Below are 43127 nucleotides of genomic sequence, written 5' to 3'. Positions count from 1 at the left end.
TGATAATGATTGCAATGGCTATAAATACTCCTGTGGCAATCCGATCTGCAGTTTTACTGTTCATTACATTTTCCTCCTTGACGAAAGGTAGCGAATGAGGAGAATAAACGCGAACGACATGATTAATAAAATTAATCCCATTGACCAAAGAGTATTATTTTCTACACTACCGTAGGTAGTATGACCCATATTTAGAGTAATAATGGTCGTTAAAGTTGCTGACGCGTCTAATAAACTTGTTGGTAAGTTTCTTACGTTACCAATGACCATTTGTACCGCAAGAGCTTCTCCAAACGCCCTTGCCATCCCAAGAACGATAGCGGTCAAGAGTGTAGGTAATGCAGCAGGTATTAAAACTTTTCTAATCGTTTGCCAGCGAGTAGCACCTAGAGCATAAGAACCTTCACGAAGATTTTTAGGAAGTGAACTCATTGCATCTGTTGCAATTGTGGTTACTGTCGGCAAAATCATGATTGATAATACAATCGTACCTGAAAGTAAGCTAAATCCAAGTCCGCCAACATGGTCCCTAATAAAAGGCACTAACACTGTAAGCCCGATGAAGCCATAAACAACAGATGGAATTCCGACCAAAAGCTCTATGACTGGCTGTAAAATTTTTCTGCCCCATGAGGGTGCAATTTCGGTCATAAAAATCGCTCCGCCAATACCTATTGGTGCTGCAACTATTGCTGAAAGGAAGGTTACCGCAAAGGAACCAAAAATAAACGGTAAAGCCCCATATTCAGGTTTCGCTTGATTTGTAGGATTCCAGTGGGTACTGGTTATGAACTCAATAAGACTTACACCATTTTTTATAAAGGATTGTAAACCCTTTGACCCCAGGAAAATAGTTATCGAAATGGTTGCTGATATCATTATTACAGCACATAAAATAACGAGAATTTTCCCGCGCAATTCCCCATCTAGCCAATTTTTCTTAGACTTTAACAACCTGTCTTTTGCAGGAGCTAACTTTTCCATAATCCACCAATCACTCCTAAACTACGTCATAACAGGGTAAATGCACAATCGCATTTACCCTGTTCACTATTTTGAACCTTTAACTTATTTATTTTTTTGATTTCCTTTAGCATCACGTTCTACTTGCATTTTTGTAACAGGGAGATATCCTTGTTCCTTTAACAAAGTATTTTGGATATCATCAGACATCATGTAATCAAGGAACGCTTTAGCAAGATCTTTTGCTTCACCTTTTGTATAAGAGTGTTGGTAAGCCCAAACTGGGAATTTACCAGACTGTACATTTTCTGCAGTTGGTTCTACACCATCGATTGCAAGTGGTGTTACAGAATCGTCAGTGAAGTAAGAGAATGCAAGGTAACCAACAGCACCGTCAGTTTCGTTAATAATCTTTTTAACTGTGTTTGATGAATCTTCGGTAATACCTTCAGCAGGTGTAGCCCCATCTAGAGCAAATTTATTGAATACTGCACGAGTTCCTGAAGAGTCAGGACGGTTTACAAGAACAATCTTTTGATCTGCTCCGCCAAGTTCTTTCCAGTTTGTAATTTTTCCAGTGAAAACTTTAATTAAATCTTCTTTTTTAATATCTTTAATTCCAACTTTAGGGTTAACAGCTGCAGTCATACCTACAACAGCTACTTTATGGTCAACTAGTTCAGCAGCCGGGATACCTTCTTTTTCTTCAGCAAAAACGTCGGAGTTACCAATTTGAACGGATCCTTCAGCAACTTGTGATAGGCCTGTACCTGATCCACCAGCATTTACTTGAATATCGACTTTTGGATTTTCAGCCATAAACTCTTCAGCAGCTGCTGCAACTAATGGCTGCATCGCAGAGGAACCAGAAACGGTTAAGGTGCCTGAAAGTTCTGTAGTCTTACCATCTTTATTAGGAGTACCTTCATTTTTATCAGTAGAAGCTCCACCACAAGCAGCAACAAATACCATTAATGCTGCTAGAGTAAGTGCTAGGCCAATTTTCTTAAAACTTTTCATCTGTTTAATTCCCCCTGTGAATTTAGGTTTGTTAGTTATTTGTTCTACCTCACAAGTACAATAATAATCCTTAACTGTTAACCGAGTTTTAATTAAATGTAAAGGTTTTGTAAAGATATGTTGAGTTTTTGTAAATCGACAAAACTTACATTTATTATATTTTTCTTAATAAGATAGATTTATGCAGATGAGACCTTTGACAACTAAAAAACACCTGCCTCAGATTGAGACAGGTGTTTCTGAAATATTATTATTCAGTTTGATCGCTGTTATCAGTATTTTTTACTTTATCTTGACGTTCTTTCTTTAAATCAAAATAAGCATCCAAAACTCTGCGGCCAATTAAGTTATTAATGCTTGGGCCGCTGTTTCCTTGATATGCCCATGGTACCACTACAGCCATAGCTACCTCTGGATCGTTTGCTGGTGCAAAACTCACAAGACTTAGGTTCATGACCGGTGTGCCCCGCTTTGATTTAACAGAGCCATCATAAAATGCCTGTGCCGTTCCAGTTTTTCCTGCTGGGTGATAATCAGCGCTCTTGAAGTAGCTGACAGCCGTACCATCACCAACCTGCATGACCATGCGAAAACCTTCTTGAACCCGTTTAATCCATGATTCCTTCATATCCAATCGGTTTAATACTTTCGGTTGGATTTCCTCGACAATCGGTCCCAATTCATTATTTTCCATGACCGGCTCACGAATTTCCTTAACCAGATGCGGCTGGATACGATTACCACCATTTGCTATTGTGGAGACGTATTGTGCGAGTTGGATTGGGGTATATGTATCATACTGACCAATCGAAAGGAAAAGAAGTAAACCAGGAGTCCTTTCAGGACCAGGAAAACCACTCATTTCATTAGGCAGGTCAATCCCAGTACGCGTACCTAAACCAAACTGACTGAATGACTGCCGCATAGTATCAAATGCAGAATAATCTAGCGGTAATGGTTGATTCGGTCGATACTGTCCACCAGCCATTGCGATAACAGTTTTCCACATATATACGTTGGAGGAAACTTGCAGTGCCCTTAAATCATTTATCCTGCCAAATGTTCTCCATGAAGACATGACAGGTGAACTAGCAATCCTCAAAGGCTCGTCTAGTTGTGTAGAACCAGGCTGAATGGCTCCGGTTTTATAACCAGTTAAAATCGTTGCCCCTTTTACCGCTGAACCAACGTTATAAGATGTGGTAATATTGCCTCCAGCAAAGTCATTCATGACTGTTTTGCCTTTTTTATCTTTACCAATTTGTTTACCAGCTAGGGATAAGACTTCACCGGTATGTGGATCCATCAAAACGACGAAGGCTCGATCTAAAAGTGCGGTATTTGGTTTTTGCTTTGCACTCCACATTTCTTCTTCAATGATATCTTCTACTTTTTTTTGAAGATCCATATCAATGGTTAAAACAAGATCTTTCCCTCTTTTTCCTTCAGAAATTACTTCAGTTGAAAGAATTTTTCCCGTTTTATCCGTTACATTTTTCACTTTTGCCTTTTGACCATGAAGTACATCTTCATATTTTAATTCAAGATAACTTTTTCCAACTCTGTCATTCCGGCTGTAGTCCCGCGCCATATACTTTTCTAATTGTTCCTTGGGAATCCCTGCTTCGGAGGTAGTGACATCACCTAAGATTGATTTTAATGTATCACCAAAAACATACTTTCGTTTCCAGTCGGTTGTTGTATCTACACCTGGTAGGTTTTCTAAGTTTTCACTGACAACCGCAAATTCTTTAGGTGTTACATCTTTGTTTTTAACAATTTGTGGTGTTAAGGCATAACCACTATTAAAGTCTCGATAGATGGCAAGTGTCTCAAGCTCTTCACCTCTGATACTATTCACTTCTTCATCAGTGATTCTATCTATTTGAAGCTTATAAATTTGCTTATCGTCCAATTTTTCTTGATTATAGAGTGCCCATTCTTTATCGGTAATTTTTGCTTTTGCTTCCTCTGGATGCTGGATGATCCAATAATCCTTTCGATCGCGAATCGGCACTTTGGCAGCATCTTTATCTTTGTTAATAATTTTTGCTAATTTCGCTGCACTTTCTAACATTTCTTTTTGGGTGGTTTGCTGATATTTTGTGTAAGTAATCGCGTTCAACGGAGTATTATCAACAATAATTTTCCCATTACGGTCGAACATCTTTCCCCTTGGAACAGGGTTATTTACAGTAATATCTTCTGTGCGCTCAATCTCACGTTTAAAATCATCCCCAAATACGATTTGTAATTCACCAAGTCTAAGGATGAGGACAGAAAATAGCACGAATACCACAAAGAATAACATGTTTAAACGAAATGGCACATGTTCCTTCTTTTTTTTCTTTTTATTATTCAAGGGATAAAACACTTCCTTCACTACATAAGCTAACTTTCTCTATTTTATAGGATAAGTCCGCTTTTTACTACGAAAAACCCTTACCAATTTCTCTTTAAAAGTGTCAAAGAAAAAAATGGCGCTGAGTAATAAATTTACTCAACGCATTTTGGGGCTGGTAATTGCACCCTTTTAAGAAAAAGATAGATGCATGTATGACCTGCACCTAAAATAAGCAGGAGAATAGGAATGCTGATTTCAGCTTTAAACCAAGAGATTGCTGCTATAAAGGCTAAAATTGACACGATCCTGCCCAAATTCAAGTATAATTCTCGAACAACAATATATTCAATCCTCATTTCAGCTGCCTTCCATCCTGTTCCTATCACATCGTATGTAGTTGACATATACGGGACGAGTAAAAGCGGATAGGCTATTGCAATCATCCCGCCATAGATTAACAATTTGATAAAATTCACGTCCCAAACAATTAACAGGACGGCAGCATAAAGGATAATACCACCAATCAGGATCGCTTTTTTTCGAAATTTCTGTTTAATTAATCGTGATGCAAGAAAATACGCAATGAAGGATATTCCAGAATTAAGGAGACCAAAGGTGCCTAAAGACATTTCACTTCCCGTCGAAATATAAACCAAAACAGAGATGACAAATGCAAAAGTTCCTTCCCTCAAGCCCTGAAAAAAATTAGCATTTGTAATCAACCGCCAATTTTCATTTTGTTTTCTTTCATTTAAAATCTGTTTAAAGCAATAGCTTCCTGAGGATGGTCGTGGTCTCAAAGAAAAGCTCATAAAAACCGCAAGGGCGAATAATGCTAATGATATTCCAAAAACAATGGTATACCCAGTAAATTTTTCAAATCTAGTAATGATGATACCAGCAGCGATTGGGCCAATCATTCCACCAGCTGACGATAAGATCCCTAAAAACCCGTTAAAAAAATCTCTGGTATCTGGTTCGGTAATTTCAAATGTTAAGACATTATAAGCTAGCCAATAAAAACCATATCCTACCCCTAAAAGACTTCCTAAGAGTAGTAAATATGTTGAAGCATTCGTGCCTGCCAGTAAAACCATTACATAAAATAACGCTAAAAAAATAACGCCTATTCTAAGCACAATCACTCGGTCAATTTTTTTGGCCCATCGCCCTGCTAAGATAAACGTAAGCAATTGTAAAACCACAATCGATAAATTATAAAAGGCGAGATCAGAATACTCCCCAGTCTGTTTCCAAAGATAAATATTTACAAATGTGTTGGATAAAGCGATGCTTAATGAGTATAACCCTCCAATAATCAGCAATAGTGATAAATCTTTTGTAAGTTTAACATCACCTAGAATCTTAAATTTTTTTGCCATCAAAAACTCCCCTTTATCTTATGGGTAGTCTTTATCAAGCAAGTTTTTCTTATTCACTGATTGAACAAACAAAAAAGACAGCTATATAGCTGCCTCTTTTAATATCATTATTATTTTGCTTGGCTGTAACGTTTTGAAACTTCATCCCAGTTTACAACATTCCAGAAAGAGGAAATATAGTCTGGACGCTTGTTTTGATATTTTAAATAGTATGCATGCTCCCAAACATCAAGACCAAGTAGTGGAGTTTTGCCTTCCATTAATGGAGAATCTTGGTTTGGAGTGCTAGAAACTTCTAACTCACCATTGTTTACAGATAGCCATGCCCAGCCAGATCCGAAACGAGTAGTTGCCGCTTTAGCAAACTCTTCTTTAAAGCTTTCGAAGCTGCCAAATTTGCTGCTGATTGCATCAGCTAGTTCACCAGTTGGCGCACCGCCGCCATTTGGAGAAAGGATTTGCCAGAATAAAGAATGGTTAGCATGACCGCCGCCATTGTTACGAACTGCTGTACGAGCAGCTTCTGGAACCGCATCTAAATTAGAAATAACTTCTTCAACTGATTTAGAAAGTAATTCTTCATTACCAGCTAAAGCGTTATTTAGGTTTGTTACATATGTGTTATGGTGTCTAGTGTGGTGAATATTCATTGTTTCTTTGTCAATATGTGGTTCAAGTGCGTCTTCTGCATAAGGTAATTGTGGTAATTCAAATGCCATGATAAATTCCTCCTATGTATTAGTGATTTTATCAACTTTAGAAATACTGAAAATCCAGATGATTTTTGAATATTTCTAAAGCTTTCCTCCTTAAGATACCAAAGTTGGTTATTTGTTTCAAATATTATGCTTAGGTTCTTAACAGAATTACCATGCCCTTTGTTCAGGATTTTATTCCTAAATACTTTGAAAAGCAATTCTACTCCTTTCATTAATAACTTTCGAAAAATTGTCACCTTTCACCTAAACGGCAATCTGTCTACGATTTTTGTCATAACCGACTTTTGTCACTTCTAAATATTGTAAAGACCTTATTGACACCATGATAATAATTTATTTAAATCAAACTGAAGGGGCCTAAGGAGTGATTTTCTATGCAAACAAGCTGTTTATCTCTATATAATATATTATTTTACTTCTTCCAAAAAAAAGAACCGATTCAAAAAATTAAAGCTGGTACTATTCTTTTTCAAGAAAAGGATTCTGTCGAGTATGTCTACTTAATACTTAAAGGGAGTATTTCACTTGGAAGAGTCCATTTGCGTGGTAAGGATTTTATTTTAAAAATCTTACATGATCAAGAATTAATAGTGGAATATCAACTTTTTCAAACAAATTCTCGTTATCAATTTTATGCTAAAGCAATGACCGATTGTGAAATGATTCTAATAAAAAAAGAGCAATTTGAAGATCTCATTTTAACAGACCCCGAGGCCATGAATGCCATTATAAAATGGTTAAGTACAAGTTATTTAAAGGCACAAATGAAATGCCAGGATTTAATTATGAATGGAAAAAAAGGCGGTTTGTATTCGATTCTCATTCGATTATATAATACGTATGGAGTAAAAACAGAAAATGGTATTCTAATTGACCTGCTGTTAACTCATCAAGAACTGGCAAATTTAACTTATGGGACACGTGAAGTAATTCAACGTGAATTAAAAGATCTTCGCGAAAAAGATATTATTTCCTATGATAATCAAAAATTTACGATTAAGAACCTTACCTATTTAAAAGAAGTAGTTGATTGTCAAAACTGTTCCCTTGAAATCTGCGGATTAAATTAAAAGCCACCTAAGTGGCTTTTCAGACTGTCGACAAATCCAAAAAACTTTGGGTTTGCCGGCAGTCTTTTTTATGTCTTTGTTAAATTGTCTGTTGCTTTGCGCTCCAATCAACAGAGTGCCAAAATCAACAATAAGCTTTAACATAGCCATTATTTAAAGTACAACGATGAAAAAAAAGATTACCATGATGATTTGAATGAGTGTTTTTGTGACCACGCTACTTATGAATCCAATGACTGAGCCAAATCCTATTTTTAGGCTCTCGCTGAAATTTCTTTTGTTAAAGATTAATTCTGCTGCAATGGCGCCGATGAATGGACCTATCAGGATTCCAAAAAAAGGAATAATGAAGGGTCCAACCAATATCCCAATCGTACTCCCCCAGACACCTGCCTTTGAACCCCCGTATTTTTTTATTCCAATCATATTGGCGATGTAATCAGCTATAAAAAGTAGTACGATAAACAATCCTTGAATCAACCAAAAATACCATTTAAAAGGTTCAAAACTAAAAAAAACCCCATATAATAAAAACCCTGCTAATAAAAACAATACACTCGGAATGATCGGATAAACCAGACCAACAAATGCGACGATAAATAATATGACGATGATACTCCAATAAACCATTTCCATTCTATTCATCCCTCTTATCGAATTCTTATTATACAATGTACACATTCCATCATACGATTAAACTTATAGTCGGTTTCAAATAATATCATTCTTGTATATAACCGTTACTAAAGATACAATAGATGCTGAAGCAATTATTTGTATTAGTTAAAAGGTGGTCATTATGAATATTTTTAAACAACTTTATAAAAGCATTTATTCACCGAAGGATATTGCGATATTTCGATTCCAAGGAATTGGAAAGACGATTCTATATGTCTTTTTCTTAACATTCATTTCAATTCTCCCGTCCGTAATTTATCTAAGCACTGCCCTTACTTCTGGAATAGATAGTGCCAAAACGATTATCAAAGATGAATTACCTGATTTTTCGATAAATGATGGACATTTAACTGCGGATACTAAAGTTCCTATTACCATTAATAAGAATGATTTTTCCATTATCCTTGATCCAACAGGTTCTATTTCTGAGAATGATGTTGAGGATGAAGGCAATGCTTTTGCCTTGTTAGAGGATAAATTTGTTCTTGCAGCGGGTGGCAGGGTAGATACATACCCCTATTCGATGTTAGAAGGATTAAACTTCACAAAGGGTGACATCGTTAACTTCATTAATGGAATAAGTGGAATGAAATGGATTATAATCCCTGTGGGAGCTTTGTTTATTTATTTGTTCGCAAGTGCAGGCAGCTTTATCGAAGTCACCGTTTTGGCATTGATTGGTCTGTTATTAAAAAATCTAATAGGAAGAAACCTAAATTACCGTCAGTTATGGAGAATGGCCGCATACAGCGAAACATTGCCTACCTTGTTTTTCACCATTATGGCTGCCATTAAAACAACGGTACCTAGCAGTTTCATGATTAATTGGTTTGTTGTAATTATCGTATTATCTTTAGCAATAAAAGAAATACCGAAACCCAAAAAAGTAAATTAAGTTGCGCCCAAATCGGGCGCTTTTTTTTATGAACTCGTTCTTTTTACAATTGGACAAGCATACCAATGTACAAACTGTTCCAATTGGGGGCTTATCGGATGAAAAAATTTTTTGGTTTCATACTAGCCGTTTTAATTATATATGTCATTTATATTGACTTAACTGTTGGTACACTGCCATCTACCTTAACAACACAGGTGGATGCTAAAATTGAAACACCACAAACTCCTTTGAAAACGGATATCCCTTCTTTTGAAGCAAAAGTTGAACCTGGGGAAACCGTGATATCTATTGTCGAACATCAACTGGATAAACCTCTTCCTGTCTCAATTACCGATCTCATTCAGGACTTCCGAAAATTAAACCCTGGAGAAACACCAGAAAAAATTCAAATCGGGACTACATATCATTTCCCTGATTACTCAAAATAAAGAGGAAATGCTTATTCTTGTCAAAAATAGCGAAAGGCTGATAAAATAAAAGGCGGATTGTTTTTATATACCCTATTCGAATCCCATTTTGAAGGAGCGAATTACACGTGAGTGAAATAACACATCGCACTAAGACCCGACCAATTAAAGTAGGTAACTTAACAATTGGCGGGAGTAACGAATTATTTATCCAAAGTATGACCACAACAAAAACACATGATGTTGAAGCAACCGTTGCTGAAATAAAACGTCTTGAGGAAGCGGGCTGTCAGATTGTTCGTGTGGCTTGTCCAGATGAACGAGCGGCAAATGCCATTCCTGAAATAAAGAAAAGAATTAACATTCCACTTGTTGTTGATATTCATTTTGATTATAAATTAGCTCTAAAAGCAATTGAAGGCGGAGCTGACAAAATTCGAATCAATCCAGGAAACATTGGTAAACGAGAAAAGGTGGAAGCAGTTGTAAAGGCTGCAAAAGAACGGGGTATTCCAATTCGAATCGGCGTTAATGCGGGTTCGCTTGAAAAAAGAATTTTAGAAAAATATGGTTATCCAACAGCAGACGGTATGGTCGAGAGTGCTCTTCACCATATTAAAATTCTTGAAGATCTCGATTTTCATGACATTATTGTATCCATGAAGGCATCAGATGTTAATCTAGCGATTGAAGCCTATGAGAAGGCGTCCAAAGCTTTTGATTATCCTCTCCATCTTGGGATTACGGAATCTGGCACTCTTTTTGCCGGCAGTATAAAAAGTGCGGCGGGTTTGGGCGCAATTTTACACAAAGGAATCGGTAACACATTACGAGTTTCCTTAAGCGCTGACCCTGTTCAAGAAGTCAAGGTAGCCAGAGAACTATTAAAAGTATTCGGCCTTTCTTCCAACGCTGCTACATTGATATCCTGTCCAACTTGCGGACGGATTGAGATTGATCTAATCAGTATTGCAAATGAAGTGGAAGAATATATTGAAAAAATCAAAGCACCGATTAAGGTAGCGGTATTAGGTTGTGCTGTTAACGGTCCTGGAGAGGCCCGTGAAGCTGATATTGGTATTGCAGGGGCTCGTGGTGAAGGGTTGTTATTCAGGAAGGGTGAGATTGTCCGCAAGGTTCCTGAAGCGCAATTAGTTGAGGAATTAAAAAAAGAAATCGACCAAATTGCTGAAGAATACTTTCAGAAAAAAGCAGCAGAAGAAAAAATAAGCCAATAACATCAAGAAACCCGGTATGGTTACCGGGTTTCTTTTTGCTCCTCTGCAGGTTTACGTTAAAAGAACGGAAGAATAAAGATACCGATGACGATGGAAATAGCACCGATACCAATTGCCCAAGCACCCAAACCAGTCGCCCCTCTTCTTCTGGCAACAAAGCCCAACACAATACCTGCAGCACCAAAAAGTATAGGCATAACAAACAGTGATAAAATCGAAAGCACTAACGCAAGGGTTCCCATACCGGTACCACCTGCTGCTTTTTCCCTTTCCCCTTCAAGTTCCCTTCTGCGAATAAGTGGAACCGGTGCAGCGATCTCTGCAGCCGTTTCTTCCCTATACTCAGAAGAACGTATCGGGACAGAAGCACCAATCCTTGGTGTAGACTCATCTTTTTTCAATGTGTAGTGAGCCTTAACAGGAGCATCCAATTCTGATGCGGTTTCTTCCCTAAATGATGTTGGAGAATTGGGTATATCTTGACCAATACTCGAACTTTGAAGAGCTTCTTGCACTTTCGTGTCTCTTTCATCTGCCATCCTAATCCCTCACTTTCAGTAATAGGAGCCTTATTATTGTTAGCCTATGATGGCTTTTTAGTATGTTAATCTTTGCCTAAAATAGTTTTTTATTTCTATTTCAAAAAAATTACTTGTAAATTGTTACTTCATTGAACACTATACTTTGGTAAAATATATAGAGATACTGAAAAGAAATAAGAAAGTGAGTTTAAATATGAAAAAAAGATTTGGCATTGATATCGATGGAACTGTCACCTGCCCAAAGTCCATTCTACCCTTTATTAATAAAGCCTTTGGCCTGAACCTTTTGTATGAAGACGTTATTCAATACGACTATACTCCATACGTAGATGTTCCTGAAAAAGAGTTTGCAAAATGGTTCACCGAAAATGAACCGACTATTTATGCCAACTCCCCTCTTGCACAAGGTGCAGGAAATGTACTTAAAAAATGGGGAAATGAGCATGAGCTGTTTTTTATCAGTGCGCGTGGATCTCATTTACTGGATATTACAATGAAATGGTTTATCGATAATGGCTTATCCTTCGATCACATCGAATTAATTGGATCACATGACAAAGTCGCATCTGTTAAAAAGCACGGACTTGAAATCTTTTTTGAGGATAAGCATGATAATGCGGTTATGATTCATGAAGAGTGTCAAATCCCTGTTATATTATTTGATACCCCATACAATCAAGACCCTATTCCAAATGGTGTGATTCGGGTAAATAACTGGATTGAAGCAAATAGATGGATAGAAAATTGGATGAAGCAAGAACTGCATAAACATCTTTTAGTTAGGTCCTTTTAGCAGCCTCCCAAATAAAAAAAACAGCTTGTGTGTGCACACAAGCTGTTTTTTAATGACATTCAGGACATAAACCATATATCTCGAATTTATGTCCGGAAATATCGTACCCTTTTAAATTTTCACTTAAATCTTTCATCGGGCACGTATCAATTTCTTTTGTTTTTCCACAGGTTAAACAGATAAAATGATGATGATGGTGTTGCCTAGAACATGTAAAACGGAAATGCTTTTCACCTGATAATTCTGTCATCTCAAGAATTCCCATATTAACAAATAAGGAAAGATTTCGATATATCGTATCAAAGCTGAGACCTGGATAATCATCTTTGAGTTGGTCTAAAACATCCTTAGCCGTTAAATATTTATCACTATCAGCAAACAATTGAAGCATATCTTCTCTTTTACCTGTTTGTTTAAACCCTTTTTCTTTTAAATATTGTATCGCCTCATGAACGTTCACCAGACTGCCCCCCCTTACGGATTAATAATTTTTTATAAAAGATGGAGAAAATTAAGATGAGAACTGCAATCATCACAATTGTTCCACCGGGAGCCAAATCTAAGTAGTAAGCCGTAAACAAGCCGCCAAGGACTGAGACTTCGCCAAAAATAACGGATAAAAGGATGGTTTGCTTAAATCCTCTAGCAAGCCGGATACTGGCTGCGACTGGTAATGTCATTAACGATGACACCAATAATATCCCGACAATTCTCATCGAAGCAGCGATCACCAAGGCCACCATCACAATAAAAATGAAATGAATCGTTTTGGCAGCAATGCCTGAGGCCTTCGCATGTTCCTCATCAAATGATAATAAAAAAAGTTCTTTATATAATAAAATAATCACCAAAATGACTAAAATTCCGATAATAAACACGACCCATAAATCCGTTCGGCTAACTGCGGAGACACTACCGAACAAATAACTGAACAAATCCGTATTAAAGCCATTGGCGAGTGAAATAAATATAACTCCTAATCCAATCCCGCTCGAAAGAATAATGGGAATCGCCAGTTCTTGGTAATGCTTATATACACTTCTAAGCTTTTCAATGAACAGTGATCCACCCACAGAAAAAACCATTCCCAAATAGAGGGGATTTACTCCTGCCATTATGGCCACATTTCTTTCCAGTAGCAAACTTGCTGCTATCCCAGCTAGTGTCACATGGCTTAAGGCATCTGCAATTAACGATAATCTCCTAACAACAACAAACACTCCTAATAACGGGGCAATGATCCCGATCATAATCCCGGTTAAAAAGGCATTTTGTAAAAATTCATAGTGAAAAATTCCTTGAATCATTTTACAACGCCCCCGTGCTCGTGATGGTGGTCAAGCATGTGAATTTCATGGCCATAAGCTTTAGACATATCTTCAGCGCGAAGGTGTTCAAATTCATGTGTGGCCCCATGAAAATGTAAATGTTTATTTAAGCAGGCAACATGTGATACTCTATCAGAGATTGTCCCTATATCATGAGTAACCAATAGGAGCGTAATATCACGGCTTTTATTTAAATCACCTAGCATCTGATAAAAATTACTTACATTCTCTGCATCCACACCAACAGTTGGTTCATCAAGAATAAGAAGACTTGGTTCACTTACAAGGGCACGAGCAATAAAAACTCTTTGTTGTTGCCCCCCAGAGAGCTCCCCAATATTTCTGCTACTGAACTCTTTCATTCCAACAGCATCCAAGGCTTCACTTACTTTCCCTGCATGTTCTTTATTAAAAAACTTAAACATTCCTATCTTTTTCGTTAATCCACTTTCGACCACTTCCGATACAGTTGCGGGAAATCCCGTGTTGAAGGAATTTGCTTTTTGAGAAACATAGCCGATTTTTTGCCAGTCTTTAAATTTATTTATTTCATTACCAAATAAATAAATAACCCCTTTTTGGGGCTTTAATAAACCTAAAATCAACTTCAAGAGGGTTGATTTTCCAGACCCATTAGGTCCAACAATCGCCAAAAAAGAACCATTTGGAATCGTTATATTGATATCCTCTAGGACAACATCCTTTTCATATCGATAAGAAAGATTTTTTATTTCAATAATTGATTGCATAATCAACGCATCACCTTTTAATTATAAGAATCATTCCGATTTAACCTAAAGTAGTATACAATAGGTCTGATGGATTGTAAAGCGAACGACACCCTCGCTTGTCGTTTTATTTCATAAAAATCTTTATTCACACTCCGAGAACTTTCTCATACATTAAGGTGAGGAGTGGTGAATGTGTCAATTTTTCAAAGCATCATTAATCATAAAATCAATACGATATCCGCTGAGGAACTGATGAAATATGCAGAACAATTTAATATATCAGTGACGAAGCAGCAGGCAGGGAAAATTGCTGAATACTTAAGAGGGAAAAATGTAAATATTTTTGATGATTCCCAACGGGCTCAATTAGTAAAAGAAATTGCCAAAACTGCTGGACCAATAACCGCACGAGAAGTAAATAAATTATTTATGGAGTTAACTAAAAAATAAGCTCCGAAAATCAATTCAATCACCATCTATAATTTAGACCAAAAGTAAAAAGCTGTGACGTATCACAGCTTTTTATTTTTATGATTGCATGATTAAATCAAGCAAGTTTTCATTGAATTTTTGCTCTCGAAGCATGTTGATTTCAAACTTATAGGGTGCTTTTTTATTATTTTTATCTTCGCCCACAAATGGCGTTTCTAAAATCTTAGGAACATCTGTCAGTTGTGGATGGTGGACAATATAATTAAGTGCCTTAAAGCCAATATGACCAAACCCGATATTTTCATGTCTGTCTTTTCTCATCCCGACCGCATTTTTACTATCATTAATATGCAAGACCTTTAGTTTGTCCAAACCAATAATTTTGTCAAATTCATTTAAAACTCCATCAAAATCCTCGACAATATTATATCCTGCATCATGGGTATGACAGGTATCAAAGCAAACGGTTAACTTATCACTATAGTTGACACCATCCATAATCATCGCTAATTCCTCGAAAGATTTACCGCACTCCGAACCCTTCCCGGCCATAGTTTCCAAGGCAATTTGCACCTGTTCTTTGCCCGTTAAAACTTCGTTTAACCCTTCGATTATTTTTTTAATCCCAGCTTCTGTTCCAGCACTAACGTGTGCTCCAGGATGCAGCACTATTTGCTTTGCTCCAATTGCCTCTGTTCTTTCAATTTCCGTTCGAAGGAACCTAACACCCAATTCAAATGTATCTGGGTTCGTTGTATTTCCGATATTAATAATATAGGGAGCATGGACGATGATTTCTGAGATCCCGTTTTGCTCCATATGCTTGCGTCCGGCTTCAATATTAAGGTCCTCAATTTTTTTTCTTCTTGTATTCTGCGGTGCTCCCGTATAAACCATAAACGTGTTTGCACCGTAGGAAACAGCTTCTTCACTTGCGGCAAGAAGCATGCCTTTTCCACTCATTGATACATGTGATCCTAATTTCAGCATGCCTTTTCTCTCCCTGCATCGATTATTTTTTTCTTTGATCGATTCTTCGTTCTCTTTTCTTAATTTTATCCATTTCCCACTGCATTTTCTTTTTATATCCTGGCTTAACTTTAGCTGGTTTCTTTACCATTGATTTAGCTTTCTGGTCTGCTTTATCCTCTTGTCTTACACGGGTTTTCCGTTTATTACGCTCATCAATTTTCACAAATTCGTTATTTTTAAGATCAACGTAATTAAATTGAATTCCCATTTTTTCTAATCGATTTAATGCATCTTCATCGGATGCCTCATAGATGGTCAGAGCAATACCAGAATATCCAGCACGAGCCGTTCTTCCAACGCGGTGGATATAAAAATCTAAATCTGAAGGAAGCTCAAAGTTGATAATATGGCTAACCCCTTCAATATCAATTCCTCGTGAAGCAAGGTCTGTCGCAACAATATATTGATATTCCAAATCCTGAATTTGCTTCATCATTTGTTTTCGTTCACGTGGGTTTAAATCACCATGGACACGGCCAACCTTTAACCCTTTTTCATTTAAAAAGTATGCCACTTCTTCAGCCATTTTTTTGGTATTCGTAAATACAATGGCTAAATAGGGGTTATAAGCAAGAAGGGCATCATGAACCAACTGCTTTTTACTCCTATGTCTTGAAGGCAAAAGGTAATGCTCTAAATTTTCTGCTGATTTTCTTTTTGGTTCGATTTGAATTGTCTTTGGATTTTCCATATATTTTTTTAGGAAAGGTTTTAATTTTTCTGGGATCGTTGCTGAGAAAACGAGCATTTGCAGGTTTTCTGGCATTTTACCAGCTACCTTGTCCAAATCCTCAATAAATCCCATGTCTAACATCATATCAGCTTCATCGACCACAAGTATTTCTGCAGTATGAACAAATAGTGCCTTATCGCTCATAAGATCTTTAATTCTTCCCGGAGTCCCTACAACAATATGGGGCTGAACCTTTAATTTTTCAATGGTCCGCTGCTTGTCCGTCCCCCCAATGTAGCATCTAGTCATAATCGCTTGCTCTGGATTGGAATGCTCAGTAATTTTTAAAATTTGATGGTAAATTTGAGTGGCTAGTTCTCGGGTCGGTGCCGTTATGACCGCTTGTACTTCTTGACGTTTGGGATCAATTTTTTCAAGAATAGGCAGAACATAAGCAAGAGTTTTCCCTGTGCCTGTTTGAGATTGGCCAATTGCACTTTCTCCCTTTAAAACAACTGGAATCATCCGTTCCTGAATTTCAGTCGGTTCGGTAAATCCGAACCCCTTAATAGCATCTATAATAAATGGTTGAAACGTAAAACGATTAAAACGGTTTTCTTTCATATAGTTTCTCCTTATATAAAAAACTTTGGGTTAGTTTTCTTACTTCAGCATGAACAATAGTTTTTATTCCATCATGCAATTATAGTCAATATTCCTCCAAAACTCCAGTTATCTTTCGTTTTAATATCATTTTCTACCTTCTGCCGACTTTTAAACACGTAATTTTCGTCTTTGTCCTGTGTATAATACCTAAACCAATTTAGGGTAAATGCATAATTTAAAGCATGAGGCTTTTTGAAAGGAGGCTAAGAGATGCAACCAAGACCTAGAATGCCTATGCAAGGGGGAATGGGATTAAGTCCCTTTGGGCGCAATAATCAGATGATGAATCCCGGATTTAACCCAATGGGCGGAAGGAATCCAATGATGGGGCCCTCATCCAGACCATTTGGAGGAGGATTTAATCCAATGATGGGGCAAATGATGGGAAGGTCCAATCCAATGAATAAAGGGGGCGGTGGATTACTTTCCAAATTATTAGGAAGAGGAAACCAAGCCGGCGGCTTAATGGGGATGCAAACTGCAGGAAAAGCAGCTTCTGGAGGTGGAGGCCTGCTTCAAACATTAAGTAACCCAGGCGGAATAACAAGCATGTTAAACAATACTCAACAGGTCCTAAAAACAGCCCAGTCGGTTGGTCCAATGATCCAACAGTATGGTCCAATGATAAAAAATCTCCCTGCAATGTGGAAGATCTATAAAGGATTTAAAAACGCTTCAAAAACTACAGATGAGGCAACGGACGATAATAGCCAACATATTGAATCAGCCTCGGTCGAATCATCCAATCATGAAGAATCTGAAAAAAGAAGCACAAAAAAGAAAGTCCAACGTAAGAAACATCAACACACTTCAGCTTCCAAAAAAACTTCACACCAAAACGGATCTTCAATTCCTAAAATGTATATTTAAATGAAGAATGCTGGAAACAGCATTCTTTTTTTCCTAAAACTGTTAAGGAAAAATGTATCTTTGTATTATATCTATTAGTTTTATATAATAAATACATAAAACTATGAATCAATGTCTTTTTTAGGGGGACTTTTTAATATGCAAATCATCAAAATTTCACCACGAGGTTATTGCTATGGTGTGGTTGATGCAATGGTCATTGCTCGAAATGCTGCTTTAGATAAAACATTACCTCGCCCTATCTATATTTTAGGGATGATCGTTCATAATAAACATGTTACTGATGCATTCGAAGAAGAAGGGATTATTACCTTAGATGGGAAAAATCGCAAAGATATACTCGATAAAGTGGATTCAGGAACAGTTATCTTTACTGCCCATGGAATTTCTCCAGAAGTTAGAGAGTTAGCTAAAAAGAAAGGGCTTGTAACAATAGACGCAACATGTCCTGATGTAACACGAACCCATGATCTCATTGAAGAAAAAACAAAACTGGGCTACCAAGTCATCTATATCGGAAAAAAGGGACATCCAGAGCCTGAGGGAGCCATTGGTGTTGCACCTAGTCTCGTTCACTTGGTTGAAACGCCACAGGATGTTGAAGCATTAACGGTTGACAGTGACAAGCTGCTTGTGACAAATCAAACCACAATGAGTCAATGGGATGTTGCCGATACGATGAAGAAAGTTCAGGAAAAATTTCCACAGGTCGAAGTCTATAATGAAATTTGCCATGCAACCCAAATTCGCCAAGAAGCCGTTGCAGAACAAGCACCAGAAGCAGATGTAACGATTGTCGTTGGTGATCCAAAGAGTAATAATTCTAATCGGCTCGCTCAAGTTTCAGAGGAAATTGCCGGAACCAAAGCGTATCGGATTGCTGATATTACCGAGTTAGAAATTGAATGGATTAAAGATGCAAAAAATGTTGCTGTCACATCAGGTGCTTCTACTCCAACACCTATAACAAAAGAAGTTATTACCTTCCTTGAGCAATTTGACCCACATAATGAAGCTACATGGGAACGTCGTAAAAAGGTTCAATTAAGTAGAATCCTGCCAAAAGTAAAAAAATCTGAGTAAAAACGAAAAGAACCGAGTCTCTATGACCGGTTCTTTTCGTTTTACAAAAATTGGAATGGATTGGTATTTTCTTCAGATGGAAAGATCTCAACGGTAAAACCTGAATCTTGGCACATCTTTTGCAATATTGCCGTTACACCTTTTTTCATAACTTTTTCAACATTATGACCTGGATCAATCATATTCAAGCCCTGCATCGCAGCTTCATGTGCGGTATGATAGTAAATATCCCCCGTAACATATACATCTGCCCCTTGATACTTGGCATTCATGAAATATTTATTACCATCCCCGCCTAATACTGCCACCTTTTTAACCTTTGCAGATAAATCTCCAATCACACGGACATGGGAGACTTCCAGTGCCTGCTTCACTTTTTCCGCAAATTCTCCTAATGTCATTTCATGAACTTTCCCGATTCGGCCTAGACCGAGCACTTCTCCCTTGTTCTCTAGCGGATAGACATCATAGGCCACTTCTTCATATGGATGCGCTTTGATCATAGCAGTAATCGTCTTTTTTAGAATGGGCTCAGGAACAATAGTCTCAAGTCTCACTTCATCCACTTCTTCTAACCGGCCTGCCTCACCAATAAATGGATTGGTATTTTCTCCTGGCAAAAATCGACCCGTTCCATTGCTTGAAAATGAACAATGGCTGTAGTTCCCAATAAACCCTGCACCTGCATTACCGAGAACGTTTCTGATTGTTTCTGCGTGACTAGCTGGAACAAAAACCACTAATTTCTTTAGCTTTGTATCTACTGTAGGAACTAATACTTCGGTATCTTTTAGCTCAAGTGCTTCTGCTAGAAGGTCATTCACGCCTCCTTTTGCTACATCAAGATTAGTGTGTGCTGCATAAACTGCAATATCGTGTACTAATAATTTTTCAATCATTTTCCCCTGAACGGTATCGGTTAACAAATTCTTTAGGGGGCGGTAAATAAGTGGATGATGGGCGATAATAAGTTGAACATTTTTTTCAATGGCCTCATCAATCACATTTTCAAGGACATCGAGTGCAATCATGATTCGTTCAACTTTTTTATTTAAACGGCCGATTTGTAATCCAATCTTATCACCCTCCATTGCAAAACCTTTGGGCGAAAACTGTTCAAACAGTTGAATGACTTCATGTCCATTTGGAATCTTCATTTGTTAACGCCTCCTTTACAAGCGTAATTTTGCCGATTATTTCTTGTTTCTTTTCAAGTGTTTCAGGGGATTGGGCTGCATTTTCGAGTGCGGCATAAATACGTTCCCAATTGTTCATTTCAGCCATCCATTTTTTCTTAAAGGTTGTACCCTGTTCTTGAACAAGGAACGGACCTACTAAAAGCCCTAATTCTTGATTTGAACTATACGGCTTATAGGGATCGCCCTTTTCCCCTATTAAAATTTCGTAAATTTTCCCATCTTCTTCGAGAATTTCTTCAGCAATGAGCTCCCAATTGTTATCAATAAACCATTTCCTAATTGAAATTGCACTAATATTAGGCTGTAACACCAGACGTTTGACCGAGGACAACTTCTCTTTTCCATTTTCTAATATACTTGCTATTAAGGCTCCGCCCATTCCAGCGATAGTAATACAGTCGACTTCTCCTTCACCTATAACCTCGAGACCATCTCCCATTCTCACGGAAATGATTTCAGCTAACCCTTCTGCTAATACATTTCTTCCGGCAGATTGGTATGGACCTGTTGCTACTTCACCTGCTACTGCAAATGATAATCCCTCGTTTTTTGCTAAGAAACAAGGTAAATAAGCATGGTCTGAACCTATATCCGCAAGCCTTGCCCCATTTGGGACATACTTTGCAACCGCTGCTAACCTAGCTGATAATTTATCTGTATTCAATCCTACCACCACTTTTATATGTAATTAATATAGTATAAAAAAAGTCCTTTACAGATGCAAAGGACTTTCTCTAAAAGATACGAAAGTTAAACGAGCACTTCCGCTTTTCAATTATTTAAGAGTTGCTAACCAGTCTGCCATTGCTGCTGCTTGTTCTTCTTTAACAAGACCTGGTGGCATGCCAGTACCCTTACCTTTTGTTACAAAGGTCATTAGCTGTTCTTTAGAATACTTGCTCCCTACACCTTTTAGTGTTGGTCCTACTACCCCTTGATACTGATCGCCATGACAGCCAATACAAGATTGCTTATAAATGTCTTCTGGCTTTGATGCGGCAACCTCAGTTTTCTCAGTGCCTTCCCCTTTATCCTTCGCAATTTCTTTCATATCACCAAGACCTTTGAAAGACAAAATTAACATAATCGCAATTCCAAAAACCATGATGAGAACGTAAGGAATAACCGGATTTCGTTTCATGATATAACCTCCCTTATGTACGAACGTGAGTAAATATGAAAATAGTCTACAAACAACTACTATTTTACTTGAAAAAGAACAGAAGGAAAAGCCCTAAACTTATTTTATCACTATAATCTTACGAAAAAAAAGAAAACAGGCTAAATTAGTCTAAAATATCTATTTAGCCTGTTCTTATCTTTTGCTATTTTATTTTTTTAACACCCAATTAATCTTGAAATGACCATTCTTTGTACTTCCGATGTACCTTCACCAATTTCAAGCAACTTGGCATCCCTCATCATTCTCTCTACATGATATTCCTTCATATATCCATAACCGCCATGAATTTGAACAGCCTGATTGGTTACTTCCATGCAAATTTCTGATGCGTAGAGTTTACACATCGCCGATTCCTTGGAAAATGGTCTACCTTGATCCTTTAACCACGCTGCTTTATACACCATATTCCGAGCTAATTCAATTTTCATCGCCATGTCCGCAAGTTTAAACTGTATTGCTTGGAAGGACGAAATAGACTTTCCAAACTGCCGTCTTTCCTTTGCATAGGATAGAGCTTTTTCATAGGCACCCTGAGCAATGCCTACTGCCATTGCACCAATTCCTATACGACCACCATCCAGTGTAATTAAAAACTGTTTAAAACCCTCTCCACGCTTTCCTAAAAGGTTCTCAACTGGCACTTGTACATCCTCTAACACTAATTCCGTTGTATTAGATGAATTTAAGCCCATTTTTTCATAGTTATCAATAATGGTGAACCCCCGAGCATTTGTCGGAACAATAATAGCACTTATTTCATTATTTCCGTCCTTCTCACCCGTCACAGCAGTCAAAGAAAGATGTTGGGCAAAACTTGCATTCGTAATAAAACATTTGTTTCCGTTTATGACAAACATACCATTTTCTTCACGGGCAGAAGTTCTAGTCCCGCCAGCATCTGATCCAGCATTAGGCTCTGTAAGGCCAAAAGCACCAAGGGATTCCCCAGTACAAATTGGCGTCAGGTATTTTAACTTTTGCTCCTTGGTGCCAAATAAATGCAGCGGTGCACCTCCTAAAGAAATATGGGCAGAATAGGTGATTCCCGTCGAACCGCATACTCTGCTTAATTCTTCAGTTACAATCGCAAAGCAAACCGTATCTGCTCCTCCTCCGCCATATTCTTCTGGAAAAGGCAGTCCCATAATTCCCATTTCAGCTAATTTCTTAAATATTTCAACTGGAAATTTTTTTGTTCGGTCACGCTCAATCGCACTAGGCGCAACTTCCTCATCCGCAAACTGACGCATGGTCCGTTTGATCATATCTTGTTCAGAAGTTAAATCAAAATTCATGCTCATCCCCCTTATCAAAACCTTTGAATGCGCTTTCTTTTCTATTATAAGAGGATTTATCTTCAATTCTCAATACTTTGAATTTTTTAAATATAATCTATTATTTGGGTATAGTTATTATTAAAATAAAAGTAACGAACATATAATATAATTTCACTACCTTGATAATGGAAAACCAATTCCATCCTTTTTCCACAAAAATAAAACGTCAAAAACCATGTTAGGAATTACTCTAGTCTATTTGCAAAATGAGAGACAATTCAGTAAAATGGAGTCAAATACAGTAAGTGCTTACATTTCCAAATTGAAAATTACTTGGTTTGTCATATGATTAATCCAAAAAAAATAGCTTACTTCATGATATGAAGTAAACTATTTATTATTAGATATTTTATTCTAAGAAATCTTTTAAACGTTTACTGCGGCTAGGGTGGCGTAATTTCCGCAACGCTTTTGCTTCAATTTGTCGGATACGTTCACGTGTAACACCGAAGACTTTACCTACCTCTTCAAGTGTACGAGTTCGGCCATCATCCAGTCCAAAACGCAGGCGAAGGACATTTTCTTCCCTGTCAGTCAGTGTATCTAGTACATCTTCAAGCTGCTCTTTTAATAATTCATAAGCTGCATGTTCTGAAGGTGAGGTTGCATCTTGATCTTCAATAAAATCACCAAGATGGGAATCATCTTCTTCACCAATTGGAGTTTCAAGGGATACTGGTTCTTGGGCAATTTTTAAAATTTCCCTAACCTTATCAGGTGTTAGATCCATATCTTCACCAATTTCTTCTGGCGTTGGTTCACGGCCAAGATCCTGAAGTAACTGACGCTGAACACGAATTAGTTTATTAATGGTTTCAACCATATGCACTGGAATACGGATAGTCCTTGCTTGGTCAGCAATTGCACGTGTAATGGCTTGACGAATCCACCATGTTGCATAGGTACTAAACTTGAACCCTTTTTGATAATCGAATTTTTCAACGGCCTTAATTAATCCCATATTTCCTTCCTGGATAAGATCAAGGAATAACATGCCTCGGCCGACATACCGCTTGGCAATACTAACAACCAGCCTTAGGTTTGCCTCTGCAAGACGGCGTTTTGCTTCTTCGTCGCCCTGTTCAATGCGCAGCGCCAGTTTCTTTTCCTCGTCTGCGGAAAGCAGGTCAACCCGGCCAATTTCTTTTAGGTACATACGAACTGGATCATTAATCTTAACACCTGGAGGGACGCTAAGATCATTTAGATCAAATTCATCATCATCACCTTTTGCTAATTGCTTTGGATTTGGATCTTCCTCATCACTATCACCAACTAGTTCAATACCTTGATCACCAAGGAACTCAAAAAATTCTTCCATTTGGTGAGAATCTAAATCATAATTAGCTAATTTCTCAGCAATATCATCATAGGCAAGGACGCCGGTTTTTTTACCCAGTGCCGTTAACTGGTCTTTCACTTGTTCAAAAGTGAATTCATTTTCCACTTCTTTTGAACGGGCTGATTTTTCAGCAGCCATATGTCCCCCTCCTTCCAGAAATCAAAGACAGTAAAAATGGAATCTATAGAGATTTACGCAATTGAATGATTTCCATTGCAATTGCAGCAGCTTTAGGTAGATCACTCTGTCGCTCTGCTTCTTTTTGTTCCACTTCTTTTTCTTTTATCTTTAACAATTTTTGATAATTCAACACCTGTTTGATATAATCAGTTAATTCTTGATTGGTTAACTCATCGTTTATGGACATCATTTCAATGTTTGCAACCATTCTTCTGAGATTATCATCTTGAATATAGGACAAAAATGCACTTGAATCAGGTTGGAAATGATCTTCATAAAATGCTAATAGATAGGTTATTATTGCCTGATGTTCATCAATATTAAACGTATTTCCTTGCATTAAATCCTGTACTTTATACGCCACATCTCGATCCTTTAACATGTGAGCAATTAATCGTCTTTCTGCGGTGTAATGTGCAGGCTTAAGTTTATTATCTTGCTTTGGGATTAAAACAGGCTTATTAACATTTTGCTTATTCCCTGATGACTTTCTTTTATCTGCGAAGAATATCTCCTTCTGCTGCTGTTTTAAAGCATCCAATGAGAGCGAAAATTCAGCTGCTAACTGCCGCAAATAGTGATCCCTTTCAACGGCTTTATCCAACATGCTGATTTCCTTAATTATCACTTCGATATATGCAAGCCTATCTCCTTCAAGTTGCAGATTTTTACCTCTGCGAAAATAAAGAAATTTAAATGCCATCCATGTTAGACTTGCACCGATAACCTCGTTACGGAATTTTTCTGGGCCATTCTTTTTAATATATTCATCAGGGTCCATTCCATCAGGCATCATCGAAACCTTTACTTGAAAGCCGGCATTGGTAAGATGATTTCCTGCACGAAACGCTGCCTCAATTCCCGCCTTATCAGAATCGTAGCAAATCGTTACGGATTGGACACTTTGCCGTAAGAGGGCTATATGTTCATCTGTCAAGGAAGTCCCCATCGTGGCTATCCCATTTTCCACACCTGAGCGATCTGCGGAAATTACATCTGCAAATCCCTCAAATAAAACAGCATATTGCGATTTTTTTAAAATTGGCTTCGCATTATGGTAGTTGTATAAAATTTTACTTTTATTAAAGATTGGCGTTTCAGGGCTATTTAAGTATTTTGGCTCTTCGGCCCCCAGTGATCTCCCTGAAAAAGCAATCGTATTGCCGTTTCGGTCAAAAATCGGAAACATAATTCGATCTCTAAATCGATCGAAATAAGTCCCATCCCTTTCCCGTTTGATAATTAAACCGGCTTTCTCCATCCATTCTGGCGGGAAATCTCGTTTAGAAAGAAATTTAAAAACATAATCCCATGAATTTAAAGAATACCCAATTTGGAACTTATCAATGGATTCTCGGGTAAAGCCTCTGCTTAGCAGATACTCCAAAGCATGCTGACCTTCTTTTGTATTTACTAGCAAATGATGGTAAAATTTCTGTAATAGCTCATGGGCTCCTAAAAAAGCTTGGTGTTCTTCTGAAACCTTTTTCTCACCGTATCCGCTAGATACACGAATTTCAAGGTCAATATTTGCCTTCGCAGCTAGTTTAATGGCTGCTTCTTGGAATGAGATGCCTTCCAATTCCATTAAAAAAGAAAAAATATTACCGCCTGCGCCACAGCCAAAGCAATGGTAAATTTGTTTATCAATTGATACAGAAAATGATGGGGTACTTTCTCCATGGAATGGACATAATCCGAAGTAATTTCGCCCCTGTTTCTTCAGTTGAACATAATCGCTGATTACTTCGACAATATCAACAGCCTGACGAATTTGATTAATCTTTTCTTCGGCAATACGCTCTGCCATGAAAACAACTCCATTTGTACTATCAGGTATTCGGCAGGCACTCTTTAAATTCCTGCAAATTTCGACAAAATTTTTGTTAATTCTGTCTTAACTCTTCTTCGATCTTCGGGTTGAAAGGGTTTTGGCCCTTTTCCTAGCCTTTGAATTAAAAAAACATGAGTCCAGGGCAGTTGGTATTCCTTTTTCCTCAAAGAATATCCCCTTTGGTGATAAAACTTGAACATCTTAAGCAGTAAAGTGGATGCCAGTCCAATATCCTGCGTAATTGTTATATCCCCTTTCACCGCATGATTCATAATGAATAAATCGGCAGCTTCCTTCCCAGCGTCAACATATTTCCAGTTTGTCTGCATATGTAGAATTTTCTTCTTTCATATGATGATCGCAGGAGGCAGCAAAAAGTACACGGACACTATACTCCAATGCAATTTCGACAATCTCCGCTTTAACCGGACATGAATCTGCATCGACATATCTAGTCGGATTGCCTTTTACATAAGTATTAATTCTACATCACTCCGCATATTCCTTCTTTAACAATTAACTTTTGTAAAAGGGTTTATGTCGAATTCTTTTTAGGGGGTACCCTTGACATCTAACAATAAATAGTTTATTCGTTCATAAGCAAGTCTAAACCTAAAAAGATATATTTTTATCACAATTTTTTATTATAGTACATTTATTATCATTTTACCATAACTTTTTATCATTATTATTCCACTATCTATCAGAAGAAAACACATAATCAGATGATTATGTGCTACACTCTCCCTTTTTGAATATAATTTAAGATAACATTAGCCGTTTCTTCTACCGCTTTATTGGTAACATCAATAACCGGGCAATTTATTTTATTGACTATTTTTTCAAAAAAGATTAACTCTTCCTTTATCCTGTCAAGCGTTGCATAACTTGCCTTATCATTTAAACCTAATGAAATTAATCGTTCCCGCCTAATATTATTTAACTTTTCAGGACTTATTTTCAAACCAAAGCATTTCTCGCTTGGAACCCTATAAAGTTCTTCTGGAGGGTCCACTTCAGGTACCAGTGGAACATTGGCCACCTTTAATCGTTTATGAGCTAGATACTGCGAAAGTGGTGTCTTTGAAGTCCTGGATACCCCTATTAAAACAATATCTGCTTTTAATATTCCTCTCGGGTCACGACCATCATCATATTTTACAGCAAATTCGATTGCTTCCACTTTTTTGAAATAATCTTCGTCTAGTTTTCGAACAAGGCCTGGTTCACATAAAGGTGTTTTTCCACTAAACTGTTGAATCTGATCCATAATAGGACCTATTAGATCAACAGCAAGAATCCCTTCTTCTTCTGCTCTTCTCTTGATATATGTACGCATATCAGGTTTGACAAGTGTAAATGCAACCATTGCTTTATCCAATAAAACAAGTGAAAGAACCTCATCAATATGTTCCTTATCCTCAACATAAGGGAATCTTTTTAATGCCATTCCTGAGCCATTGAATTGACTTATTGCAGCTTTCGTAACTAATTCAGCCGTTTCCCCCACTGAATCGGATACAACATATATAATTGGCAAACTCATTCTCCCTCAACAACCCCTCTACTCGTAATCTTGTTACTCATTGCCTAATGCAACAAATGCTTTTGTAATGTTTGTTTTCGTTATTCTGCCGATTACCTCAAAACCATTTTCTGTTTTCCGAACCACTGGAAGGGCATCGATTTGTTTTTCAATTAATTTTTTAGCGATATCAATTAATAAATCTTCCCGTTCGCACATTGTGATATTAGGCATTCTAGTCATAATAATATTAACAGGAATGGTAGTCAGTTCTTGTTTACCTATACTTGCTCGGAGCAAATCTTTTCTAGATAATACTCCAACAAGAATGGTGTTTTGATCTACTACGAATAATGTACCCACATCCTCGAGGAACATTGTACAGATTGCATCATAGACGGAGATATTTTCATTCACAACAACAGGAATAGATTGATAATCTTTTACGTATATCTTTTGTAAATTTTCGGTTAAAAGCTGTGCCCCTGATTTCCCGGTATAAAAATACCCAACACGCGGTCTTGCATCCAAATAACCTGCCATCGTTAAAATAGCAAGATCCGGCCTCAATGTTGCCCTGGTCAAGCTTAATTGCTCTGCAATATGTTCCCCCGTAATTGGCCCATTTTCTTTGACAATTTGCAATATATGTTCTTGCCGTTTGGTCAGTTCGATTGTTCACACCACCTTTTTATTTACCATTTGGCTGTGTTATACCTGTATGTTGATTAACGCTCCAGGCGAGTGCGGTTTGCGGGCGGCACGGGCAGCCTCCTCAGCGCTTAGCGCCTGTGGGGTCTCCCCAGCACCGTACCCCCGCAGGAGTCACACCTTTCGCTCCAATCAACATGGCCAATCTAACAACAATAACCGTTAACACAGCCTACTATTTAGAAGGGATTTTGCCTTCAAAGGCTATACTTTATTAGGAATATTATATACTAAGGAATCTATTAAGAAAACTCGCCAACTGGCGAGTTTTCAATTAAAACATCATTTTTTCTTGTAAAAAGCTAACTAGTTCAACTATTGGGATCCGTTTTTGTTCCATTGTATCACGGTCTCGGACTGTAACCATATTGTCTTCTTTAGAGTCGAAGTCATAGGTGATACAGAACGGTGTACCAATTTCATCATGACGACGATAGCGTTTTCCAATTGAACCTGATTCGTCAAAATCCACCGAGAAATGTTTCGCTAATGACGCGAAAACTTCACGAGCTTCATCAGACAATTTCTTTGATAACGGAAGGACGGCTGCTTTAAACGGCGCTAATGCAGGGTGGAAATGCATGACTGTTCTTGATGTTCCATCCTCTAGCTGTTCTTCATCATAGGCATCAATTAAGAATGCTAACGTAACTCGATCTGCTCCTAAAGATGGTTCAATACAATAAGGGACATACTTTTCATTTGTTTCAGGATCAAGATAGTGGAAGTCCTCACCTGAATACTCCATATGCTGCTTCAAGTCATAATCCGTTCTGGATGCAACTCCCCATAGTTCACCCCAACCGAACGGAAACTTATACTCAAAATCAGTTGTCGCGTTACTGTAATGGGATAATTCATCTTCGGAGTGGTCACGAAGTCGTAAATTCTCTGTTGTTAGGCCTAATGACATTAACCATTCTTCAGCAAATTGCTTCCAATAGTCAAACCATTTCAGTTCCTCGCCAGGCTTACAGAAAAATTCAAGTTCCATTTGTTCAAATTCTCTTGTTCGGAACGTGAAATTCCCCGGGGTAATTTCATTTCGGAAACTTTTACCGATTTGAGCGATACCAAATGGCATTTTCTTTCTCATGGTCCGCTGTACATTTTTAAAATTCACAAAAATACCTTGTGCTGTTTCAGGGCGAAGGAAAATTTCATTTGTACTAGATTCTGTCACGCCTTGGAAAGTTTTGAACATTAAATTGAACTGACGAATTCCAGTAAAGTCATGGCTGCCACAATCTGGGCAGGCGATATTATGCTCTTTTACCAACTCTTCCATTTTTTCAAATGGTAAGCCATCAACAACCATTTCAATACCCTTTTCATCTAAAGCATTTTCGATTAATTTATCGGCACGATGACGGGCTTTACAATTTTTACAATCAATCATTGGATCATTAAAGTTACCAATATGTCCTGACGCTTCCCAAGTACGCGGATTCATCAAGATACTAGCATCTAGACCCACATTATAGGGGGACTCTTGGACGAATTTTTTCCACCATGCCTGCTTAATATTATTTTTGAATTCAACACCTAGCGGTCCATAATCCCAAGTATTGGCAAGCCCTCCGTAAATTTCTGAACCCGGAAAAATAAATCCTCTGTGTTTTGCATGTGAAACGATTTGTTCCATTGTTACACTCATTGAAATTGCTCCTTTATATAAAGTTTATTAAAAACAAGGCTTTGTTGAACTTGCCTGTTGATTTCCGCTCCAATCAACAGGGTGCCAAAAACAAAAAAACTCCCGTTCCTATGCTAGATTAGCATAGGGACGAGAGTTACCCGCGGTTCCACCCTATTTGCTGCTAAAAAAGCAGCCTCTTTTATTGTGTTATTTAACACAAAGATTGCTCAGGAACGCCTTTCTTAGTGCTCTATACCCTAGCTTTCACCACCCTAGGTTCGCTTTTATAGAGGGATACTAAGTACTCTTCTCCGTCACTGCAATTATTTAATTTAGACTATTTACACACAGTTCATCAATCATTATAACTAGATGCTTCATGGCAACTTTTCGTAAAAACATTTGCGAAAATCGCCTAAAAACTAGTAAATCACCCTTATTAAACTCCCTGAGTAACAAGTTTACTAAAAGAGCCTTTATTAAAGAAAATAATAACGAAAACTCCAAACATTGTCAACAAGAGGATCATAAGAGATTACGAAATTTATCCATAGAATTAAGAAACTTCTTGGATTTAAGATGCAAACCTGAATACTCTTCATAGTAGGCAGTAATAACCTTTTTAAGTTCCGCCTTCGTCTCTTCTTTAACAGAAATATTTCCTAACCTTGAAAGATCAAAATAATAAAATACCCTTAATAATTTTACCGCAGATGCTGATATTTTAAGATGATATGGATCTTTATCTAGACAACGATGACAAATAAACCCGCCTTCGCGAATCGAAAATGAAAAATGTCCGTCTGTGCTTCCGCAAACGGAACATTGATTTAAGATCGGGTTTAAACCCATCACATTTAACATTTTCATCTCATAAATATTCATGAGAATATCAGGGTCATATCCTTCATTCAAAAAATTTAATGTTTGAAAAAGTAATTCAAAATGAAAAGGATTTGGTTTTTTTTCTTCCGTACATTTATCGGTTAATTCGACAATATAACTAGCATATGCCGTTAAAAAAATGTCTTCACCAATCGATCGCAAGGAAGATGCTGTTTCTCCCTGCTGCAAGCTCCCTAAGCCAGATCCTCTTGCAATTAAAAAATAACCATGAGTAAAAAGCTGTGTAATGGAGGAAAGGCGGCTATTAGGCTTTTTGGCACCACGAGCCATTACTCCAACCTTTCCCCATTCCCTAGTATATAAAGTCACAATTTTATTAGTTTCACCATAATCTGTTGTTCTAATAACGATGCCTTCACACTTCTGAAGCATTATTGTCACCTTCTAAAGTAGCACGAAGACAAACTTATGAAACGGGAAAATCGATTTGTGCTAGCTCATCATTCAGATTTCCGGGTATTTCTTGGTTTTCCTTCTCTAATTCTTTAATGAGAAGATATGTGTCAATATTACCTGTTTGGAGGAATACTTTCCACGTAAAATCCATCATCGAAAACCCCACCTTTCATATTTAGACTAGCTGTCATTCGGTCCCAAACCTTACAATTATCATAGCCTGCCAGCGCAAAAATCATAAGTCAAAATATTTGTTAATGTTGTCCATGCATAATTTAAAATAAACGGTAATATTTTAGTTAGGGTTAAAAGAAAAGCGGAAGCGCCTTAGTCAGCCCCGACAAGCATAAGACGCACCCTGCAAGAGGGCGCTTTTGCCTTCTTCAAGGAGTGGCTTAGACCATAGAGGGGCTGGGTGCTGTAGCAAGCCAATTTTAATCAATATTCATCTTCATTGAAACCATAATCTCGAAGCTGGGACATCTTGTTGCGCCAATCTTTTTGCACTTTTACCCATAACTCTAAGTACACTTTTGATCCCAATAGATTCTCAATATCTGCTCGTGCACGCTTACCGATTTCTTTTAACATGCTGCCTTGCTTGCCAATAATGATTCCTTTTTGTGAATCACGTTCAACAATTACTGTTGCCATGACATCAATCATATCTTTCCCCTCACGACGTTCCATTTTATCTAGAACGACAGCTAAAGAATGGGGAATTTCTTCTCGGGTTAAGTGAAGAGCTTTTTCCCTTATTAATTCGGTAATAATAAAGCGTTCCGGATGATCTGTTACTTGGTCTGCAGGATAGTATTGCGGGCCCTCTGGCAAGAAAGACTTAATCTGTTCAAGCAATCGTTCCACATTATTTCCTTCTAGTGCTGAAATTGGCACAATTTCTTTAAACGGATATTTTTCTTGATATGATTCAATAATTGGCAATAACTTGTCAGGATGGACTTGATCAATTTTATTAATGACAAGAAAGATTGGTGTATTTACTGTTTGAAATTTTTCAAGAATAAATTCTTCGCCACGGCCAAATCCTTCTTCTGCATTTACCATAAATAAGATTAAATCTACCTCTTTTAGTGTATTCACTGCAACCTTCATCATAAAATCGCCAAGTTTATGTTTTGGTTTATGAATACCTGGTGTATCAATAAAAATCATCTGGGCATCATCTACAGTTAACACGCCTTGGATTTTATTACGAGTGGTTTGCGCCTTATCACTCATAATCGCAATTTTTTGGCCAATTACGCGATTCAGATATGTGGATTTCCCTACATTTGGCCGGCCAATAATTGAAATAAAACCTGACTTATAACCTTTGTTTGAGTTCTCATTATTTAACATGAAGATCCTCCGGTGTAAAAGCTCCAGGCAATAAATCTTCAACAGTTAATTCTAAAATATCCCCTTTTAAATTTGTAAGAATAACCGTCATATCTTTGGAGCATAATTCTGAAATTACTTGCCTGCAAGCACCACATGGGGAGCAAGGGCGGTCTGTATCTGCAACTACTGCAAGCATTTTAAAATCCTTATCTCCCTCTGAATAGGCTTTAAATAAGGCAGTACGCTCTGCACAGTTACACATACTATATGCAGCATTTTCTATATTACAGCCATGATATACTTTTCCATCCTTTGTTAATAATGCAGCTCCTACTCCGAACTTGGAGTATGGAGCATAGGCTTTTTCTCTTGCCCTTTTGGCTTCTTCAATTAGGTGTTCGATGTTCACTAGTGTTCTTCCCTTCAAGCAGGAATCTGCTGTTTCTTTATTTTACCTCAAAATTCATTGAAAATCATTACCCAAAGTCAAAAAAAATCAAAAAGTTAGAATTTTCTCATAAATCAACCTGTCCTCATTTTTGGGTTGATAAGTCATTTTACCTAATTCGCAATTCCATTTCAAATTACGGTCAAAGCACATATACACTGCCTTAAAAAAGCTCTAGAACATAGGGTAAAAAAACAACGATCCCAATGATGACTGCAAGAATGGCATAAATAAATACGGCCCCTGCAGCCAAATCTTTTGCCTGTTTTGCATAAGGATGATACTCTCCTGTAACGAGATCCACAACTTGTTCAATCGCTGTATTGACCATTTCCAACGCAAACATTCCCCCTATAGCAAAGAGGATAAATAACCACTCCATTTTAGTGATTGAAAAATAATACGAGATAAGTAAAACAACAATCGAGCTATAGAAATGGAAGCGCATATTTTTCTCGGACTTTAGGGCAGTGGAGATCCCCGCGATGGCATAGGAAAATGACGTTAAAAACCCTAAACGTGACTGTTTATCGTTTAAGTCCATATTCAACTAAAATTTCTTTCTGTAGTGTAAACATTTCTTTCTCTTCTTTTTCTGTCATATGATCAAAACCGAGAAGATGCAAGAATCCATGTACAGCCAGAAAACCTAGTTCTCGTAAAAAAGAATGGCCATATTCTTCAGCCTGCTCCATCGCTTTAGGTACAGAGATAATAATATCACCCAGAACACGCGGCATATCAGCGCCTACTAGTTCCACTTCACCTTCCCCCAGTTCTTCCATAGCAAACGAAATAACATCGGTTGGCTTGTCTTTATCACGGTATTCTCGGTTAATCTCCTGTATTCTTTCATTTGAAACAAATGTGACCGACACTTCACTATGCTGTTCCACATTCTGTTTCTTCGCAGCAAAGTTAATGATTCTTTCGATTTCAAGCATTTGTTCTTCTGTAAGTTGTTCGGTTTCGTCGATACAATCGATTAGTAATGTCATGCTTGCTTCACCTTCTTTATCATTTCTGGATACTCAATTCTCGAGTGAAAAATCCCTTTTAAGGTTTCACATAAAGCTTCCGATACAGTTTCAATTTCTCTCATGGTGAGATCACATTCGTTTAATTGTCCATCTTGAAGACGATCTGAAACAATTTTCTTGACCAGCGATTCAATTAACTCAGGGGTCGGCTGGGATAGTGAGCGAACAGCTGCTTCCACACTATCTGCAATTCCAACAACGGCTGACTCTTTTGTTTTCGCCTTGGGTCCAGGGTAACGATAGTCTTCTTCCTTAACTTCACTATCAGCTTGAACAGCTTTGTGATAAAAGAATTTTAACAATGTAGTACCGTGATGCTGTTCTGCGATTTCGATAATTTCTTTCGGCATATGGTATTTTTTTAAAATTGCCGCACCATCTGTGACATGAGCTATAATAATATTCGCACTTTTATCAGGCGGGAGGCGATCATGAGGATTCTCAAGATGCATTTGGTTTTCAATATAAAAGTTAGGACGTTTCGTTTTTCCGATATCATGATAATAGCTTCCTACTCTGGCTAAAAGCCCATTAGCCCCGATAGCTTCACAAGCTGATTCCGCTAAATTTGCGACCATTACACTATGGTGATATGTACCTGGTGCCTCCATTAAAATCTTTCTAAGCAATGGATGATTTGGATTAGAAAGTTCTATTAGCTTCATGGTTGACAAAATCCCAAAACTTGCCTCAAAAAATGGCAGGAGTCCAATCGTTAATACAGCTGAACCGATCCCTGAAACAAGTGCTGTAATGAGATAATATCCATACTCAATTCCAGAGAAGTGTCCATTTGGTAAATACATTAAGGCTAATATCGTCAGTAGATTTACCAGAGCCGCAAAGGTGCCCGCTTGCAATATCTTCGAACGGCGATTTTGATTACTTAAGAATAGGATACCCGCTAATGAACTGAACAGAATATAAATGCCCTCTGAAAAATTTAAAGTCCCTGTAACACCTTCATTAAATAAGATGCTGCCGCAAACCGCCATGATTATTGACATTAGCGTTGCAAGTTTTTCATCAATTAATATCTTTATTAGCATCCCACCTAAAGCAGCAGGGTATAGATAGCCAATTCCTGCATAATTAAAAATTTGCAGCATACTGATGATTTTCATAATTAGGATCGTTAGAATGAAAATGATCCCAAACAACAACAAGTCTGTCTGCCTTTTTTCTGGGAGCAATTTTATATGAGAAAAATAAAAATAGATAGCTGATAGAATGATCGTTACTAGCACAATTAATCCAATAAAAGGTTTGAACGGTCTCTCAGTATCTAGGAGGCCGACTAACTTTAATTGTCGATAAATATCCTGGTTAATTAATTCGCCCTCTTCGACAATGATTTGCCCCTGTAGGATTTTGGCTGGCTCCACACTTTCTACAGCTTGCTGTCGTAGTTCCTCCGTTGCATTCGGGTCATAAAATTCATTTTGAATAATAGCATACCTGCCTAATTCAATGACACCATTTCTTAAATTATCATTTAAAGTCGTATATTTTAATTCTTCCTCTACCCGTTTTTTGGCATTCTCCACTTCATCTGCAGAAATTCGTTGTGCCATTACATTATTGATGGCCGTAACGGTTAAATCCTTTGCAATCGACAATTCATCATTACTGGCTTGTACTAAAGCAACGAAAACCTGTTCAGAAAGTGCCTTGGATACATTTGGTGTTAATTTTGCTTTTAAACGACTAATTTTTTCTGAATCACTCGGCTCCGTTTTTGCAGGATTTTCATCGGTAACTAGCTCAGCATGCTTTTTAATTTCTTCTTCGATTTCATCATTCATTTCAACAGTTGCTTGAAAAATAGAGCTAATTAAATCCACTCGATTTTGGGTGTACTCTTTTTTTAATGTATAGACGTCCTGTACCTGGTCGAGAGCGTCCTTACGCTTATTTTCTGTACTTTTCTTATCTTCGACTGTCCCTGGTGATCGAATGGTTTTTTCTGCAACGGAAAACAGACTTAAATCTAATTTCTCAGGTTTCACATTACTATACATCGCAGCAATTAACACAGTACCTAACACAATAAAAAATAGAACTAGAAAAAAAGATATATCCAGCAGTTTACGTATCCGTATGAAGTATTGCTGAAGTTTACCCAACTATATCCCTCCAAGCACTGCCCTTCTAAAAAAGATTCATATTGAACATAACTCATTTCTCAAAAATTGTCATATTTTCACTGTTCTTGCTTCATGTAAAATGATAACAGTTTTTCGAAGAAGTTTCATCTTCTTTAGGAGAAGATTTGTGTGAAGCACCTACATTAGCAAAGGCTCGTTTCGTAAACTTTGTTGCTTTAGAAGCTTAATAAGGGTCATTTATTAAGTTTCTAGGCAATTTTCGCAATTGTTCTTACGAAAAGATGCCACGAANNNNTGAACTTATACGAAAAAAAACAATCTATGCGAAAATAGCCTTAGCAAAAAAGAGGTAAACCTTTAAATAGGTCTACCCCTCTTGTTATGGTTGAATGGTTTTCTTTTCATAAGCCTCAATAATTCTGCCAACGAGTGGATGACGAACCACATCTGTTTGTTCTAAAAAGATAAAAGAAATACCGTTGACATTTTTTAAAATCGCATCTGCTGCAACCAATCCCGATTTTGCTCCTTTTGGCAAATCAATTTGTGTCTGATCACCCGTTATAACCATTTTGGAACCGAAGCCAAGTCTCGTTAAAAACATTTTCATTTGTGCATGTGTTGTATTTTGCGCCTCATCAAGTATGACAAAAGCATCATCCAATGTCCGTCCCCTCATGTAGGCAAGAGGGGCAATTTCAATTGTCCCTCGTTCCATTAACCGTTGTGTATGCTCTGCCCCTAATACATCATGGAGAGCATCGTATAATGGCCGTAAATATGGATCCACTTTTTCCTTTAAGTCCCCTGGTAAAAACCCAAGACTTTCCCCCGCCTCCACAGCTGGTCTCGTTAAGATTATTTTATTCACCTGGCCATTTTTGAGAGCATTAACAGCCATCACAACTGCTAAATAGGTTTTACCTGTTCCTGCTGGACCTATCCCAAATACAAGGTCAGTTTTCTTTATTGCCATGACATATTGTCTTTGACCTAGTGTCTTTATTCGAATAGTCTTTCCTTTAACATTTTTGCCGATTTCTTCTTCATATAAATTGACGAAATATTCTAATGTCCCAGCATTCGCCATTTGGACGGCATATAGGACATCTCTTTGGCTGATATTTATCCCTTTACGGATCACCATCATTAATTTATTCAGGATCTGACTTGCCAGGAATACTTTTTCTTCATCCCCTGACAAACTAACAGCCTCACCACGAGTAATAACAGTGACACCTAGCTCCTGCTCAATAATTTTTAAATTGGAATCAGAATTGCCTAGCAAACTAATTGCTTCTGCTGGATTTTCAAGCTGTACACTTATGGTAGTTAACTTTTCTGTCATTCACTAGTCTCCTTGGAAATCGGTTGTCCGACCGCAATATTTTCAATTACCTTAAAATGAATATCCAGTATAACTTTACCATCTTTATTTGCTTTGTGTAAAATTTTTTCATCCTTAATGATAGCATCTTCATCTAAACGGCCATTTATTTGTTTTTTTGCAAGTTCTATCGCAATTTGTTGTGCCTCCTGAATCGTATAGGTTCGCTTCACATCTTCCCGTTCGCGGAGGGTCTTATTGAGATAAGAAATTGGCAATTCCCACTTCAAGAAATGAACCTTATGAACATTCGTTTCTGTTTCATAGTTACTGAATTCAGGCTTTCCAAATCCCCAAACAGGGATTTCAAGATTACCGATAACAATAAAATGCTTTTCCTTTTCTTTGCCGTTATAAACTTTAAAGTTGGTTACTAACGGAAGTTCTACGTGACTTTTATACCACGTTTCTCCCCATACTTCCCCCTTAGCGGCAACCAATTCCGGATTTTCTTCTTGACCAAATGCACCTGAGACAAGGAGCTGCCCCGCTTCGACGTGATCATTAATATCCACCATTTTTTGACCATTTTCTATATACATATTCACAATTACCGCTTTCTTTTTGGCAATCAGATTCCTCGGTGATAATTTCTCCGGCTTTTTGGGCTCATTTTTTTCGACTACTTGGAGGTGGAAGGTTGTCCCTTTTAACTCCACACCAACCCATGTTAAGTCTCCAACATTATTAGTCAACCGCCGTTGAATCCCTTCCACATTATCAACAAAAAACTGCAGCTTTCCTATTTTTACACCCATCTTGTCCAATTCTTTACGTATCTGGTACTCAGTCGCTGGTTTTGCCCCTTTTATTTCTATCCCCCAGATAACATTGGATAGAAACATTAATAGTAACAAGAAAAGGCCGGCCCCCGCTAAAAAGCCGCTATTTTTTAGCATTCTTCGAATTAAAAAAGGCCCTCCGTTCCTTCGTAAAAAGGATATGGAACATCCACTTTTTCTTGCATAATGCCGGATACTCTTGGCATCTTTAAGCCTCATATTAAATGTGATCGTCTCGGTGCCATGACGTTTAATATTCCAGATTGGAAAATCATTTCTTGTAAGAACATTAATAAATCGTTCAGTCCCCTTGCCTGATACTTTAACGGTAACTCTGCCATAAAAAAATTCGATCCACTGGTTATTCATTCTGTTCCTCCCGGATTATCATTTATATAAATGACCTGATCAATTTTCCCTTCAAGCAAAATTTCTTCAGGTAAAATGGCTTTAATGACAAATGATTTCCCTTTTATCAATAACTGCCCTTGCTTTAATAGCAAGCGGAGTTCTTTATCTGTAAACACCAGCAGACCGCGATGGTTCTCGATATAGACATGAATTTGCCCTATCATCGTTATCCGAGGTAAATCCATCATGACATCTTGAGGAAGATCCATTTTTTCAGCCATCCAGTTACGGACTCGTTGGCCCCATTTTTTCGCCATAAAAAAAGAACCCCCTTTCATCTCATATTTATGAAATGAAAGGGGGTTCTAGCACACCTTTTTCGTTAACTAGGTTGATTTATCACTTAGTGTTTCTTGGACGATACGGCTTTTTGGACCGCGGCTCTCCAAGAATTTCAGACCAAATTAGACCATTAAGGAGCATCTTTTCATCTGGATTAAAAGAGAAATGGTTTTCATCCTCCTGAACTTCCTTAACTCTTATATTATCGGTCTTTTGCTGAGCCATTGTAATTCCGTTTCGATTAACTTCAAATTGTTGCTTCAACTGCACGTATTCCTGTTCAATATGATCTAGATTGTTTCGAATTACGTCTGTTTTGCGCTCCGGTTTAATCTGGCTGGACTTTTTATCTTCAACATAAGAGAGTTGTTTTTTTACCTGTGTTCGAATGTTTTCAAAAGTTGCCTTAGTAAAAGGCTTACCTTTAGGTTTACCTTGCTTATTTTTCGACTTACCAAAAAACACGGAAATAATTCCAATTACAATCATAACAAGTAAACTTTCCAATAATCATCACTCCTTTCCTATCCAAAAGTGGATTATTGTCCGTCTTTTTTGTCCCCTGATAGCTTCCCGATAGAACCCCTCATTTCAGTGTCTGCTGAAATATTTTTATAGTTCATATAATCCATTACGCCGATATTCCCCGATTTAAGTGCTTGAGCCATTGCTAGCGGAACTTCTGCCTCAGATTCAACAACCTTAGCTCTCATCTCTTGAACTTTGGCCTTCATTTCTTGTTCGAGAGCCACTGCCATGGCCCGCCGCTCTTCTGCTTTCGCTTGAGCAATTTTCTTGTCTGCCTCTGCTTGCTCTGTTTGTAGTTCAGCACCAATATTTTTACCGATATCTACATCTGCAATATCGATGGAGAGGATTTCAAAGGCCGTTCCCGCATCTAATCCTTTTGAGAGGACAGTTTGGGAAATTAGATCAGGATTCTCCAGCACCTTGCTATGACTATCTGACGAACCGATTGTGGAGACAACACCTTCCCCGACACGAGCCACGACCGTTTCTTCCCCTGCACCGCCAACTAGTCGCTCAATGTTTGCACGTACCGTTATTCTTGCTTTTGCCTTTACTTCAATCCCATTCATTGCAACACCTGCGATAAATGGTGTCTCAATTACCTTCGGGTTTACACTCATCTGCACTGCTTCTAATACATCACGACCAGCTAAATCGATAGCAGCACAACGTTCAAAGGATAATTCAATATTCGCGCGGTGTGCTGCAATGAGAGCATTGACTACTCTATCAACATTACCGCCGGCAAGATAATGACTTTCCAGTTGATTAGTTGTTACATTTAAACCAGCTTTATGGGCTTTTATGAGGGGATTAACGACCCTGCTTGGTGTTACCCTTCTAAGCCTCATCCCAACTAATGTAAAGATACTAATACGGACCCCTGCTGCCAGCGCTGAAATCCAAAGCATAACCGGTACAAATGATAATAAAATCCCCAATAATATTAAGGCAACTACTACAACGGCAATAATAAAAATAGTTCCGTTACCTGCTAACATATATGAACCCCCTTCTTAATCTAACTCTCTTACCACAATGCGTGCTCCCTCGACTTTGATCACTTTAACGAGAGCGTTCTGTTCGATAAAACCGCCTTCACTGACTACATCAACTCGTTCATTATTAATGATAACGGTTCCAGCAGGCCGCAATATCGTTAGGGCCTTCCCTTCCATTCCCAACAAATCTGTTCGATTAATATTGGAAACATATCCATCTTCTTTTTTCGCTGATTCAAACAACACCATTTTATTAAATAGGACCAATTTTTTGTTAAAAATCTTCACCATTGTAAAGAAAACTAGGACAGACAAGAAAATGGCTATTAAGATTGACACGCCGATTTGGATGGCATCTTCCCCGGCTAAAAAAAGGCTCAAAATTAATGCGATTGCACCCAGTGTGCCGGAGACAGCCCCAGGTAAAAATAACTCAAGGAACAGCAGGATCAATCCTGCCACAAATAATAGTAATGTCCCATAGCCTGCAAGACCTGCCTGAAAATGACCGTAAAAGAAAAAAATAAGCGCCATCACACCGATAAACCCTGCTACACCGAATTTTGATGAAAAAAGCTCCAGTACGATACCGATTCCTGCAATCGATAATAAAATGGTTACAACAATCGGGTCAGTAAGAAATTCCGTCATTCGAGAGCCCCCTTTCTTTCTTTAGTCTCGACTATTATTATTACGTATGAAGTTTCATTAAGTTTCATTATAAAAATATAAAAAGACTGCAAGCCAAAGGCTTGCAGTCTTTATGTCAGAATACTATGAAAGGTGTTGTTGTACAAGTTTATTTACAAGTGCCCCATCTGCTTTACCCTTTACTTTAGGCATAATGGCAGACATCACTTTTCCCATTTCTGCTTTTGATTTTGCGCCGACTTCAGAAATCGTTTCTTTAACGACCTCTGCCAGTTCCTCTTCAGAAAGCTGTTTTGGCATATATAATTCAACGATAGCCAATTCCGTGCGCAACTTATCAACTAGGTCATCACGACCAGCTTTACCAAATTCATGGAGGGAGTCTTTGCGTTGTTTTACTTCGCGAGAAAGGACTGTTAACTCAACATCATCGGTAAGCTCTTTAGTGCCGAGCTTAATAGCTTCATTTTGCAATGAAGCTTTAACCATCCGAATGACTGAGAGTTTGTCTTTTTCCTTGTTTCTCATCGCTTGTTTCATATCATCATTTAAACGCTCGAGAAGACTCATGTATTACACCCTCTCTTAAAACTTACGTTTTCTAGCTGCTTCAGACTTTTTCTTACGTTTTACACTTGGCTTTTCATAGAATTCGCGCTTTCTTGCCTCTTGCAAAGTACCAGTTTTTGATACTGTACGTTTGAAGCGACGAAGAGCATCTTCAAGCGATTCGTTTTTACGAACGACGGTTTTAGACATTCTCTTTCCCTCCCTCCGAAACACAACACACTAACATTCAATCCATGTACCTTGCAATTATAATATAACCTTGATACAAGGTCAACTGAAATTCGTGGTGATAAAACAAGCTTTTTATTTTTTTATTCAAATAAATGAATACTTGTTTTTATTTCCCTTAAAAACTGGCATGTCCCTCTTAGTACAACCATACAATGAACCGAGGGGGGCCATATAATGCTATACATATTATTATTTGTTCTTTGCATTTTATTATTTATTTTTGGGATGACCATTATGCGATTTGCACTGTTTAATTTATCGGCTAACAAATTAAAGGGTTGGCTGATTAAACTTACAAGTACTCCCTTAAAAGGGATGCTAACAGGGACATTTATTACTGCTCTTTTACAAAGCAGTACCGCGGTAATGGTGATTACTATCGGCTTAATTTCAGCAAGAATTATGACATTCCCCCAGTCAATTGGGATCATTCTTGGTACAAATATTGGTACAACCTTTAAAACAGAATTAATTACGTTTAATATTGATAAAGTCCTCGTTCCTCTCGCCATTTGTGGAGCACTGCTTATTTTATTAAAAAATAAAAAAGCGAGAAGTATCGGGATGCTGCTATTTGGAATATCCTCAGTTTTCGCAGCTATGAAAGGCTTCGAGATGCTGGCTGTCCCATTAACATCAATGGACTATATTAATAATTTCATCCTTTCCATTAATGATCATATTCTTTTAAGCCTGTTAACCGGCACAATTATAACAGCTATTATTCAATCAAGTACTGCAATGACTGGCATTGCAATGAGTTTTTTATTAACTGGACTCTTGCAGCTAGATGCGGGTATAGCTATTGTCCTTGGTGCGAATATTGGTACATGTATTACCGCTCTTATCGCTTCTATTGGCGGGGGGAAGGAATCGAGATTAGCTGCATTTGCGCATGTTTGGCTCAATGTATTCGGGGTCTTGCTTTTTATCCCACTAATCCCAACACTTACTGAAAATGCTCCACTTCTTGCCGATACAAAAAATGTACAACTTGCACATATCAGTGTCATTTTTAATGTAGTTACATCGATCATTGTCTTACCTTTTGCAACGAGATTTGGAAAGATGATTTTATTTTTACATGATAGAAAACCCAAAAGACCAATAACATGATAAAGATTTTATAAATGCTGTCTTTTTTGGTTGTTATAAATAAGGATTATGTAGTCATGGGCACTCTGTACATCTCATAGTGCCCGCTCTATGCATTTTTTCTT

The 43127-nt window shown here is 37.7% G+C and carries 47 protein-coding genes and 1 other annotated feature; of the genes, 9 read left to right on the top strand and 38 right to left on the bottom strand.

Features of this window, described 5'->3' with window-relative positions; translation table 11 throughout:
* From V7137_RS30595 to V7137_RS02445, 6 genes are all read right to left on the bottom strand, one after another.
* The coding region (locus V7137_RS30595; protein ID WP_420490076.1) for a hypothetical protein at positions 1-64 on the bottom strand (64 nt) is incomplete at its 3' end.
* On the bottom strand, positions 64-984 hold the full coding sequence (gene pstC, locus V7137_RS02465; protein ID WP_335696591.1) for a phosphate ABC transporter permease subunit PstC: 921 nt from the start codon (positions 982-984) through the stop codon (positions 64-66). The genes pstC and V7137_RS30595, both read right to left, overlap by 1 nt.
* Before the next feature lie 84 nt (positions 985-1068).
* A complete protein-coding gene (locus tag V7137_RS02460; protein ID WP_335696590.1) occupies positions 1069-1983 on the bottom strand; it encodes a phosphate ABC transporter substrate-binding protein in 915 nt (304 codons plus the stop codon).
* Positions 1984-2233: 250 nt separating this feature from the next.
* Entirely contained in the window at positions 2234-4294 is a 2061-nt protein-coding gene (locus V7137_RS02455) for a peptidoglycan D,D-transpeptidase FtsI family protein (RefSeq protein ID WP_335696609.1), read from the bottom strand.
* A 185-nt stretch (positions 4295-4479) separates the two neighbouring features.
* A complete protein-coding gene (locus tag V7137_RS02450) occupies positions 4480-5709 on the bottom strand; it encodes an MFS transporter (protein ID WP_335696589.1) in 1230 nt (409 codons plus the stop codon).
* A 110-nt stretch (positions 5710-5819) separates the two neighbouring features.
* The gene (locus tag V7137_RS02445; RefSeq protein WP_335696588.1) at positions 5820-6428 is read right to left on the bottom strand and encodes a superoxide dismutase; all 609 of its coding nucleotides are present in this window, start codon (positions 6426-6428) and stop codon (positions 5820-5822) included.
* A gap of 374 nt (positions 6429-6802) precedes the next feature.
* On the opposite strand from V7137_RS02445, the gene V7137_RS02440 reads away from it, so the two are divergent.
* A complete protein-coding gene (locus V7137_RS02440; RefSeq protein ID WP_335696587.1) occupies positions 6803-7498 on the top strand; it encodes a Crp/Fnr family transcriptional regulator in 696 nt (231 codons plus the stop codon).
* A gap of 153 nt (positions 7499-7651) precedes the next feature.
* On the opposite strand, the gene V7137_RS02435 is transcribed toward V7137_RS02440, so the two are convergent.
* Positions 7652-8134, bottom strand: coding sequence for a DUF456 domain-containing protein (locus tag V7137_RS02435; RefSeq protein WP_335696586.1), 483 nt, complete (start codon positions 8132-8134; stop codon positions 7652-7654).
* Between the two features lie 163 nt (positions 8135-8297).
* Here V7137_RS02435 and V7137_RS02430 point away from each other — a divergent pair, with 163 nt between their 5' ends.
* The 3 genes from V7137_RS02430 to ispG all read left to right on the top strand — a co-directional run bounded on the left by V7137_RS02430 (position 8298) and on the right by ispG (position 10719).
* Positions 8298-9071: a DUF1189 domain-containing protein gene (locus V7137_RS02430; RefSeq protein ID WP_335696585.1), complete on the top strand. Its 774-nt coding sequence runs from the start codon at positions 8298-8300 to the stop codon at positions 9069-9071.
* A gap of 98 nt (positions 9072-9169) precedes the next feature.
* Positions 9170-9502, top strand: coding sequence for a hypothetical protein (locus V7137_RS02425; protein ID WP_335696584.1), 333 nt, complete (start codon positions 9170-9172; stop codon positions 9500-9502).
* 116 nt (positions 9503-9618) lie between these two features.
* On the top strand, positions 9619-10719 hold the full coding sequence (ispG, locus tag V7137_RS02420) for a flavodoxin-dependent (E)-4-hydroxy-3-methylbut-2-enyl-diphosphate synthase (protein ID WP_335696608.1): 1101 nt from the start codon (positions 9619-9621) through the stop codon (positions 10717-10719).
* Between the two features lie 56 nt (positions 10720-10775).
* Here ispG and V7137_RS02415 read toward each other — a convergent pair whose 3' ends face one another.
* Positions 10776-11258, bottom strand: coding sequence for a DUF4190 domain-containing protein (locus tag V7137_RS02415; RefSeq protein WP_335696583.1), 483 nt, complete (start codon positions 11256-11258; stop codon positions 10776-10778).
* A 196-nt stretch (positions 11259-11454) separates the two neighbouring features.
* On the opposite strand from V7137_RS02415, the gene V7137_RS02410 reads away from it, so the two are divergent.
* A complete protein-coding gene (locus tag V7137_RS02410; RefSeq protein ID WP_335696582.1) occupies positions 11455-12054 on the top strand; it encodes a 5' nucleotidase, NT5C type in 600 nt (199 codons plus the stop codon).
* 49 nt (positions 12055-12103) lie between these two features.
* Here V7137_RS02410 and V7137_RS02405 read toward each other — a convergent pair whose 3' ends face one another.
* From V7137_RS02405 to V7137_RS02395, 3 genes are read right to left on the bottom strand one after another with little or no spacing between them, the layout of a single operon-like run.
* Positions 12104-12514, bottom strand: coding sequence for a Fur family transcriptional regulator (locus V7137_RS02405; protein ID WP_218349502.1), 411 nt, complete (start codon positions 12512-12514; stop codon positions 12104-12106).
* Complete coding sequence (locus tag V7137_RS02400; protein ID WP_218349503.1) at positions 12501-13361, bottom strand: metal ABC transporter permease; 861 nt, start codon at positions 13359-13361, stop codon at positions 12501-12503. The genes V7137_RS02405 and V7137_RS02400 overlap by 14 nt, the downstream gene beginning before the upstream one ends.
* On the bottom strand, positions 13358-14131 hold the full coding sequence (locus tag V7137_RS02395; RefSeq protein ID WP_335696581.1) for a metal ABC transporter ATP-binding protein: 774 nt from the start codon (positions 14129-14131) through the stop codon (positions 13358-13360). Before V7137_RS02395 ends, V7137_RS02400 begins: the two co-directional genes overlap by 4 nt.
* A 174-nt stretch (positions 14132-14305) precedes the next feature.
* Between V7137_RS02395 and V7137_RS02390 the strand changes: the two genes are divergently transcribed.
* Positions 14306-14563: a DUF2624 domain-containing protein gene (locus tag V7137_RS02390; RefSeq protein ID WP_335696580.1), complete on the top strand. Its 258-nt coding sequence runs from the start codon at positions 14306-14308 to the stop codon at positions 14561-14563.
* A 78-nt stretch (positions 14564-14641) separates the two neighbouring features.
* Here the strand turns inward: V7137_RS02390 and V7137_RS02385 are convergent, their stop codons facing one another.
* Both V7137_RS02385 and V7137_RS02380 read right to left on the bottom strand, forming a co-directional pair.
* Positions 14642-15535 carry a deoxyribonuclease IV gene (locus V7137_RS02385; RefSeq protein WP_335696579.1) on the bottom strand — a complete coding sequence of 298 codons (894 nt, stop codon included), beginning with the start codon at positions 15533-15535 and terminating at the stop codon, positions 14642-14644.
* Positions 15536-15557: 22 nt separating this feature from the next.
* Positions 15558-16874, bottom strand: coding sequence for a DEAD/DEAH box helicase (locus tag V7137_RS02380; RefSeq protein WP_335696578.1), 1317 nt, complete (start codon positions 16872-16874; stop codon positions 15558-15560).
* A gap of 252 nt (positions 16875-17126) precedes the next feature.
* Here V7137_RS02380 and vrrA point away from each other — a divergent pair, with 252 nt between their 5' ends.
* Both vrrA and V7137_RS02370 read left to right on the top strand, forming a co-directional pair.
* Positions 17127-17786 carry a VrrA/YqfQ family protein gene (vrrA, locus tag V7137_RS02375; protein WP_335696577.1) on the top strand — a complete coding sequence of 220 codons (660 nt, stop codon included), beginning with the start codon at positions 17127-17129 and terminating at the stop codon, positions 17784-17786.
* A gap of 138 nt (positions 17787-17924) precedes the next feature.
* Positions 17925-18869 carry a 4-hydroxy-3-methylbut-2-enyl diphosphate reductase gene (locus tag V7137_RS02370; RefSeq protein WP_335696576.1) on the top strand — a complete coding sequence of 315 codons (945 nt, stop codon included), beginning with the start codon at positions 17925-17927 and terminating at the stop codon, positions 18867-18869.
* Positions 18870-18910: 41 nt separating this feature from the next.
* Here V7137_RS02370 and V7137_RS02365 read toward each other — a convergent pair whose 3' ends face one another.
* The 25 genes from V7137_RS02365 to rpsU all read right to left on the bottom strand — a co-directional run bounded on the left by V7137_RS02365 (position 18911) and on the right by rpsU (position 41865).
* Positions 18911-20026, bottom strand: coding sequence for a Nif3-like dinuclear metal center hexameric protein (locus V7137_RS02365; RefSeq protein WP_335696575.1), 1116 nt, complete (start codon positions 20024-20026; stop codon positions 18911-18913).
* The gene (locus V7137_RS02360; RefSeq protein ID WP_335696574.1) at positions 20004-20732 is read right to left on the bottom strand and encodes a tRNA (adenine(22)-N(1))-methyltransferase; all 729 of its coding nucleotides are present in this window, start codon (positions 20730-20732) and stop codon (positions 20004-20006) included. Before V7137_RS02360 ends, V7137_RS02365 begins: the two co-directional genes overlap by 23 nt.
* 111 nt (positions 20733-20843) lie before the next feature.
* Entirely contained in the window at positions 20844-21209 is a 366-nt protein-coding gene (gene cccA / locus V7137_RS02355) for a cytochrome c550 (RefSeq protein WP_335696573.1), read from the bottom strand.
* Between the two features lie 197 nt (positions 21210-21406).
* A complete protein-coding gene (locus tag V7137_RS02350; RefSeq protein WP_335696572.1) occupies positions 21407-22546 on the bottom strand; it encodes an acyl-CoA dehydrogenase family protein in 1140 nt (379 codons plus the stop codon).
* Positions 22547-22937: 391 nt separating this feature from the next.
* Complete coding sequence (gene rpoD, locus V7137_RS02345; protein WP_218349513.1) at positions 22938-24068, bottom strand: RNA polymerase sigma factor RpoD; 1131 nt, start codon at positions 24066-24068, stop codon at positions 22938-22940.
* Positions 24069-24111: 43 nt separating this feature from the next.
* Entirely contained in the window at positions 24112-25920 is a 1809-nt protein-coding gene (gene dnaG, locus V7137_RS02340) for a DNA primase (RefSeq protein WP_335696571.1), read from the bottom strand.
* Positions 25921-25964: 44 nt separating this feature from the next.
* Positions 25965-26216, bottom strand: coding sequence for a DUF188 domain-containing protein (locus V7137_RS02335; protein WP_335696607.1), 252 nt, complete (start codon positions 26214-26216; stop codon positions 25965-25967).
* 464 nt (positions 26217-26680) lie between these two features.
* Positions 26681-27490, bottom strand: a complete 810-nt coding sequence (locus V7137_RS02330; RefSeq protein WP_335696570.1) for a pyruvate, water dikinase regulatory protein — start codon at positions 27488-27490, stop codon at positions 26681-26683.
* A gap of 33 nt (positions 27491-27523) precedes the next feature.
* Positions 27524-28144, bottom strand: a complete 621-nt coding sequence (locus V7137_RS02325) for a helix-turn-helix transcriptional regulator (protein WP_308128829.1) — start codon at positions 28142-28144, stop codon at positions 27524-27526.
* 310 nt (positions 28145-28454) lie between these two features.
* Positions 28455-29837, bottom strand: a complete 1383-nt coding sequence (locus tag V7137_RS02320) for a glycine--tRNA ligase (protein WP_335696569.1) — start codon at positions 29835-29837, stop codon at positions 28455-28457.
* Between the two features lie 122 nt (positions 29838-29959).
* Positions 29960-30146, bottom strand: a binding site (T-box leader).
* Between the two features lie 198 nt (positions 30147-30344).
* Entirely contained in the window at positions 30345-31097 is a 753-nt protein-coding gene (gene recO, locus V7137_RS02315; RefSeq protein WP_218349519.1) for a DNA repair protein RecO, read from the bottom strand.
* A 34-nt stretch (positions 31098-31131) separates the two neighbouring features.
* Complete coding sequence (locus tag V7137_RS02310; RefSeq protein ID WP_066257674.1) at positions 31132-31275, bottom strand: YqzL family protein; 144 nt, start codon at positions 31273-31275, stop codon at positions 31132-31134.
* 284 nt (positions 31276-31559) lie between these two features.
* Positions 31560-32483 (bottom strand): GTPase Era, encoded by a 924-nt coding sequence (gene era / locus V7137_RS02305; protein ID WP_335696568.1) that lies wholly within the window; start codon positions 32481-32483, stop codon positions 31560-31562.
* The gene (locus tag V7137_RS02300) at positions 32473-32874 is read right to left on the bottom strand and encodes a cytidine deaminase (protein ID WP_335696567.1); all 402 of its coding nucleotides are present in this window, start codon (positions 32872-32874) and stop codon (positions 32473-32475) included. Before V7137_RS02300 ends, era begins: the two co-directional genes overlap by 11 nt.
* Before the next feature lie 202 nt (positions 32875-33076).
* Positions 33077-33457, bottom strand: coding sequence for a diacylglycerol kinase family protein (locus tag V7137_RS02295; protein ID WP_335696606.1), 381 nt, complete (start codon positions 33455-33457; stop codon positions 33077-33079).
* Complete coding sequence (gene ybeY, locus V7137_RS02290) at positions 33441-33911, bottom strand: rRNA maturation RNase YbeY (protein ID WP_335696566.1); 471 nt, start codon at positions 33909-33911, stop codon at positions 33441-33443. Before ybeY ends, V7137_RS02295 begins: the two co-directional genes overlap by 17 nt.
* Positions 33908-36079, bottom strand: coding sequence for an HD family phosphohydrolase (locus tag V7137_RS02285; RefSeq protein ID WP_335696565.1), 2172 nt, complete (start codon positions 36077-36079; stop codon positions 33908-33910). The genes ybeY and V7137_RS02285 overlap by 4 nt, the downstream gene beginning before the upstream one ends.
* A gap of 361 nt (positions 36080-36440) precedes the next feature.
* Entirely contained in the window at positions 36441-37409 is a 969-nt protein-coding gene (locus tag V7137_RS02280) for a PhoH family protein (protein WP_335696564.1), read from the bottom strand.
* Complete coding sequence (yqfD, locus tag V7137_RS02275; protein ID WP_335696563.1) at positions 37406-38599, bottom strand: sporulation protein YqfD; 1194 nt, start codon at positions 38597-38599, stop codon at positions 37406-37408. The genes V7137_RS02280 and yqfD overlap by 4 nt, the downstream gene beginning before the upstream one ends.
* Complete coding sequence (yqfC, locus tag V7137_RS02270; protein WP_218349527.1) at positions 38596-38898, bottom strand: sporulation protein YqfC; 303 nt, start codon at positions 38896-38898, stop codon at positions 38596-38598. Before yqfC ends, yqfD begins: the two co-directional genes overlap by 4 nt.
* A gap of 82 nt (positions 38899-38980) precedes the next feature.
* Complete coding sequence (locus V7137_RS02265) at positions 38981-39430, bottom strand: hypothetical protein (RefSeq protein WP_335696562.1); 450 nt, start codon at positions 39428-39430, stop codon at positions 38981-38983.
* Between the two features lie 32 nt (positions 39431-39462).
* The gene (gene floA, locus V7137_RS02260; protein WP_335696561.1) at positions 39463-40455 is read right to left on the bottom strand and encodes a flotillin-like protein FloA; all 993 of its coding nucleotides are present in this window, start codon (positions 40453-40455) and stop codon (positions 39463-39465) included.
* Positions 40456-40470: 15 nt separating this feature from the next.
* On the bottom strand, positions 40471-41106 hold the full coding sequence (locus tag V7137_RS02255) for an NfeD family protein (RefSeq protein WP_335696560.1): 636 nt from the start codon (positions 41104-41106) through the stop codon (positions 40471-40473).
* Positions 41107-41229: 123 nt separating this feature from the next.
* Positions 41230-41676 carry a GatB/YqeY domain-containing protein gene (locus tag V7137_RS02250; protein WP_335696559.1) on the bottom strand — a complete coding sequence of 149 codons (447 nt, stop codon included), beginning with the start codon at positions 41674-41676 and terminating at the stop codon, positions 41230-41232.
* A 15-nt stretch (positions 41677-41691) separates the two neighbouring features.
* Positions 41692-41865 carry a 30S ribosomal protein S21 gene (gene rpsU, locus V7137_RS02245; protein WP_007087607.1) on the bottom strand — a complete coding sequence of 58 codons (174 nt, stop codon included), beginning with the start codon at positions 41863-41865 and terminating at the stop codon, positions 41692-41694.
* 216 nt (positions 41866-42081) lie between these two features.
* Between rpsU and V7137_RS02240 the strand changes: the two genes are divergently transcribed.
* A complete protein-coding gene (locus V7137_RS02240) occupies positions 42082-43023 on the top strand; it encodes a Na/Pi symporter (protein ID WP_335696558.1) in 942 nt (313 codons plus the stop codon).
* Positions 43024-43127: the final 104 nt, after the last annotated feature.

The sequence above is a fragment of the Neobacillus drentensis genome, assembly GCF_036962765.1.
GTDB lineage: Bacteria > Bacillota > Bacilli > Bacillales > Cytobacillaceae > Neobacillus > Neobacillus drentensis_C.
This window is presented reverse-complemented; position numbering and strand designations above follow the sequence as displayed.

Excerpts from the sequence above, each read along its gene's own strand:
- dnaG (WP_335696571.1), bottom strand. The coding sequence starts at position 25,920 with ATGGCAGAGCGTATTGCCGAAGAAAAGATTAATCAAATTCGTCAGGCT.
- V7137_RS02395 (WP_335696581.1), bottom strand. The coding sequence starts at position 14,131 with ATGCAATCAATTATTGAAATAAAAAATCTTTCTTATCGATATGAAAAG.
- V7137_RS02295 (WP_335696606.1), bottom strand. The coding sequence starts at position 33,457 with ATGGACTTAAACGATAAACAGTCACGTTTAGGGTTTTTAACGTCATTT.
- vrrA (WP_335696577.1), top strand. The coding sequence starts at position 17,127 with ATGCAACCAAGACCTAGAATGCCTATGCAAGGGGGAATGGGATTAAGT.
- V7137_RS02435 (WP_335696586.1), bottom strand. The coding sequence starts at position 8,134 with ATGGAAATGGTTTATTGGAGTATCATCGTCATATTATTTATCGTCGCA.
- rpsU (WP_007087607.1), bottom strand. The coding sequence starts at position 41,865 with ATGTCTAAAACCGTCGTTCGTAAAAACGAATCGCTTGAAGATGCTCTT.
- pstC (WP_335696591.1), bottom strand. The coding sequence starts at position 984 with ATGGAAAAGTTAGCTCCTGCAAAAGACAGGTTGTTAAAGTCTAAGAAA.
- V7137_RS02335 (WP_335696607.1), bottom strand. The coding sequence starts at position 26,216 with ATGAATCATGCGGTGAAAGGGGATATAACAATTACGCAGGATATTGGA.
- V7137_RS02240 (WP_335696558.1), top strand. The coding sequence starts at position 42,082 with ATGCTATACATATTATTATTTGTTCTTTGCATTTTATTATTTATTTTT.
- V7137_RS02430 (WP_335696585.1), top strand. The coding sequence starts at position 8,298 with ATGAATATTTTTAAACAACTTTATAAAAGCATTTATTCACCGAAGGAT.
- V7137_RS02380 (WP_335696578.1), bottom strand. The coding sequence starts at position 16,874 with ATGAAAGAAAACCGTTTTAATCGTTTTACGTTTCAACCATTTATTATA.
- rpoD (WP_218349513.1), bottom strand. The coding sequence starts at position 24,068 with ATGGCTGCTGAAAAATCAGCCCGTTCAAAAGAAGTGGAAAATGAATTC.
- V7137_RS02310 (WP_066257674.1), bottom strand. The coding sequence starts at position 31,275 with ATGATGGATTTTACGTGGAAAGTATTCCTCCAAACAGGTAATATTGAC.
- V7137_RS02385 (WP_335696579.1), bottom strand. The coding sequence starts at position 15,535 with ATGCTGAAATTAGGATCACATGTATCAATGAGTGGAAAAGGCATGCTT.
- yqfD (WP_335696563.1), bottom strand. The coding sequence starts at position 38,599 with ATGAATAACCAGTGGATCGAATTTTTTTATGGCAGAGTTACCGTTAAA.
- era (WP_335696568.1), bottom strand. The coding sequence starts at position 32,483 with ATGTTAAATAATGAGAACTCAAACAAAGGTTATAAGTCAGGTTTTATT.
- V7137_RS02450 (WP_335696589.1), bottom strand. The coding sequence starts at position 5,709 with ATGGCAAAAAAATTTAAGATTCTAGGTGATGTTAAACTTACAAAAGAT.
- yqfC (WP_218349527.1), bottom strand. The coding sequence starts at position 38,898 with ATGGCGAAAAAATGGGGCCAACGAGTCCGTAACTGGATGGCTGAAAAA.
- ybeY (WP_335696566.1), bottom strand. The coding sequence starts at position 33,911 with ATGACATTACTAATCGATTGTATCGACGAAACCGAACAACTTACAGAA.
- V7137_RS02415 (WP_335696583.1), bottom strand. The coding sequence starts at position 11,258 with ATGGCAGATGAAAGAGACACGAAAGTGCAAGAAGCTCTTCAAAGTTCG.
- V7137_RS02250 (WP_335696559.1), bottom strand. The coding sequence starts at position 41,676 with ATGAGTCTTCTCGAGCGTTTAAATGATGATATGAAACAAGCGATGAGA.
- floA (WP_335696561.1), bottom strand. The coding sequence starts at position 40,455 with ATGTTAGCAGGTAACGGAACTATTTTTATTATTGCCGTTGTAGTAGTT.
- V7137_RS02320 (WP_335696569.1), bottom strand. The coding sequence starts at position 29,837 with ATGAGTGTAACAATGGAACAAATCGTTTCACATGCAAAACACAGAGGA.
- V7137_RS02460 (WP_335696590.1), bottom strand. The coding sequence starts at position 1,983 with ATGAAAAGTTTTAAGAAAATTGGCCTAGCACTTACTCTAGCAGCATTA.
- V7137_RS02440 (WP_335696587.1), top strand. The coding sequence starts at position 6,803 with ATGCAAACAAGCTGTTTATCTCTATATAATATATTATTTTACTTCTTC.
- V7137_RS02400 (WP_218349503.1), bottom strand. The coding sequence starts at position 13,361 with ATGATTCAAGGAATTTTTCACTATGAATTTTTACAAAATGCCTTTTTA.
- V7137_RS02255 (WP_335696560.1), bottom strand. The coding sequence starts at position 41,106 with ATGACGGAATTTCTTACTGACCCGATTGTTGTAACCATTTTATTATCG.
- recO (WP_218349519.1), bottom strand. The coding sequence starts at position 31,097 with ATGCTTCAGAAGTGTGAAGGCATCGTTATTAGAACAACAGATTATGGT.
- V7137_RS02365 (WP_335696575.1), bottom strand. The coding sequence starts at position 20,026 with ATGAAGATTCCAAATGGACATGAAGTCATTCAACTGTTTGAACAGTTT.
- V7137_RS02455 (WP_335696609.1), bottom strand. The coding sequence starts at position 4,294 with ATGTTATTCTTTGTGGTATTCGTGCTATTTTCTGTCCTCATCCTTAGA.
- V7137_RS02370 (WP_335696576.1), top strand. The coding sequence starts at position 17,925 with ATGCAAATCATCAAAATTTCACCACGAGGTTATTGCTATGGTGTGGTT.
- V7137_RS02330 (WP_335696570.1), bottom strand. The coding sequence starts at position 27,490 with ATGAGTTTGCCAATTATATATGTTGTATCCGATTCAGTGGGGGAAACG.
- V7137_RS02350 (WP_335696572.1), bottom strand. The coding sequence starts at position 22,546 with ATGAATTTTGATTTAACTTCTGAACAAGATATGATCAAACGGACCATG.
- V7137_RS02410 (WP_335696582.1), top strand. The coding sequence starts at position 11,455 with ATGAAAAAAAGATTTGGCATTGATATCGATGGAACTGTCACCTGCCCA.
- V7137_RS02445 (WP_335696588.1), bottom strand. The coding sequence starts at position 6,428 with ATGGCATTTGAATTACCACAATTACCTTATGCAGAAGACGCACTTGAA.
- V7137_RS02280 (WP_335696564.1), bottom strand. The coding sequence starts at position 37,409 with ATGACAGAAAAGTTAACTACCATAAGTGTACAGCTTGAAAATCCAGCA.
- cccA (WP_335696573.1), bottom strand. The coding sequence starts at position 21,209 with ATGAAACGAAATCCGGTTATTCCTTACGTTCTCATCATGGTTTTTGGA.
- V7137_RS02425 (WP_335696584.1), top strand. The coding sequence starts at position 9,170 with ATGAAAAAATTTTTTGGTTTCATACTAGCCGTTTTAATTATATATGTC.